Raw genomic sequence first — 57,671 nt, 5'->3', positions numbered from 1 at the left:
AAACACACTTTTTTTAAATTTTTCAAAAATCGTTTATTATAGTATATACATTGAATTAAAGAAGTAAAAAATACAGGTTATTTTAAGCCGTTAAATTGTCAATATAGTACATAAACTTTATACTGATTAGGAATAGAGTAACATAAGGAGAATTACGAATGGATTGTATGACTACGAAACTTAACGAAAAAGATCAATTTATTTCAAAAATTAAACAAAGTGATTCAACACTAGCTCAGTTCTATCATTTAGATGCAATGGATGAGAAGAACTATAAACACAGACTTCTTAGTGAAAATAATGGAAGAGAAGTTGCATTAGCAAAAGTGATTGAAAACTATATGAGTGATTTATCTTTGACTGAAGAACAAGAAAGTAATATTAAATTATTAAGTAATGGCGCAAAAGTAATTGTTGGTGGACAACAAGCAGGTTTATTTGGTGGACCTTTGTATACATTCCATAAAATATTTTCTATTATTACGCTAAGCCAAAAACTATCTAAAGATTATAATAAACATATTGTACCTGTGTTTTGGATTGCAGGGGAAGACCATGATTTTGACGAAGTAAATCATACTTATGCATACAATAATCAAGATGCTAAGTTACATAAAATCAAATATCATACAATGGAGCCACCTGAAGCAAGCGTCTCACATTATAATCCTGATAAAGCTCAACTCAAAGAAACTTTGAATCAATTTTTCCAACAACTGAATGAAACTGAATATTCACGACCTTTAATTGAAATGTGCCGTAATATTATTGATGCACATGATAGTTGGTCCGATATGTTTAAAGCATTGCTACATGAAGTGTTTAAAACATATGGTTTATTAATGATAGATGCTAATGATCCTGAACTACGTCAGTTAGAGCAACCATTGATTAGAAAGATTGTGGAAAATCATCTTGATGTTGATGCAGCCTTTAGGAAAACACAAGCACAAACAACAACTAGTGGTTTAGAGCAAATGATTCAAACAGATACAAATGTGCACTTGTTTTTACACGAAGACAATATGAGACAATTACTAACATTCAAAGAGGGACAATTCTATTTGAATAAATCAGATAAGACAATGACGCTCAAAGAGGTTTTAAGTATAGTAGATTCTGAACCAGAAAGATTTTCAAATAATGTGGTAACAAGGCCTGTAATGGAAGAATGGTTATTTAATACTGTTGCTTTTATTGGCGGACCAAGTGAAATAAAGTATTGGACTGAATTGAGTGATGTGTTTAGAACGTTGGATGTTTCAATGCCAATCGTCCTACCACGCTTGCGAATTACTTATATTAATCACAGAATTGAAAAATTATTAGCACAATATCAACTGGATAAAAACCAAATTATCGAAAATGGAATTGAAGATGTAAAACAAAAATTTGTTAGAGCACAAGCATCTCAAGCATTTATTGATCAAATCGAATCAATGAAAGCACAACAAGAAACACTATATCAATCGTTAAAATCAGAAGTAAAAGGCAACAACGATAATACATTGTTATTAGAAAAAAACAATTCAATTCATCAAAAGCAATACGATTATTTGATAAATAGATATTTATTAAATATAGAACGAGAAAATGAAATTAGTATGAAACATTTCAAAGAATTAATTGGCACACTTCATCCAATGGAAGGATTGCAAGAACGAATATGGAACCCTTTACAAATTATGAATGATTTTGGGATGAATGTGTTCAATCCCTCCACTTATCCACCACTTTCTTACACTTTTGATCATATTATAATAAAACCTTAGAGGCAGTAAGGGTGCACCCGATTCATCATAATGATGAATCGGGTGTTTTTTTACGTTGAATAAGAAATTGTGGTGAAAATTGTATAATTAGTGGAGGATAGTGGTGAGATGTGGTAAATTATATATATGAGAAGGTGAGGTGATTATAAATGTTCATGGGAGAATACGAGCATCAGTTGGATACAAAGGGACGTATGATAGTTCCTTCCAAATTTCGCTATGACTTAAATGAGCGTTTTATAATCACTCGAGGCCTTGATAAATGTTTGTTTGGCTATACTTTGGAAGAATGGCAAATTATCGAAGAGAAGATGAAGACATTACCAATGACTAAAAAGGACGCCCGTAAATTTATGCGTATGTTCTTCTCTGGAGCCGTAGAAGTAGAATTAGATAAACAAGGGCGTATTAACATTCCGCAAAATTTGCGACAATACGCCAACTTAAGTAAAGAATGTACAGTAATAGGTGTCTCAAATCGTATTGAAATTTGGGATAGAGGAACTTGGAACAGTTTCTATGAAGAATCTGAAGATAGTTTCGAAGATATTGCTGAAGACCTGATTGATTTTGATTTTTAATAGGAGGAGTTAAATTTGTTTCATCATGTCAGCGTTATGCTTAAAGAAACCATTGATTATTTAAATATTAAAGAAGATGGTGTCTATGTCGACTGTACATTAGGTGGCGCAGGGCATGCCCTCTATTTATTAAATCAATTGGGTGACGAAGGTAGGCTTATAGCAATCGACCAAGATAGAACAGCGATTGAAAATGCTAAAGAAGTTTTGAAAGAACACTTACATAAAGTGACCTTTGTCCATAGCAACTTTAGAGAATTAACTGAAATTTTAAATGATTTGAATATTGAAAAAGTAGATGGCATCTACTATGACTTAGGTGTGTCCAGTCCACAATTGGATGTACCTGAACGTGGGTTTAGTTATCATAACGATGCCAAATTAGACATGCGGATGGATCAAACACAATCGTTATCAGCTTATGAAGTTGTAAATGATTGGCAATTTGAAAAATTAGTCAGAATCTTTCATAGATATGGCGAAGAAAAATTTTCAAAACAAATTGCCCGACGTATAGAACAGAACAGAGAACAAAAGCCAATCGAAACAACGTTAGAACTCGTTGATGTAATAAAAGAAGGTATACCTGCAAAAGCTAGACGAAAAGGTGGTCATCCTGCAAAAAGGATTTTCCAAGCAATTAGAATCGCAGTGAATGATGAATTATCTTCATTCGAAGATTCGCTAGAACAAGCGATAGGTGCAGTGAAAATTGATGGTAGAATTTCAGTCATAACTTTCCATTCATTGGAAGATAGATTATGCAAACAAATGTTTCAAGAATACGAAAAAGGTCCAGATGTTCCACGGGGATTGCCAGTCATACCTGAAGCGTACACGCCTAAATTGAAACGCGTTAACCGTAAACCCATTACCGCTGCTGAAGAAGATCTAGATAATAATAACCGTGCGCGTAGTGCGAAGTTACGTGTTGCAGAAATATTGAAATAAGGAGTGAATGATGAGTGGCAGTAGAGAAGATTTATCAACCTTATAATGGATCAGAACAACAGATTCCCGAATCACAGCCGAGGAAACAACCTAAAACGCAACCTAAAACCAAAACCGTAAAACGCAAAGTAGTAGTTCAACTTACAAAGTTTGAGAAAATGTTATACATAGGACTTATAACAGTAATTGCTTTAATAAGTATTTATATGCTATCTTTAAAAATGGATGCGTATGATACTCGAGGAAAAATTGCAGATTTAGATACTAAAATCGAACAACAATCAAGTGAAAACAGCGCAATAGAATCTGAAATTAAAAAGAACTCTTCATATGAACGCATTTACGATAAGGCAAAAGACGAAGGAATGAGCCTTAAGAACGACAATGTAAAGGTAGTGCGTAATAATGGCGAAGCGAAAAATTAGATTTAAAAAACCGAACTTTTTAATTAAACAAAGTAAAATAGGGGCAGTCCTACTCGTTCTCGGATTTGGACTGCTCTTTTTTACGTTGGTTTTAAGATACTCATATATTATGTTGACAGGTCACTCTTCCGGTGAAGATTTAATAATGAAGGCAAACGAAAAATATTTAGTCCAAAGCCAAGAGCAGCCTGAACGTGGGAAAATATATGACCGTAATGGAAAAGTACTAGCAGAAGACGTAGAAAGATATAAAGTCGTTGCTATTGTTGATAAAAAAGCGAGTGAAGGTAGCGAGAAACCGAAACATGTTACAGACAAAAAAGAAACTGCAAAAAAATTAGCGACAGTGATAGACATGTCTGAAGAAGATATTGAGAAAAGATTGGATAACAAGAAAGCATTTCAAGTTGAATTTGGACAAAAAGGTTCTGATTTAACCTATCAAGAAAAAGAAAAGATAGAGAAAATGAATTTACCTGGAGTCACACTTTATCCAGAAACTGAACGTTTCTATCCTAATGGTAACTTTGCATCACATCTTATTGGAATAGCACAAAAAGATGCTGATACGGGTGAATTAAATGGTGCTATGGGTGTTGAAAAGATATTCGATAGTTATTTATCAGGACAAAAAGGTGCATTATCTTATATTCATGATATTTGGGGCTATATTGCGCCGAATACTAAAAAAGAGAAAACACCACAACGCGGTGATGATGTCCATTTAACGATAGATTCCAATATTCAAGTCTTTGTTGAAGAAGCACTAGATGGAATGGTTGAGCATTATAAACCGAAAGATTTATTTGCTGTAGTCATGGATGCAGATACAGGCGAAATTCTCGCTTACAGTCAACGACCTACGTTCAATCCAGAAACTGGTGAAGATTTTGGTAAAAAGTGGGCGAATGATTTGTATCAAAATACGTATGAACCAGGTTCCACATTTAAAAACTTTGGTTTAGCAGCAGCAATTGAAGAAGGAGAATTTAAGCCAGATAAAAAATATACAGCAGAACCTAAAGAAGTCATGGGTTCAAAAATTTCCGACTGGAACAAAGTAGGTTGGGGAGAAATACCAATGTCACTTGGGTTCACATATTCTTCAAACACCTTAATGATGCATTTACAAGATTTAGTTGGTTCAGATAAGATGAAAGAATGGTATGAAAAATTTGGATTCGGTGAATCAACGAACGGCATGTTTGATGGTGAAGCTACTGGTGATATCGCATGGGATAATGAAGCACAGCAAAAAACATCTGCATTTGGTCAATCAACGACTGTAACACCAGTACAAATGTTACAAGCGCAATCAGCGTTCTATAATGAAGGTAATATGTTGAAACCATGGTTTATAGATAGTGTATCTAATCCTGTAAGTAATGATACTTTCTACAAAGGTGAAAAAGAAATCGCTGGTAAACCAATCAAAAAAGATACCGCTAAAAAAGTACGTACTGAAATGGATAAGGTTGTTAACAGCGAAAAGAGTAATGCTAAAAACTATAGAATTGATGGTTATGAAATAGAAGGTAAAACCGGTACAGCACAAGTAGCGGATCCAGATAATGGTGGATACGTAGAGGGTGAAAACCCATATTTCGTAAGTTTTATCGGTGATGCACCAAAAGATGACCCAGAAGTTGTCGTGTATGCTGGTATGAGTTTAGCTCAGAAAAATGACCAAGAAGCTTATGAAAGTGGTGTAAGTAAGGCCTTTAAACCAATTATGGAGAACACGTTGAAATATCTGAACGTCGGTGATAAAAATTCGAAAGACAAATCAGATGTGAAATACAGCAAAGTGCCTGACGTTGAAGGTCAAGAAACACAAAAAGCACAAGACAAAGTGAATAGTAAGTCTCTAGAACCTATCGTTATAGGTGACGGTGAGAAAATCACAAAACAATCTGTTACTGCAGATAAAGAAGTATTGCCTAATAGTAGAGTGTTATTATTGACTGATGGCGATATTACGATGCCAAACATGTCCGGTTGGACTAAAGAAGAAGTCGTTGCATTTGAAAAGCTTACGAATACAAAAGTAACTACTAAAGGTAGTGGATTTGTTTCTGAGCAATCGATAACAGAAGGTCAAAAGATAAGTAAAAAAGATAAGATAGAAGTAACGTTGTCTTCTGAAGAAATTAATGGAGAAACAGCTGATGACGAATCAAAATCTAAAGACAATGAAGAAGATAAAGAATAAATTTAAATAGCACAACTTCTGAATTCAATTTTAAATCATGTTAGAATATTTGTTTCATGATTATGAGGTGTTCACAAATAGTAGCTTGTCAGTATTTAGTAGCGTATGACGTTAATTAAATAACTGATAAAGCTACTTACCTCTATACATACTGTAGCCACTTAGCACTTAGAAATAATCCAATTAAATATATAAAGGAGCATAATATGGTTTATTTACTCGCAATTATTGCACTTTTAGTCACTTTTATATTAGTCCCAGTATTGATACCAACATTAAAAAGAATGAAATTTGGGCAAAGTATTAGGGAAGAGGGCCCGCAAAGTCATATGAAAAAAACAGGCACACCTACAATGGGTGGACTTACTTTCCTGATTAGTATCATTGTAACTTCGATACTCGCAATTATTTTTATGGAAAATCCTAACCCAATTATTTTACTATTATTTGTAACAATAGGGTTTGGTTTAATCGGTTTCATAGATGATTACATCATTGTTGTGAAAAAGAACAATGAAGGGTTAACAAGTAAACAAAAATTCTTAGCACAGATTGCGATAGCAGTCATCTTCTTCATTTTGAGCCAAGCGTTTAATTTAACTGATTTTTCTACAGGAATACATATTCCATTTACGAATACAGAAATACCACTATCTATTGCATATGTTATATTCATTGTGTTTTGGCAAGTAGGTTTCTCAAACGCAGTGAATTTAACAGATGGTTTAGATGGACTAGCAACTGGTTTGTCTATAATTGGATTTGTTATGTATGCAATTATGGCTTATTTCCAAGGTGCTACCTCTATCGGCCTGTTCTGTATTATTATGATTTTTGCTTTAGTTGGGTTCTTACCATTCAATTTAAACCCAGCTAAAGTATTTATGGGAGATACAGGTAGCTTGGCGTTAGGTGGTATATTTGCCACAATTTCAATTATGTTAAACCAAGAATTATCACTCATTTTTATTGGTTTCGTGTTTGTTGCAGAAACTTTATCAGTAATTATTCAGGTTACATCTTTCAAATTAACAGGAAAACGCATTTTCAAAATGTCACCATTACATCATCATTTCGAATTAGTTGGATGGAATGAGAAGAAAGTTGTTACGGTATTTTGGACAGTAGGCTTGATTTCAGGACTAATTGGCCTATGGATTGGAGTGAATTAAATTGCTGAAATATACAGGATTAGAAAATAAAAATGTATTAGTAATTGGATTAGCGAAAAGTGGTTATGAAGCAGCGAAGTTGTTAAGTAAGTTGGGCGCGAATGTCATAGTTAATGATGGCAAAGATTTAAGCCAAGATTCACATGCCAAAGATTTAGAAAATAGAGGGGTTAAAGTCATTGGTGGAGAACATCCATTGTCTTTACTTGATAGTAATCCTATTATAGTTAAAAATCCTGGAATACCCTACACTGTACCTTTACTTGAAGCAGCAGTAGAAAAAGGCTTGAAAATCTTAACAGAAGTTGAATTGAGTTATTTGATATCAGAAGCACCTATTATTGGTGTCACAGGTACCAATGGTAAAACTACAGTAACGTCATTAATTGGAGATATGTTTCAAAAAAGCAGAGTAACAGGTAAAGTATCAGGGAATATTGGATATGTTGCTTCTAAAGTAGCTCAAGAGGTTACAGCAAATGATTATTTAGTTACGGAACTATCTTCATTCCAACTACTAGGTATAGATCGATACAAGCCGCATATTGCTATTATTACAAATATATATTCCGCACATCTTGATTACCATGAATCTTTAGAGAACTATCAAAATGCTAAAAAAGAAATTTATAAAAATCAAACAGAGGATGATTATTTAATTTGTAATTATCACCAACGTCATTTAATTGAATCGGAATCATTAAGTGCCAAAACCTATTATTTTTCTACACAACAAGAAGTTGATGGTATTTATGTAAAAGATGGTTTTATTGTGTTTCAAGGATTTAGAATTATTCATAAAGATGATTTAGTATTACCAGGTGAACATAATTTAGAAAATATACTTGCAGCGACGTTAGCTGCACTTTTAGCTGGTATATCAGTAAGAGCAATCATCGATAGTCTTACTACATTTTCTGGTATTGAACATAGATTACAATATGTAGGTTCAAATAAAACGAATAAATATTACAATGATTCAAAAGCAACCAATACACTTGCAACACAATTTGCACTAAATTCATTTGATCAATCAATTATTTGGTTATGTGGTGGCTTAGATCGAGGTAACGATTTTGATGAACTTATTCCTTATATGAAAAACGTCAAGGTGATGGTCGCATTTGGAGAAACACAAAGTAAATTTGTGAAACTAGGTGAAAGTCAGGGCAAATACGTAATAACAGCGACTGATGTACAAGACGCAGTCGATAAAATACAAGACGCTATAGAGCCAAATGACGTTGTACTTTTATCTCCAGCCTGTGCAAGTTGGGATCAATACAATACTTTTGAAGAGCGTGGAAATAAATTTATAAAAAGTTTCCAAGCGCACTTACCTTCTTTTTAAAGGGTGTGAAAATGAATGGCTAATAAAGTAAGTGAATTTGACTCTGAATACTTAAAAGAAAAACGAGCAAAACGTCGAAAACGACAAAAGCAAATTCAATATTCAGTATTTGGTGTATTGTTATTTATTATCATTTTGATTCTTATATATATGTTCACGCCTTTAAGTAAGATAAGTAGTGTGGAAATAAAAGGCAATGATAATGTTTCCAAAAGTGCAATCAATAAAGCGATTGATGTTAAAGACAACTCTAGAATGTACACATATAGCACTTCAAAAGCGATGGATAAATTAAAAGAAAACAAATTGATAAAAAGCGCGAAAATCACGAAACAAATGCCTAACAAATTAACGGTTGAGATCTCTGAAAATCAAATTGTTGGAATGACGAAAAAGAAAGATAATTACGTGCCTATTCTAGAAAATGGTACAGAATTGAAAAACTATGATGGTAATGCAACGGATGATGGACCCATTTTAGTAGGATTTGAAAAAGAGGAGAAAGAAAAAATTATTAATGAACTTGCAAAAATGCCAGCAAATGTAAGAGGTATGATTGCAGAAATTAAATATGATCCTCAAGAAAATTTACAAAATCAAATCAAATTATTCACATCTGATGATATTCAAATTCTTGGTAATCTCAATACGATTGCTAATAAAATGAAATATTATCCGCAAATGTCTCAATCGCTAGAACGTGATGAATCAGGCGAATTGAAAAAGTCAGGATATATTGATTTATCAGTAGGTGCATCATTTATTCCTTATAGTGGTGGTAACGAAACAAAATCAGCAAGTGACAAAAATGTAGACGAACAAACAACAGAAACAGATGCAGCAAAAGATGAGTTACAAAGTGCATTAAACAAAATAAATAAAGAATCAGATAAAAATAATTAAAAAATTTCGACAAATACATGTGTTTATAGTTCACAAGCATCAAAACGTATTGTAAACTGTTAATAGTGTGAACTTGAATAAGTTATTGTCAGGAGGTGCCTATCTATGGAAGAGCATTATTATGTAAGTATAGATATTGGTTCATCAAGCGTTAAAACGATAGTGGGCGAAAAATTTCACAATGGTATAAATGTGATAGGTACAGGACAGACCTTCACAAGTGGGATTAAAAATGGTCTTATTGATGATTTCGATATCGCTAAACAAGCGGTAAAAGATACAATCAAAAAAGCCTCTATTGCTTCAGGTGTAGATATTAAAGAAGTGTTTTTAAAACTTCCAATAGTCGGAACTGAAGTATTTGATGAAGTAAATGAAATAGAATTTTATGAAGATACAGAATTGAATGGTACACATATTGAAAGTGTGCTTGAAGGTATTCGTGAAAAAAATGATGTGCCAGAAACTGAAATTATAAATGCATTCCCGATTAAATTTATTGTTGATGGGGAAAATGAAGTTTCAGATCCAAAAGAATTAATTGCTAGACATGGTTTGAAAGTAGAAGCTGGTGTTATTGCAATTCAAAAATCAATTTTAATCAATATGATTAAATGTGTTGAATCTTGTGGCGTAGATGTATTAGATGTGTATTCAGATGCGTATAACTATGGTTCAGTGCTATCAGCTACTGAAAAAGAGCTAGGTACATGTATCATCGATATCGGTGAAGATATTACACAACTTGCATTTTATGAACGTGGCGAGCTTGTTGATGCTGAGGCAATTGAGATGGCTGGTCGAGATATCACAGAAGATATTTCGCAAGGCTTAAACACATCTTATGAAACAGCAGAAAAGATTAAACATCAATATGGTCACGCTTTCTTTGAATCTGCTTCTGATCATGACGTATTTAGTGTAGACCAAGTGGATAGTGAAGAAGAAGCTCAATTTACTCAAAAAGATTTAGCAGATATTATTGAAGCACGTGTTGAAGATATCTTCTTTAATGTTTTTGATATATTACAAGAGCTAGGACTTACTAAAGTTAACGGCGGTTTCGTTGTTACTGGTGGTTCAGCAAACCTATTAGGTGTTAAAGAATTACTACAAGATATGGTAAGTGAAAAAGTAAGAATTCATACACCATCACAAATGGGCATTAGAAAACCTGAATTTTCTTCAGCAATTTCAACAATTTCTAGTAGCATTACTTTCGACGAATTGCTAGATTATGTTACAATTAGTAATCATGACAGTGAAGAATTCGAAGAAGAAGTCATCGAATCTGATGAAAGAGAACATAGCACAAAATCAAGCGGATTTGACTGGTTCAAGAAAAAATCAAACAAACAAGAAGAGCCACAAACGTCAGCTTCTGAAATGGAAGAACCAGAAGCACCTGAGGAATACGACGAAAAAGTAGACGTCAACCAAGATGAAGAACGTAAACCTCAAGACAAAGAAGAAGGTAAATTCAAAAAACTTATGAAATCTCTATTCGATTGATTGGCCATTAAAACTAGGAGGAAATATAAATGTTAGAATTTGAACAAGGATTTAATCATTTAGCGACGTTGAAAGTCATCGGTGTAGGGGGCGGCGGTAACAACGCTGTAAACCGTATGATTGACCATGGTATGAATAATGTTGAATTTATTTCAATCAATACGGATGGACAAGCTTTAAACCTGTCTAAAGCTGAAGCTAAAATCCAAATTGGTGAAAAATTAACACGTGGTTTAGGCGCTGGAGCTAACCCAGACATTGGTAAAAAAGCTGCAGAAGAGTCTCGTGAACAGATTGAAGATGCTATCCAAGGCGCAGATATGGTATTCGTAACTGCTGGTATGGGTGGCGGTACTGGTACTGGTGCTGCTCCAGTCGTAGCAAAAATTGCTAAAGAAATGGGAGCATTAACAGTAGGTGTCGTTACACGTCCATTTGGTTTTGAAGGTCGTAAGCGTCAAACACAAGCAGCAGCTGGTGTAGAATCAATGAAAGCAGCTGTAGATACATTAATCGTTATTCCTAATGACAGATTATTAGATATCGTTGATAAATCAACACCTATGATGGAAGCATTTAAAGAAGCCGACAACGTATTACGTCAAGGTGTTCAAGGTATTTCTGATTTAATCGCAGTATCAGGTGAAGTAAACCTTGACTTTGCAGATGTGAAAACAATCATGTCTAACCAAGGTTCAGCATTAATGGGAATTGGTGTTTCTTCTGGCGAAAACCGCGCAGTAGAAGCAGCTAAAAAGGCGATTTCGTCACCATTATTAGAAACTTCAATCGTTGGTGCACAGGGTGTACTTATGAATATCACTGGTGGAGAGTCATTATCACTTTTCGAAGCACAAGAATCAGCTGACATCGTACAAGATGCAGCAGACGAAGATGTAAATATGATTTTCGGTACTGTAATTAATCCAGAATTACAAGACGAAATTGTAGTTACAGTTATCGCTACTGGATTTGAAGATAAACCTTCATCACAAGCACGTAAAGCTTCAAATACTGGTTTCGGTACAAGCGCAACAAGTAGTAACAGTTCAAAAGAAGATTCATTTGCATCAAATACAGCAAATACTTCTCAACCATCAGAAAGTGCTAGTGAAGGCAGAAGTCATACTACAAATGAAGATGACATTCCAAGCTTTATCAGAAATAGAGAAGAAAGACGTTCAAGAAGAACTAGACGTTAATTTTCGAACTAGCTCGCCTTGTATACATAAGGCTTAAAGCTTAAAGTAGTCAATAATAAATACAATGATGTCATCAGGTCCAAAGATCTGATGACTTTTTTGAATTTTATTGCTGTTTGTGAATATAATTTAATCATATATCTGTCTAAAATTTTAGAATAAATTATTGTCGCGGGTCTCCTATATGAAGTCATAGCGAGGAATTACAGTTTTAATTAATGGAGGGTCATAGTATGCATGATAAATTTATTAAAGATAATCATATATTGAAATATGAGGATAGCCATTTAAACAATGTAAAATTGGGTATAACAACAAGAGAAGAAGGTTTGAGTCCCTATCCTAAATCAGCTTTTAACATGGCTAGATATATTAATGATAATCCACAACACGTTACACAACACCAAGAAGAGCTTGCAGCTGTAATTCAATACCCGAGAGCACAATGGGTATTTCCTATACAAACGCATGAAAATAAAGTTGTAGAGGTGACAGCTAAAGATAAAGGCACGAATATTGATATTTTAACGGATGCTCTACATGGTGTAGATGCATTATATACGTATGAATCTGATATTCTGCTTACAATGTGTTACGCGGACTGTGTACCTATATATTTTTATAGTGAAAAACATCATTACATCGGTTTAGCACATGCTGGTTGGAGAGGAACTGTCGGTCAAATTGTGAATGAAGTCATTCGCCATATCAATTTTAATTTAAATGATTTGAATATCGTAATTGGACCTGCAACATCTACAACTTATGAAATTAATGATGATATTAAATCAAAATTTGAATCATTACCGATAGACATGAATGAATATATTGAGACAAGAGACAATGACAGACATGGCATTGATTTAAAACGCGCGAATGCTTTATTAATTGAAAATGCAGGTGTTCCTAAAGACAATATTTATATTACTAACTATGCGACATCTGACGATTTATCCTTATTTTTCTCATATAGAGTAGAGAAAGGGAATACTGGCCGCATGTTAGCATTTATCGGTCAATAATGAAGAGGTGTAGAGATTTGAACGTACAATATAATTTAGAACAAATTGAAAAACAATTAAAAACACACTGCGAAAAGGGTAATATTTCAACGTTGCCAAACGTGATTGCAGTGACAAAGTATGTTACAATAGACCGAGCTAATGATGCTTATAATGCGGGGATTAGACATTTTGGTGAGAATCGTTTAGAAGGATTTCAACTAAAAAAAGAAGCTTTACCTGACGACATAGTAATGCACTTTATTGGTTCATTGCAGACTAGAAAGGTAAAAGAAGTGATTAATGAAATTGATTACTTTCATGCATTAGATCGTCTTAAATTAGCAAAAGAAATTAACAAAAGGGCAGAACACAAGATAAAGTGTTTTGTTCAAGTAAATGTTTCAGGTGAAGAATCTAAACAAGGTGTTGCGTTGGAAGATGTGAATACTTTTATTGAAACATTGGAACAATATGAGAATATAGAAGTAGTTGGTCTTATGACTATGGCTCCATTAACTGATGACGAGTCATATATAAAAAGCTTATTTCAATCATTAAAGAATAAAAGAGATGAGATTAAAGCGCTCAATTTAAATTATGCACCATGTACTGAGTTATCGATGGGAATGAGTAATGATTTCCACTTAGCTGCTGAAGAAGGTGCGTCATTTGTGAGAATTGGGACTAAACTTGTAGGAAAAGAGGAGTGAGCCCCGTGGCTTTAAAAGATTTATTTAGTGGATTTTTCGTGGTTGAAGAAGAAGATGACGAATTAGAAGCACCAGAAGAAGAACAAGGTAGACAACAAAACAAGCAACAAGCGCAGTCTCAAACGAATTTCAATGAATATAAAAATAATGAAAATACAGAGCGACAAAGATCCATACAATCCGTTCCCAAAAAGCAGTCATCAAGATTACAGCAATCCTCAGGTGAAAGGAAGTATCAAATGAATAACACTTCATCAAAAAATAATGCAAGGAACGTTGTGAATATGAATAATCAAGAACATGATCAATTCGGTTTTACAGAAGAAAGTTCTAAAATGTGTTTATTTGAACCACGTGTTTTTTCAGATACTCAAGATATCGCAGACGAACTTAAAAATCGTCGCGCAACTTTAGTTAATTTACAGCGTATTGATAAAGTTTCTGCTAAACGTATTATCGACTTTTTAAGCGGTACAGTTTATGCAATCGGTGGAGACATTCAACGCGTAGGGTCAGATATATTCTTATGTACTCCAGATAATATTGAAGTCGCTGGTAGTATTACAGATCACATAGAAAATATGGAATACCAAGGTGAATAGAGGTAATAATAAATGGATATAGGTTTATTAGGAAGTATATTTAGTTTTATTTTATTCTTGGTTCAAATTTATTATTACGGAATGATTGTTTATTTCTTTATGTCATGGATACCTAATGCACGAGAAAATAAATTTGGTCAATTTTTAGCTAAAATTTATGAACCATTTTTAGAACAGTTCCGTAAAATTATTCCTCCAATTGGTATGATCGATATATCATCAATTGTAGCAATAATTGTACTTGTTTTATTCCGACAAGGTTTAGCAAGTATTTTTAATCTGATTTTGAGTAATTTAGCTTAAATAAATTTACGTTGAATAGAATTGAAGTTTACTTATAACTAATGTATAAAATAAATGAGAAGCACCTAACGTTGTATGACGCGAGGTGCTTTCTCTTGTATGTGGAGTGATTAACATCGATATTTACCAGCATTTTAGAAAAGAAGAACATGAATTAATAGATCAACTTATGGATAAGTGTAACCGTGCGAATGAGCAGTATGCGCCCATATTAACACCTTTTCTAGACCCACGTGGACAATATATTATGAGTGTTATAGTAGGTAGTTACGATGATTTAGAAGTCACATTCTTTGGTGGGCCATATGCAGAACGCAAAAGGGCTATTGTTGCACCTGATTATCTTGTGCCAGAAGAAGAACTGTTTGAAATTGTATTGGTTGAAATAGACTATCCTCAAAAGTTTGTAACGCTGCAACATCAACATATATTAGGAACAATTATGTCTTTAGGGATAGAAAGAGAGCAATTAGGAGATATTATTGTAGATGATTCAATTCAATTTACTTTGACAAAACAATTGGAATCTTATATTATGTTAGAACTAAATAGGATTAAGGGTGCTACAGTTAAACTTAATTCTATTCCTATAAAAGATATGATACAATCAAAAGAGCATTGGCAAACATATGAAACTACTGTGAGTGGTTTGCGTTTAGATGCCATCTTAAAAGAAATGATTCGCAAATCCCGTACAATTGCTAAACAATTAATTGATAAAAAGCGTGTCAAGGTCAATCATACAATGATCGACGCTACAGATTTTCAACTTGATAGTGGTGACTTATTGTCAATCCAAGGTTATGGTAGAGCAATGATTACTGATATTGGTGGTAAAACAAAAAAAGATAAAGTAAGAATTTCGTACAAAACTTTATTCAAATAATGTTATACTTATATAACGTATAAACAAGTTAAATTAGATTTTTATCAATAAGAATGCATACAAATGATTATAAAAAAATAGAAAATATAGACATAAATCACTATTTCAGATATTTAAAGCAGTGCTAAAATAGTGTATTATAGAAGGAGGATAACGCATGCCTTTTACACCAAATGAAATAAAAAACAAAGACTTTACACGCGTAAAAACTGGTTTTGAACCAACTGAGGTTGAAAGCTATTTAGAACAACTAAGTAACGAAATTGAACGTTTAAAAGAAGATAAAAAGCAATTAGAGAAAGTCATTGAAGATAAAGATACAAATATACAGTCATATAAAGATGTTCATCAATCTGTAAGTGATGCTTTAATTCATGCGAAACAAGCTGGGGAAGAAACGAAATTAGCTGCAACTAAAGATGCTGAAGCAACAGTTTCTAAAGCACAAAGTGAGGCTAATAAAATTGTTAATGATGCGGTTGAAAAAGCACGTCGTCTCTCATTCCAAACTGAAGACATGAAACGACAATCAAAAATATTTAGATCACGTTTTCGCATGTTAGTTGAGGCTCAACTTGATTTACTAAAAAGTGAAGATTGGGATTATTTATTAAATTATGATCTTGATTCTGAACAAGTAACTCAAGAAAATATTAATCATTTACATGAAAATGATTTGACTGAAGAAGAAAAAGCGATGAAAGCGAAAGCAGAGGCAGATAGTACTGCAGAAGCAGACGCTCAGGCTACAAATACTGAAACAGATAAAAAATAGTAATTAATATAAATAACAGACGCGTAAACATCTCTTTGCATATCAAAGCGAGTTAGGGACAGTGAGAGCCTTTCATATGTAAGATGTTTATATCACTGTAATTTCAAAAAAATATATGAACAATGAGAGAACTCTAAGTTGAGTTAATCAGGGTGGTAACGCGGTATTAATCGTCCCTGTTAATTGAACTTAGGGTTCTTTTTATTGTACGGATGAATTGAATTTATTATGAAAATTGGAACAAGGAGTGTATAAAATGGATTATAAAGAAACGTTATTAATGCCAAAGACAGATTTCCCAATGCGCGGAGGGTTACCAAATAAAGAACCTAAGATCCAAGAAGAATGGGAAGCACAAAACATTTATCAAAAAGTGTTAGATAAAAATGAAGGGAATCCATCATACATTTTGCATGATGGCCCACCATACGCTAATGGTAATTTGCATATGGGACATGCACTGAATAAAATCTTAAAAGACATGATGATTAGATATAAATCAATGCGTGGGTTTTATGCACCTTACGTCCCAGGTTGGGATACGCACGGTTTACCTATTGAACAAGCACTAACTAAAAAAGGTGTTAAACGTAAAGAATTATCTATTGCTGAATTCAGAAAAAAATGTGAAGCTTTTGCTTTAGAACAAATTGAAAATCAGAAAAAAGATTTTAAACGTTTAGGTGTTAAAGGTGATTTTGACAATCCATATATCACGTTAAAACCAGAATATGAAGCAGCACAAATTCGTTTATTTGGCGAAATGGCAGATAAAGGATTAATTTACAAAGGGAAAAAACCTGTATATTGGTCACCATCAAGTGAATCTTCACTTGCAGAAGCAGAAATTGAATATCAAGATAAACGTTCAGCTTCTATCTATGTAGCGTTTGATGTTAAAGATGGTAAAGGCGTTGTAGATTCAGATGCGAAATTCATCATTTGGACAACAACACCATGGACATTACCTTCTAACGTGGCGATTACAGTACATCCTGATTTAACTTATGGTCAATATAATGTGAACGGTAAAAAATACATTATCGGTAAAGACTTAGCGAGTGATGTTGTTGAAGCATTAGGCTGGGATGAAAATACGCTTGAATTAGAAAAAGAATTTAAAGGTAGCGAATTAGAGTATGTGGAAACACAACATCCATTTGTTGACCGAGTTTCATTGGTTATCAATGGCTTACATGTTACTACTGATGCTGGTACAGGTTGTGTGCATACAGCACCTGGTCATGGTGAAGATGACTATATCGTTGGTCAGAAGTACAAATTACCAGTAATTAGCCCAGTTGATGATAAAGGTGTCTTTACAGAAGAAGCTGGTCAATTTGAAGGTATGTTCTATGACAAAGCCAATAAAGCAATTACGGATGTGTTAAAAGAAAAAGATGCTTTATTAAATTTAGAGTTTATCACACATAGTTATCCTCATGATTGGCGTACGAAAAAACCTGTTATCTTTAGAGCAACGCCACAATGGTTTGCATCTATTGATAAAGTTCGTCAAGATATCTTAGATGCAATTGAAGTAACTGATTTTAAAGTAGATTGGGGTAAAACACGTATCTTCAATATGATCCGTGACCGTGGTGAATGGGTTATTTCACGTCAACGTGTCTGGGGTGTTCCTCTACCAGTATTTTATGCTGAAAACGGTGACATCATCATGACAAACGAAACTGTTAATCATGTTGCAGATTTATTTGAAGAGTTTGGTTCTAATGTTTGGTTTGAACGTGATGCAAAAGACTTACTACCAGAAGGGTTTACACATCCAAGTAGTCCAAACGGTGAATTTACTAAAGAAACAGATATTATGGATGTTTGGTTTGATTCTGGTTCATCTCACAGAGGTGTTTTAGAAGGACGTCCTGAATTATCTTATCCAGCAGATTTATACATTGAAGGTAGTGACCAATACCGTGGTTGGTTTAACTCATCAATTACAACTTCTGTTGCGACAAGAGGTAAATCACCATATAAAATGCTCTTATCTCACGGCTTTGTTATGGACGGCTCAGGTAAAAAAATGAGTAAATCATTAGGTAACGTTATTGTGCCAGATCAAATTGTTAAACAAAAAGGTGCAGATATTGCACGACTTTGGGTAAGTAGTGTTGATTACTTAGCTGACGTTCGTATCTCAGATGAAATCTTAAAACAAACTTCTGATGTGTATCGTAAAATCAGAAATACATTAAGATTTATGTTAGGTAACGTGAGTGATTATAATCCTGCTACTGATGCATTAGCTGAAGCAGATTTATTAGAAGTAGATAAATATTTATTAAATAGACTACGTGAATTTACAGCAAATACTTTAGATCATTATGATAACTATGATTACTTAGATATCTATCAAGAAGTTCAAAACTTTATTAACGTAGAATTAAGTAATTTCTATTTAGATTATGGTAAAGATATTTTATATATTGAAGAACGTGATTCTCATAAACGTCGTAGTATGCAAACAGTGTTATACCAAATTGTAGTGGATATGACAAAACTATTAGCACCAATCTTAGTGCATACTGCTGAAGAAGTTTGGTCTCATATTCCGCATGTTGAAGAAGAAAGTATTCACTTAACTCGTATGCCAGAACGCGCTGAAGTAGACCGTGAATTTTTAGATAGATGGAATACATTTATGGATTTACGTGATGATGTTAACCGTGCATTAGAAGTAGCACGTGGTGAAAAAGTAATTGGTAAATCATTAGAAGCAAAAGTTGTAATCGGTAGCAATGACAACTTTGATGCAACATCATTTTTACAACAATTCTCTGATTTACAGCAGTTATTTATTACTTCTCAAGCAGAAGTAGTGGAATCAGTTGAAAATGGTGTGGCTTATCAATATGGTGATATCCGTATTGAACACGCGCATGGTGAAAAATGTCAACGTTGTTGGAATTATAGTGAAGAACTAGGCTCAGTTGGCGAACTTGAAGACTTATGTCCACGTTGCCAAGAAGTCGTTAAAACACTCGTATAAAACGTAGTGTGATTAATTAGAAATAAAAATGAAATAATTAAATTAGGTTATATGTTTTGCCTCGCGCAAAGCATATAGCCTTTTTCATGTTTGAACTATTAAGATAATTATGAAGAAATGGATAAAAATAATACTATTGAATGAGCTTTTTTAATGTATAAAAATGGATTTCAAGTATACTGAATTTATTAGAGTTTTAGAAAGGTGTTATACATGTTCCATAGTCAAAGCGCGCATTTTGTAAATGGCATTACATTAAATGTTAGAGATAAAGATGAAATGAAACAATTTTATGAAAACATCATAGGTATGAATGTGGTAAATGAATCTTATTCAACAATCCAATATGAGATTGGTAATTTAAATCATTTTATGACTTTTAACCAGGTTATACAGGGCAGAGAGCCGTTACGTTCAGAAGCAGGATTATTTCATTTGGCAATCAAGTTACCTGCTAAGACAGACCTTGCAGATTTGCTCGTACAAATAAATGAGTCTGGTATTCCAGTACACGGTGGGGAGCATGATGTGACAACCTCATTATACTTAGAAGACCCTGAAGGTAATGGTTTAGAATTTTATGTTGATAATCCAATTGAAGACTGGTTATTTGAAGATGAAAAAGTAGTGCTTGAAACGCAACCGATTAACGTGCCTAATCTATTAGCGTATACTTCAAATGAAAAATGGCAAGGTATACCTGATGAAAGTGTTATTGGTTATTTAAATTTAAAATCAATTGATTTAAGCAAAGTAAAGCAGTACTATAATAATTATTTCGGACTTGAAACATCATCATTAGAAACAGATGGCTCATTTTACTTATCCTCTAATGGTTATCATCAACATTTAGTGGTTAATAATTGGTTATCTAGTATTAAACGAATTGAAAATAATAGAACATATGGTTTAGCAATTATTGATTTTCATTACCCTGAGACTACGCACAAATTATTAACAGGGCCAGATGGTATACAATTTCGATTTAATTATAATAAGGTCGTGTGATTAAATGAAAAAAAGACTTGGTACGATGTTTGCGATAAGTGCTATTATTACTGTTGCTGCTGCATATGAAGGATTAGATAACCAGGATATGACTGAGCCAACAAATCATTTCTGGTCATTAGATCCAATGAAATATAATACGTATACTAAAGGACAATGCACGCACTACGTCTTTGAAAAAGTAAGAGAAGATGGAATGAAAATAGGGAAGAAATGGAACGACGCAAAGTATTGGGCATCGTATGCACAAAAAAGTGACTATAAAGTCAATCAATCACCCAAGGTAGGGAGTATTTTACAGACTACTAAAGGTGAGTATGGTCATGTAGCTTATATTGAACAACGAAATGACAATGGTTCATTAGAAGTTAGTGAAATGAATTATAACAAGCCTTTTGAAATATCAAACCGAATTATAACGAAAGACGAAGTTAAAGATTATAAATATATCCATCCAAAGAAAAACGCTAGTGTTTAAAAATAGTATTTACAGTTAGTACTTGTGCATGCTTTCCGCGGGCTCAGCCTCAGCCTGTAGTCTTCGGCTCGTGCATTTCCCGCAGGAGTCAGCACAAGTCGTTACCTTGATTTAATATTAAAATAATATGAAATATGTTTTCAATAATTCATATCTATGTTTTTAATAGGAAGATTTATTTAATATATATTCATATAGTTTTTTATTTTGTGGCAGTTCTTTTGCATGCTTTCCGCGGCCACAGCCTTTAGTATTCAACTCATGTTGAACTATTCGACTAGGTGTCGACGTTTCAATACAATATTGTCACTACTTGAACATAAAATATTTCATCTACATTAACTATTAAAAATAGGCAACATGGTGCGCCATTTTATTGTTAACTGTAGATGATTTTTTAAATTGGCTTATTGTATATGTGAATATTATTAGTGATTTAGTATTAATAATGTAACTTTTTTATCAGATATTCAAACTGTAACTTTTTTTATAAGTTTGATTAGGATATAATGAAAGATGTTGTAAAAGCGACTGAGATTAGAATAGGAGGTACAGACATGAAACGTCCGTACTATATTGGTATTTCTTTATTCATAACAATCGTTATATTAATATTAGATCAAATCACAAAATTTATTGTTGCTAGTTCAATGAAGGTTGGAGAAACATTTGAAGTCATTCCCAACTTTTTAAATATAACTTCTCACAGAAATGATGGTGCCGCTTGGGGTATTATGAGCGGGAAAATGGGCTTTTTCTATATTATTACAGTTATTATACTCGTAGTGCTCATTGTATTTTATATTAAAGAAGCAAAACACAGTTTGTTAATGCAAATCGCTATTAGTTTATTATTTGCAGGTGCTTTAGGTAACTTTATTGATCGCGTGTTACACGGTGAAGTTGTTGACTTTATTGACACATATATATTTGGTTATAACTTTCCAATATTTAATGTAGCTGACTCTAGTTTGACGATAGGCGTTTTGTTAATTATTATCGCTTTGTTAACAGATATGAAGAACGAAGAATAGGAGAGATTTTGCATGACAATACATGAGTATAAGATAGAAAATAAAGATGACGCAGGCCAGCGTATCGACAAAGTATTACCTGAATTCAATTCAGATTGGTCACGTACACAGATTCAAGATTGGATAAAATTATCACTTGTAAAAGTAAATGATAAGCTAATTAAACCAAATTATAAGACGAAGTTAAACGACCATATTGTAGTAACTGAAAAAGAAATTGTAGAAGCAGACATCAATCCAGAAAATTTAAACTTAGATATATATTATGAAGACGATGATGTAGCAATCGTTTATAAACCTAAAGGTATTGTGGTGCATCCTTCAGCTGGGCATTCAACAGGGACACTTGTAAATGGTTTAATGTATCAAATGAAAAATTTATCTGGCATTAATGGTGAAGTACGTCCAGGTATTGTACATCGTATTGATAAAGATACATCTGGTCTATTAATGGTAGCCAAAAATGATATTGCACATCGTAGTTTAGTGGATCAATTAGTTAAGAAAACTGTGACACGTAAATACGTAGCGCTTGTTCATGGCAATATACCGCATGATTACGGTACGATAGAGGCACCAATTGGTAGAAATAAAAATGATCGTCAATCAATGGCCGTTGTTGATGATGGTAAAGAAGCAGTTACACATTTTAATGTATTAGAGCATTTTAATAATTATACTTTAGTAGAATGTGAATTAGAAACAGGGCGTACACACCAAATACGTGTACATATGAAGTATATTGGATTCCCGCTTGTAGGCGATCCGAAATATGGACCGAAGAAAACCTTGAATATTGGCGGGCAAGCGCTACATGCCGGTATCATTGGTTTTGAACACCCAGTGACGCAAGAATATATTGAAAAGTCTACACCACTTCCTGAGGATTTTGAACAATTATTAGCAGATATTCGTAAAAGTGACAGCTAACTAATAAAAGTAAATTTGAAATATAAAGTTTTGAAGGCTTAAATTTAATAAATAAGAACGAGCTACTAGAATTCTATATTAGAACCTAGTAGCTTTTTATGAGGTTGGGACAAAATACATGTCCCGCTTCCAATCTATCATATGAGTGACGTGAAATAGCGTCAAATGATTATTTTGAATTTTATTTGACCGCTTGCAAGTGAATTATATTCATGGTAATATAGTGACAGTTTAATAGAGCGCCATATCGTCTTTAAATGAAAGTCCAGAGAGGCTTCGAAGACATGGATTTAATATAAGGTACATAAACATATTGTATGTTTGTGAAGACAAATGAACACTGTTGTAGCTGAAGTTTATCGCGCAATGGGAAACATAGCGGTTAACTCCCTGTGAAGAGAAAGCATCTAAGTTAAGTGAAGATAAATCTCTTGTTTGTTTATGATACTTTATAACTAAACCTCATGTCTAAAAAGACATGAGGTTTTCTTTATATTAAATAAGATAAATATTTATCAAATTAAGGAAGGTGCCTAAAATGTCAGAACGAGTTATTATGGATGAAGCAGCGATTCAAAGAACGGTGACACGTATTGCACATGAAATTTTAGAATATAACAAAGGTACTGATAATTTAATATTGTTAGGTATTAAAACGCGCGGTGCATTTTTAGCACGACGTATTCAACAAAAAATTGAGCGCATAGAAGAGAAGCTTGTGCCAACTGGAACAATTGATATCACTCAATTTAGAGATGATTTAGAACAGACAATAAACGAAGCTGAAGAAAGCGCATATGAAATTGATGTTAATATTACAAATCAAGTCGTAATTATCATTGATGATGTTTTATATACAGGACGAACAGTCAGGGCTTCTTTAGACGCAGTGTTACAGTACGCTAGACCTAAGAAAATAGGTTTAGCTACACTAGTAGATCGAGGACATCGAGAATTACCGATACGTGCAGACTTTGTTGGTAAAAACATACCAACAGCAAGGGAAGAAGCTGTGGCAGTGTTTCTTGAAGAAATTGATGATAGAAATGCAGTAGTAATTGAATAGCACCTTTTAATTCAGTACGAGAGACTGAAAAAGGGAAGAGGATTTAAATTTTCAGCTACGGTCTAACCATTAGATACGTAAGCAATTCATTTATAGTTGTCAAACGTACGATGATGATAACATTCCTCTTCACATATACTTTGTTTTATTGCGAGTTATTTATAGTCATTAAATTGTAATGGCTATAATTCAACTTAGCAATAATCAAGATATATACTTTTTAGTCTCTTTACATGAATTTAATGTAAAGAGATTTTTTTATGAGAGGAAGCATAAAATATGGAAAATGAAACAATGTTTGAACGGACAGTTAAGCCAGTATTAGATGTGCAAGATAGACCTAAATTAGGACAATGGGCATTTCTAAGTACACAACATTTATTTGCGATGTTTGGCTCAACTGTACTCGTACCATTTTTAACAGGATTACCTATATCTTCAGCGTTATTAGCTTCTGGTGTTGGGACATTGTTATACATACTAATTACTAAAGCGAAGATACCAGCATACTTAGGGTCGAGCTTTGCATTTATTACACCCATTATTACAGGACTTAATTCACATAGCTTAGGTGACATGTTGATGGCGTTATTCATGAGCGGTGTAATGTATGTACTCATCGGTTTAGCAATTAGATTAACTGGAACAGCATGGCTGATGCATTTATTGCCGCCGGTTGTTGTAGGACCAGTCATTATGGTTATAGGATTAAGTTTGGCACCTACAGCAGTTAATATGGCAATGTTTGAGAATTCCTCAGAGATGCAAGGCTATAATCTGAGTTATTTAGCAGTAGCAATGACCACGTTGATAGTAACAATCGTAGTGCAAGGGTACTTCAAAGGATTCTTATCCTTGATACCTGTATTAATTGGTATCGTCACAGGTTACATCCTTTCAGCATTTATGGGACTTGTCAATTTTGCTCCAATAGCGAAAGCAAAATGGTTACAATTTCCAGACGTGTACTTGCCATTTAAAGACTACACGCCATCCATTCAAATGGGACTAATCATTGTCCTGATACCTATTGTCTTTGTGACTGTAAGTGAACACATTGGTCACCAAATGGTCATTAACAAAATTGTAGGACGTAACTTTTTTAAAGATCCAGGTTTAGATCGTTCGATTATTGGTGACGGTGTTTCTACCATGTTTGCAAGTTTGATTGGCGGGCCACCGAGCACAACTTATGGTGAAAATATTGGTGTTTTAGCCATCACAAAAATTTATAGTGTATACGTCATCGGTGGCGCAGCAGTTATCGCTATTATTTTAGGATTTGTTGGTAAATTTACAGCACTCGTCTCATCTATACCCACACCAGTAATGGGTGGTGTATCTATACTACTTTTCGGTATTATCGCAGCAAGTGGTCTAAGAATGCTAGTCGAAAGTGAAGTTGATTTTGCAAGTAACCGTAACCTTGTTATTGCATCAGTCATCCTTGTAATTGGTATTGGTAATCTCGTCTTTAACTTAAATGGCATCGGTATCAATATGCAAATAGAAGGCATGGCATTAGCAGCTTTAGCAGGCATTATACTCAATCTTATCTTACCCAAGGAAACACCAGCGAATAAATAAGAATTGATCATTATGAGGAGGCTAAAAAATTGGATAACTTATTGTCGATGGAACATCTAACTACAAATGAAATATATGAATTAGTCAAACGTGCGAGTGCAATAAAAAAAGGTGAACTAGAACCTCGACGTTATGAAGATAAATTTGTAGCAAATTTATTTTTTGAAAACTCAACACGTACGAAAAGTAGTTTCTTAGTAGCAGAACAAAAATTAGGACTGAAATTAATTGATTTTGAAACAAATACATCTTCTGTTCAAAAAGGGGAAACATTATATGACACGTGTAAAACTTTAGAACAAGTAGGTGCAGATGTTCTGGTAATAAGACATTCACAAACAACTTATTATGATGAATTAAAATCGCTTAACGTACCAATTATTAATGCAGGAGATGGCAGTGGGCAACACCCGACACAAAGCTTACTAGACATCATGACAATCTATGAAGAATATCAAACTTTTGAGGGCTTAAATATTTTGATTTGTGGTGATATTAAAAACTCTCGTGTCGCTCGAAGTAATTTTCAAAGTTTAACAGCACTGGGTGCTAACGTAATGTTTTCTAGCCCAGATGCTTGGAAAGATGATTCCTTAGATGCTCCGTATAAAGATATTGATACTGTAATAGATGAGGTAGATATAGTAATGTTATTAAGAGTACAACATGAAAGACATACAGACGAGAACACAACACAATTTGAAGTAAGTAACTATCATAATCAATACGGGTTAACACAAGCGAGATATAATAGGCTAAAATCACAAGCAATCGTGATGCATCCAGCACCAGTAAATAGAGGTGTGGAAATAGAACATTCACTTGTAGAAGCATCAAAATCACGTATTTTCAAACAAATGGAAAATGGCATGTACTTACGCATGGCAGTTATAGATTATATTTTACAATCGAAAGGGGCAGAAACAAATGAAATTATTAACGAATGCTAAAATCTTAAAAAACGGTGAATTTGAAACGGTGTCTATCTTAGTTGAAGGACAACATATTAAACAAATAGCTACGCAAATCGAGGTAGATACAAATACTGAGATAATTGATGTTAAAGGACAGTTTGTTTCTCCAGGTTTAGTAGATGTGCATGTGCACTTACGTGAACCAGGTGGGGAGCATAAAGAAACAATAGCAACGGGTACGAAAGCAGCTGCTAGAGGTGGATTTACAACCGTCTGTCCAATGCCAAATACGCGTCCAGTGCCTGATTCAAAAGAAAATCTAAATCATTTAAATCAATTAATAGAAGATAATGCTGAAGTAAGAGTATTACCTTACGCAGCTATTACAGTGAGACAAGCTGGTAAAGAACATGTCGATTTTGAAACACTTGCTAACAACGGTGCATTTGCATTTACAGATGATGGTGTAGGTGTTCAACAAGCTAATATGATGTATGAGGCGATGCAAGCAGCAGCAAAAGTGAATAAAGCAGTCGTAGCACACTGTGAAGATAACAGTTTAATTTATGGTGGCGCTATGCATGAAGGACAACGCAGTAAAGCTTTAGGCATTCCTGGTATTCCAAATATTTGTGAAGCAGTACAAATTGCACGTGATGTGCTATTAGCAGAAGCGGCTGGCGCACATTATCATGTATGTCATGTATCTACGAAAGAGAGTGTCAGAGCAATTCGTGATGCTAAAAAAGCAGGGATACATGTGACAGCAGAAGTTACACCACATCATTTATTATTAACTGAAGATGATGTTCCAGGTGATGATGCGATTTATAAAATGAATCCTCCATTAAGAAGCAAAGAAGATAGAGAAGCACTGATTGAAGGCCTATTAGATAGTACGATAGACTGTATTGCAACAGACCATGCGCCACACGCTACAGAAGAAAAAGCACAGCCTATGACAAAAGCGCCATTTGGTATTGTTGGAAGCGAAACAGCTTTCCCATTATTGTATACGCATTTTGTAAAAAATGGTGATTGGTCGTTACAACAGTTAGTAGATTATTTAACGATTAAACCAGCTCAGACTTTCGAGTTACCTTATGGTACATTAGAAGAAGGCGGATTAGCAGATTTAACAATTATTAACCTAGATGAGGAAAGTGAAATAAAAGCAGAGGATTTTGCATCTAAAGGAAGTAATACGCCATTTATAGGTTATAAAGTATATGGTACGCCAGTATTAACAATGGTTGAAGGTGAAGTTAAATTTAAGGAGGAACAATAATGTTGAAGAAACGCTATCTAGTTTTAGAAGACGGTTCATATTACGAAGGCTATCCCCTTGGTTCTGACCAATTAACAGTAGGAGAAATTGTTTTTAATACTGCAATGACGGGTTATCAAGAAACAATATCGGACCCGTCATACACGGGTCAAATTATTACATTTACATATCCACTTATCGGAAATTATGGTATAAATCGAGATGACTTTGAATCACTTGTACCTACCCTAAATGGTGTAGTTGTTAAAGAAGCAAGTGATCATCCAAGCAATTTCAGAAAACAAAAGACATTACATGACGTATTAGTAGAATATGATATTCCAGGTATTTCAGGTGTTGATACGCGTAGTATTACCAGAAAAATCAGAAATTTCGGCGTGTTAAAAGCAGCTTATACTGATAATAAAGCTGAAATTGAATCATTAGTAGAACAGTTAAAAACGACTGAATTACCTAAAAATGAGGTGACAGAAGTATCAACGAAAACACCTTACGTTTCAACTGGTTATGATTTGAGTGTCGTATTAGTCGATTTTGGTAAAAAACAGAATATCGTTAGAGAATTGAATTTGCGTGGTTGTAATGTAACCGTCGTGCCATATGATACTTCAGCTGAGGCAATTATGAGAATGACTCCAGATGGGGTAATGCTTTCTAACGGACCAGGAGACCCTGAAGAAGTAAAAATCGCAGTTGAAATGATTAAAGGTATACTAGGACACGTTCCGTTCTTTGGTATATGTTTAGGACATCAACTTTTCGCCTTATCTCAAGGTGCCACATCATTCAAAATGAAATTTGGTCATAGAGGCGCCAATCATCCTGTAAAAGATCTCAAAACAGGAAAAATTGCAATAACGAGTCAAAACCACGGTTACGCAATCGATAAAGACTCATTAATTGATAGTGACTTAGAAATTACACATATTGCAATCAATGATGGAACGGTAGAAGGTTTAAAACATAAGTCATTACCAGCATTTTCAGTTCAATATCACCCTGAAGCATGTCCAGGACCATCTGATTCAAATTACTTATTTGATGAGTTTATCGATATGATGAATGATTTTAAAGCGAAGGAGCGTATGTCAAATGCCTAAACGTACAGATATAGAAACGATTTTAGTTATTGGATCCGGACCAATTATCATTGGTCAAGCTGCAGAATTTGATTATGCAGGAACACAAGCTTGTCTAGCATTAAAGGAAGAGGGCTACCGTGTAATATTAGTAAACTCTAATCCAGCAACAATTATGACTGACAAAGAAATTGCAGATAAAGTATATATTGAACCATTAACACATGATTTCATAGCTCGCATTATTCGTAAAGAACAGCCGGACGCATTATTACCTACATTAGGTGGACAAACAGGATTGAACATGGCCATTCAATTACATGATAGCGGTGAACTTGAAGCAAACAATGTACAACTTTTAGGCACTAAATTAGAATCTATTCAACAGGCAGAAGACAGAGAATTATTTAGATCATTAATGAATGAACTTGAGGTGCCTGTGCCTGAAAGCGATATTGTAAACACTGTAGAACAAGCGTTTATGTTTAAAGAAAAAGTTGGCTATCCACTCATCGTAAGACCAGCATTTACAATGGGAGGTACTGGCGGCGGTATTTGTCATAATGATGATGAATTCAAAGAAATTGTAGCGAATGGATTACATTATAGTCCAGCAACACAATGTTTAATTGAAAAATCAATTGCTGGTTTCAAGGAAATTGAATATGAAGTAATGCGTGACAAAAACGATAACGCTATCGTTGTGTGTAACATGGAAAATATTGACCCAGTTGGTATACATACAGGCGATTCGATTGTTGTGGCGCCGAGTCAAACATTGTCAGACATTGAATATCAGATGCTACGTGACGTGTCATTAAAAGTAATCCGTGCTTTAGGTATAGAAGGCGGCTGTAACGTGCAGTTAGCTTTAGATCCACACTCTATGGATTATTATATTATTGAAGTAAATCCACGTGTATCTCGTTCGTCGGCATTAGCCTCTAAAGCAACAGGTTATCCAATTGCTAAATTAGCAGCTAAAATCGCAGTTGGCTTATCGTTAGACGAAATGTTAAATCCAATTACAGGTACATCTTATGCTGCATTTGAGCCAACTTTAGATTATGTTATTTCGAAAATTCCACGTTTCCCATTTGATAAATTTGAAAAAGGTGAACGTGTTTTAGGAACTCAAATGAAAGCAACTGGCGAGGTTATGGCAATTGGTAGAACTTACGAAGAGTCATTACTGAAAGCAATTCGTTCCTTAGAGTATGGTGTACATCACCTTGGTTTACCAAACGGAGATTCTTATGATTTAGATTACATTAAAGCACGTATCAATGATCAAGATGATGAACGTTTATTCTTTATAGGTGAAGCGATACGTCGTGGAACAACATTAGAAGAAATTCATGATATGACACAAATTGATTACTTCTTCTTAAATAAATTCCAACATATCATCAACATTGAGCATGATTTGAAGGCCAATAAAGGTGATATCGAATACCTGAAATTTGCTAAAGACTATGGCTTTAGTGATCGTGTCATTGCACACCGTTTTGATATGACCGAAGAAGAAGTTCATGATTTAAGAATAAAAAATGGTATAACGCCAGTTTATAAAATGGTAGACACTTGTGCGGCAGAATTCGAATCAGCAACGCCATATTATTATGGTACGTATGAATATGAAAACGAATCTATTGTTACAGACAAAGAAAAAATTCTTGTGCTCGGTTCAGGACCAATTCGTATAGGACAAGGCGTAGAATTTGATTATGCAACAGTACATGCGGTGTGGGCAATACAACGTGCAGGTTATGAAGCAATTATCATTAATAACAATCCAGAAACCGTATCAACAGACTTTTCAATTTCTGATAAATTATACTTTGAGCCATTAACAGAAGAAGACGTTATGAATATTATTGATTTAGAGCAGCCTAAAGGTGTAGTTGTACAATTTGGTGGCCAAACAGCAATCAACTTAGCAGATAAACTTGCTAAGCATGACGTTCAAATTTTAGGAACATCTTTAGAAAATCTAAATCGTGCTGAAGACCGTAAAGAATTTGAATCATTATTACACACGATTGATGTACCTCAGCCTCAAGGTAAAACAGCGACGTCTCCAAAAGAAGCATTAGAAAATGCGAGAAATATAGGTTATCCAGTTGTTGTAAGGCCTTCATATGTATTAGGTGGACGCGCGATGGAAATTGTGAATAGTGATGCCGAACTAGAAGATTACATGAACCAAGCGGTTAAAGCGAGTCCTGATCATCCAGTACTAGTAGATAGTTATTTGACAGGTAAAGAAATTGAAGTGGATGCGATATCTGATGGGGAAACTGTTATAATCCCTGGTATTATGGAGCATATCGAAAGAGCTGGTGTCCACTCAGGAGACTCTATCGCAGTCTATCCACCACAGACATTAACGCAAGAAGAAATGGTTACGTTAGAGGACTATACGATTAGGTTAGCTAAAGGATTAAATATTAAAGGATTAATTAATATCCAATTTGTTATTGCTCGTGATGGTGTCTTCGTCTTAGAAGTGAATCCACGTTCGAGCCGTACAGTACCATTTTTAAGTAAAATTACGGACATCCAAATGGCTCAGCTAGCGATGCGTGCGATTATGGGTGAAAAACTTGTAGATTTAGGTTATAAAGCAGGTATTCAGCCATATACTGAAGGTGTCTTTGTCAAAGCGCCAGTGTTTAGCTTTAATAAGTTGAAAAATGTTGATATTACGCTCGGACCTGAAATGAAATCAACAGGAGAAGTTATGGGTAAAGATACAACAATGGAAAAAGCCCTATTCAAAGGATTAACAGCCAGCGGTATGGAAGTAAAAGATCATGGTACTGTATTGATGACAGTGAGTGATAAAGATAAAGAAGAAGTAGTCAGTATCGCACATCGTTTAAATGAAGTAGGCTATAAAATTTTAGCAACAGAAGGTACTGCCAATAAATTAGCTGAGCATAATATCCCAACAGAAATTGTTGGTAAAATTGGTAAAGAAAATGATTTATTAACGCGTATTCAACAAAGCGAAGTACAAATTGTAGTGAATACGATGACGAAAGGTAAGGAATTCGAACGTGATGGCTTCCAAATCAGACGTACATCAGTTGAGAATGGCGTGCCTTGTCTCACTTCATTAGACACAGCTGATGCACTAACGTCAGTGATTGAAAGCATGACATTTACCATGAAAAATATGTAATAGTTAAGTTTGCTATGAACTAAGATAAAATAATAGCGTGATTGCGCAACAATTTTTTTCTTAGTTCATATAGTAGAAGTTTTTAAAATACGAGGTGTAGAACATATTATGAATAATTTACCAATTATTGCACTAGACTTTGATTCATCAGAAGCGGTGGATACATTCTTAGACCAATTTGATGAGCCACTTTTTGTAAAGGTAGGTATGGAACTTTTTTATCAAACTGGGCCACAATTAATAGCGTCTATTAAAGCACGCGGACACGATATTTTTTTGGATTTAAAATTACATGATATCCCTAATACTGTGGGTAAGGCAATGGAAGGATTAAGTAAATTAAACGTTGATTTAGTCAACGTACATGCTGCTGGCGGAACTGAAATGATGACGCGCGCATTAGAAGGCTTAAAAAAACATAACCAAAATATTAAAATTGTGGCAGTTACGCAACTTACTTCAACTACAGAAACCATGTTAAGAAATGAACAAAATATTCAAAGTTCCATAGAAGATGCAGTGCTTAATTATGCGCATCTAGCCAAAACGTCTGGTTTAGATGGTGTCGTATGTTCACCACTTGAATCGGCATTACTCACAGGCGAACTCGGCAAAAACTTTTTAAAAGTAACACCTGGTATTAGGCCAGCGAATACGCATTTGGACGATCAAAAAAGAATTACTACACCGGAAGAAGCAAAACAATTAGGCTCGACACATATTGTAGTAGGACGACCAATTACAAAAAGTGATAATCCGGTTGCAAGTTATCATAAAATTAAAGAAAGTTGGTTAAGTTAAAATGGCTAAAGCAATAGCAAAATCACTATTAGATATTAAAGCAGTTTCACTTTCGCCAAACGACCCGTTTACATGGAGCTCAGGTATTAAATCACCTATATATTGCGATAACCGAGTGACATTAGGTCATCCTTCTGTTCGACGTAATATTAGAGATGGTTTAATTACATTAATTAAAAATAATTTTGCGGATGTCGAAATCGTTTCGGGCACTGCAACAGCTGGTATTCCACATGCTGCCTATGTTTCTGAAGCGCTAGATTTACCGATGAATTATGTGCGTTCTAAAAGTAAGAGCCATGGTAAACAAAACCAAATTGAAGGTGCATTGAGCAAAGGTAAAAAAGTGGTTGTCATTGAAGACTTAATTTCAACAGGAGGTTCTTCTATAACTGCTGTGGAGGCGTTAAAAGAGGCAGGAGCTGATGTTCTAGGCGTAGTAGCTATATTTACGTACGGTCTAAAAAAAGCGGATGAACAATTTAAAGCAGCCCAAATACCTTTCTTTACTTTAAGTAATTATAATGAATTAATTGAGGTAGCTAAAGAAAAGGGAGAAATTTCTGACATTGATATTGATACATTAGTTGAATGGCGAGACAACATGTCTTAAAATATGAGTTGGAGGGGATATTATGACAGAAGACCCGAAAAAAGCATATAATCACTTTGCACATTTAAATGATTTTTTAAAAAAAGAAGACGATTATAGACATCCATCTCATTCAGACGATAAAAACGAATGGCTAGCTAACACATCTGAAGCAAATATATATAAGAAATCAAAGTCTAGTATTAAACAAAAAGGACATATTAAGTAAATCATAATATGTAATATGTATAGACGTATTTAAGACCATAATAAAGAGGAAGATCAAAATGAATTCCATTTTGACCTTCCTCTTTATATTAAATCATTTTGATATAGTAAACTTTTTGTTGGAATTTGTTAAATTAAAGTCATTTTTTACCGATAAAGACTATCAATATAGTACTTATTATATGTGCTGTCCGTTTTAAAACTAAAATGTGTAATTGTGTAGTATAGTCGTTATTAGCGGATCATAAGTTTAATAATAATATAACCTACTAATAATACTAATGCTGCGATAAGTAATGGAATAATATAAAAAGACATGAAATACCTCCAATTAGATTTATATTTATTCTAACTGTAAATATGAAAAAGTAAAAGAAATAAAGATGATACAGTCATTCAACTAAAAAAAGAGTTGACTGTTATACATTTTTTGAAAGTAATGGGCTAAAAGCTTTACAAAAATTACAAAGTGGTGTGACTACTATTGTTGTGGTACATTTGCATTTATAATACGATGTATAACTTAGAATTACAATAATATATTTTCATGAGGCTGGGACATAAATATATGTCTTAGCCTCAATAGTTATATTGATTTTAGCTGACTGAATTGAAAATACTACTCGTAATTGTTTGCCAAAGAGGTATAATTTTTGAAAATGTAAGGGGTGCTTAAATGAAAATGATGAAACAATTATTCCGTGATCATACTAAAAATGTCATTGTTTGTTTAATTGGCGCATTTGTCAGTGCAATTGCAGTAAATTGCTTTATCTTAGAATCTAATCTAGGGGATGGAGGCACAGTTGGTATATCTTTAGCGCTCAAATATGCTTTTGGTTGGTCGCCAGCTTTAACTTCTTTAATTATTAATACAATCGTTATCATTGTAGGTTGGAAATTTTTAAGTACCAGAACTGCTGTATATACTTTTATTGCAAATACGGCAATTTCTCTATTTTTAGATTTAACTGAAAATTTTAGCACAGGTATAGATAACTTTGTAATCAACGCTGCTTTTGGTGGTGTGTTTGTAGGCGTGGGCATCGGCTTGGTTATTGCAGCAGGTGGTGTCATTGGAGGAACTTCAGTTGTAGCTAAAATGCTGAATAAGTACTTTGATATAAAAACTTCACAAGGTATATTCTTATTAGATGGTTTAGTTGTCCTATCGTTCTTGTTTGTCTTACCGTTAGAAAATGTGTTGTTTACGATTATTATGATATTCATTACCGAACGTGCAACTGCATTTATAATTGAAGGATTTAATCCTAAAAAAGCTGTTACAATTATTTCAGATAAAAATGAAAATATTAGTGATAAAATTAACAGTTTTACAGGCAGAGGCTCAACGTTACTTAAAGGGAAAGGCGGTTTCGGTAAAAAAGAAACAAGTATGTTATATGTTGTAGTGCCACAATCCCAAGTCACGCGAGTCAAAAAATTGGTGAATGAAGAAGATGACAAAGCTTTCTTAGTTATACATGATGTACGTGACGTGCTAGGCAGTGGATTTATTAATTTAACATAAGCCAATATTTTAAACGATTGCAAATAAGAATTTGTAAATAATTTACAATTTATAATAGCGTTGTATATTCGATTTTTTACAATTTATCATTTATTCTAGTATTAAGAAGAATTAAGGAGGTTGGATAATGGCTATACCCAAAATAACTACATTTCTAATGTTCAATGGAGATGCAGAAGAAGCAATTAATTTATATGTTAATACATTTGAAGATGCTGAAATATTGGCATTGGTAAGATATAGTGAAAGTGATAAAGAACCAACAGGTGCTGTTCAACACGCTATTTTCAGGTTGAAAGATCAAGTGTTTATGGCAATTGATAACATGAATGGCGTCGATATAGAAATGAATCCAGCCGTATCATTATATGTCACTGTAGACAGTGCGTTAGAAATGGAACGCTTATTCAGTAATCTGAAAAGTGGTGGGGCTATTTTAATGCCTAAAACTCAGATGCCACCATTTAGAGAATTTGCTTGGATACAAGATAAATTTGGTGTTAATTTTCAATTAGCATTGCCAGAATAAACTTAAATTATAAAATGAAAAAAGCTAGGATATAATCGTTTTTGAAAAGCAAACGACTTTATCCTAGCTTTTTTATTATGCGCTTTGATAATCCTAACGCTTATAATAAAAATTATTTTACTTTCATTTTTTGAATGTGATCATAATCTGGTGTAGCAAAAAGCGTTTTCTGATTATCATATGTTACAAAACCTGGTTTGGCACCTGAAGGTTTGTGTACATGCCTAATTTCTGTGTAATCTACTGGAATTTGTCCGGAATTACCAGCTTTGGAGAAATAACCAGATAACATGGCCGCTTCTTTAATCGTGTCTTCACTTGGTGCATCACTAAGTATCACAACATGTGAGCCTGGTATATCTTTCGTGTGGAACCAAAGATGGTTTTTTGCCGCTTTTTTATTCGTTAAATAATCATTTTGTTTATTGTTTTTACCGACAAGAATTGTATCACCCTCAGTTGAAACATATTCTTGTAATTGAATGGTTTGTTTCTTTTTCTTCTTATTTTGTTTGCGTTGTTTCATAAAGCCCTGTTCTGCAAGCTCATCACGGATATCATCAATCTCATCAACAGAGATATGTGCGAGTTGTTGTTCAATACTTTCAAAATAAGCAATATTCTCTTGAGTTAATTCAATTTGACGTAGTAACTCGTGTGCTCTTGTTTTTAACTTGTTATATTTTTTATAATAATTCTGTGCATTAATAGCAGGGGCTTTAGTTGGGTTAAGAGGAATCGTAATTTCTTCACCAGTATAATAATTAAGCGTTGTAATTTCTTTATCGCCTTGCTTAATTTGATAAATATTGGCTGTTATTAACTCACCATACAGTTGCTGTAATTCTTTTTCTTTTGTACCTTCTTGCTCATCAATTAGTTTACTTAATTTATTTTGATATTTATGAAGTTGTTGTTGTACAAATTTAACTAAATCATTCGCACGTTGTTTGACGCGTTCTCTCTCGCCACGTGCATCATAATAGCGATCAAGTAAATCATGCAGTGAATCATATTCTACAACATCATCATAAAATTGATTTAATTTCATAAAGTAAAAATCTTCTTTACCTGTTTCATGATTTTTATGGAAAACAGGTGTGGGCTCCCCCTTAGTTTCTTCAATTACTATATCAAATGCTTCAGGCAATGTTTGAGCAGTCATAAATTGTTTTCTGCTAACAATTTCATTAGTGATTAATGGACTAAAACCTTCTAAATGATCTAGTAATTGTCGTGCTATTTTTCCACTATTAAAATCTATATATTTTAACACAGTTTCTCCAGATATATCATATGGATTAATTTTGTTTTGAGCTGGTGGTGCTTCATATTGAAAACCAGGCATTACAGTACGATACTGATTTGTATTTGGTGTTAAATGCTTAAAGCCTTCAATAATCTTGCGCTGTTCATTTACTAAAATTAAATTACTGTGTTTACCCATAATTTCCAATATAATTGTACGATGTATTGTATCGCCAATTTCATCTTTACTCTGTACATCTATTTCTACGCGTCTATCATTACCAATTTGTCTTACTGCTTTTATAAAGCCACCTTCAATATGTTTACGGAACACACGTGCAAACATAGGAGGATCAAATGGATTATCATATTTTTTATTAGTTAAATGCATTCTAGTAAAACTTGGATGGATAGAAAGTAGAAGCTGATGATTTTTACGATTTTGACGCACGACGACAAGAAGTGTGTCGTTTTCTGGTTGATTTATTTTGTGGATTCTACCACCTACAAGAAATTGTAGAGATTCCACCATTTTTTTAGTGAATAAACCATCATATGCCATTACTATCAGCCACCTTATTTTTAGTCATTCAACATATTGTAACATGGCGCAAAGATTAGGTCATGAGCAAAGTTTGTGTTGTGGGACGCTATACAATTGAATGTTTCTTATGGTATCATATGTTAATAATAGAAGATTAGCTTAGAGAGGTAGTAAGTCATGGATAATGAGAAAGGTTTATTGATTGTACTATCTGGACCTTCTGGTGTAGGAAAAGGGACAGTTAGAAAAAAAATATTTGATGATCCAGCCACATCTTATAAATATTCTATTTCAATGACCACACGTAGTAAACGTGAAGGTGAAGTAGATGGTGTTGATTATTTTTTCAAAGCAAAAGCAGAATTTGAGGAATTAATTAAACAAGATGAATTTATAGAATATGCTGAATACGTAGGAAATTACTATGGGACGCCTGTTCAATATGTTAAAGATACGATGGAGCAAGGCCATGACGTATTTTTAGAAATTGAAGTAGAAGGTGCGAAACAAGTGCGTAAGAAATTCCCAGATGCATTGTTTGTTTTTCTTGCCCCGCCAAGTTTAGATCATTTACGTGAACGATTAGTCGGTCGTGGTACGGAATCTGATGAAAAAATTCAAAGTCGTGTGAATGAAGCACGTAAAGAAGTCGAAATGATGAACTTGTATGACTATGTTGTAGTTAATGATGAAGTAGAGTTAGCCAAACAACGTATTCAATCTATTGTAGAAGCTGAGCATTTGAAGAGAGAACGTATTGAAGCGAAATATAGAAAAATGATATTGGAGGCAAAAAAATAATGTTATACCCACCATTAAACGAATTAACAGCAAAAGTTAATTCAAAATATTTAATTGCAACTACTGCTGCAAAACGTGCTCGTGAAATAGATGAAAATCCAGAATCAGCATTGTTAAGTAAATATGATGCAAAAAAACCTGTAGGTAAAGCGCTAGAAGAAATCGCTGGCGGAGATGTTTATCCGGACGGACTATATAAAATACCATCTAAGTAATTAAAAGTTAATCTTGAAACATATAAATAATAACTAGCACGCTGCTAGTTTAAAGTTTTTCAAAATGAGTCTGGGACATAAATACGTGTCTCAGACTCATTTGTTAGATTGAACAGTAGTTGTTTGATATCTCATTGTACTTGTTTCAAGCTTTTAAAGTGCTATATCTTCATTTATGAAGAGAAAGTAGTGCGGATATAAGCGCTTCAGCTCTTGTGTTCTTTATTAATAAGGCTTGCGGAGCGGGAATACGAAATCAAATTTTTGATTTCTATCCTGCTCCCTTTTTTTATTTAATTTAAAATTTTGTGTATAATGGTGATTAATCATTTATTTAAAGCATTCAATAACAAATTAACCTTTGTTTTATTTAAACATATAAAGTTATAGTCCATTAAGAGGTCATATTTAAATTATTTGGAGGAGATTTGCAATGAAACGAATATTACTTGCGGTTACAGGTGGCATTGCTGCGTATAAAGCAATTGATTTAACAAGTAAATTAACGCAAGCAGACTATGACGTTAGAGTCATGCTTACAGATCATGCACAAGAGTTTGTGACCCCATTAGCTTTTCAAGCAATTGGTAGAAATCCAGTTTATACAAGTACTTTTTTAGAACAAAATCCGGAAGAAATTCAACATATCGCATTAGGTGATTGGGCAGACGCAATCGTAGTGGCACCAGCGACAGCAAATATCATTGCTAAACTTGCAAATGGTATTGCAGATGATATGGTAACGTCGACATTGCTCGCTACTGAAACTGCTAAATTTATTGCGCCAGCGATGAATGTGCATATGTATGAAAATAAGCGAACACAACATAATCTCGCTACACTGAGTTCAGATGGTTATTATTTTCTTGAACCTGGTGAGGGCTTTTTAGCATGTGGCTATGTAGCAAAAGGCCGTATGGAAGAACCTTTGCAAATTGTTGAAAGGTTAAACCAGTTTTTTAAACACAATGACCAAGTATCTTATTCGATAGACAGTCGATTTGAAGGTATGAATGCACTAATCACTGCTGGACCGACTGTCGAAGAGTTAGACCCAGTACGTTATTTATCTAACCGATCATCAGGAAAAATTGGTTATGCATTGGCAGAATCACTAACTAAGCGTGGGGCTAACGTCACACTCGTATCTGGACCTACACATCTAACACCTCCAGAAAATGTGAATGTTATTCAAATTCAGAGTGCTGAGGAAATGTTTGAAGCGGTGAAAACACACTTTGATGAACAAGATATCGTATTTAAAGCTGCAGCAGTATCAGATTATGCGCCTGCTGAAATGTTAGAGCACAAACTAAAAAAACAAGACGGTACATTATCTGTGACTTTTAAACGTACACCAGATATTTTGAAATATCTAGGTGAACACAAAACAAAGCAATTCTTAGTAGGCTTTGCAGCAGAAACACAAAATATTGAAACATATGCGCAGAAAAAACTGCAACATAAAAATGCAGATGTGATTATTGCTAATAACGTAGGAGATCGTTCAATAGGGTTTAGTTCAGATGATAATGACTATACGATGTACTTTAAAAATGGAAATCCTATGAGTTTAGGAAAACACAAAAAAGTCATATTAGCGGAGCATATCTTAGATAGTTTAGAAACAAGGTGGGAATAAAATGATAGCAAAAGTAATTGTTGATATACCTTCTAAAAGTGTGGACTTTACGTTCGATTATATAATTCCTACAAGACTACAATCTATGATACAAGTTGGTATGCGTGTCATTGTGCCTTTTGGACCAAGGACAATTCAAGGCTATATTATGGAAATAACAGAACAACCCGACGCAAATATAGATATAGCTAAGCTTAAAGAGATAAAAGAAATTCAAGATATTAAACCAGAATTGACTGAAGAACTTATTAAGTTAACAGATTGGTATAATAATTACTTTGTGACGAAGCGTATTTCTATGTTAGAAGTGATGTTACCAAGTGCAATTAAAGCTAAATATACAAAAGTTTTTTCAATTGAAAATGATGAAGCGATTCCGGAACAGTTACGTCACCGTTTTGATAGTGAAGGTCATTATGCGTATAAAGAAGCTCAATATAATGATGATCTCTCCGCCATCTCTCCTTTATTAAAGCAAGGTGATATTAGTGAAGTGACATTGCTTTCTCAAAGTCTCAGCAAAAAGAAACAACGTGCTGTGAGAGTGATAGAAGGTTTTGAATATGATGCTGTACTGGGTTCTTTAGAAAAGTCTCAAAAGCAATTTGATTTATATGCTTATTTAATTGATGAACGTCATCATACTGTACTACTGAAACAATTAGAAGCAATGAACTTTTCAAAATCAAGTATTGATACACTGATGCGCAAAGGCTTTGTGGAAAAATACGATGCAATCGTGGAACGTGATCCCTTTGAAACGCGTGTATTTGAACAAGATGAAAAACAACAACTCACAGCTGATCAACAACAAGCGTTTGAAGCAATACTTAAAAATATTAAGGCACATGAACAGAGGACTTTTTTACTCCATGGTGTGACTGGTTCAGGAAAGACTGAAGTTTATTTGCAAACAATTGAAGAAGTGTTGCATTTAGATAGACAAGCTATGATGCTAGTGCCAGAAATTGCATTAACCCCACAAATGGTTTTAAGGTTTAAGCAACGATTTGGTGACGAAGTTGCCGTGCTCCACTCAGGTTTGTCGAAAGGTGAACGCTATGATGAATGGCAAAAAATCAGAGATGGTAAAGCTCGGGTAAGTGTTGGTGCACGGTCAAGCGTGTTTGCGCCATTTAAAAATTTAGGCATGATCATTATTGATGAAGAACATGAATCATCTTATAAACAAGAGGATTATCCTAGATATCATGCACGTGATATCGCAGAGTGGCGCAGTCAATATCATCAGTGCCCATTGATATTAGGGAGTGCCACACCAAGTTTAGAAACATACGCGCGCGCAGATAAGGGCGTTTATGAACTGTTATCTTTACCAAACAGAGTCAATCAACAGGCGCTGCCAGAAATTGAAATCGTTGATATGAGAGCTGAATTAAGTTCAGGTAATCGGTCTATGTTTTCCGAACAATTACGTGAAGCCATTCAAACTCGTTTAGATAAACAAGAACAGATTGTATTGTTTTTAAACCGTCGAGGCTATGCATCATTTATGTTATGCAGAGATTGTGGTCATGTACCACAATGTCCTAATTGTGATATCTCATTAACTTATCACAAGTCTTCGGATCAATTGAAGTGTCATTATTGTGGTCATCAAGAAACACCACCGAGCAAATGTCCTAATTGTGAAAGTGAACATATCAGACAAGTTGGTACTGGTACACAAAGAGTTGAGGAGTTATTACAAGAAGTGTTCCAGGAAGCACGCATTATACGAATGGATGTTGATACTACATCTCGTAAAGGTGCTCATGAAAAATTATTAAATGATTTTGGCTCAGGTAAAGGAGATATTTTATTAGGCACTCAAATGATTGCGAAAGGGTTAGATTTTCCTAACATCACACTCGTAGGTGTACTCAACGCGGATACAATGTTGAACCTTCCTGACTTCAGAGCAAGTGAACGTACTTACCAATTATTAACGCAAGTATCAGGTCGTGCAGGACGTCACGAAAAAGAAGGTCAAGTAATCATTCAAACTTATAACCCAGAACATTATGCGATTAAAGATGTTCAAGAAAATGATTATCCGGCTTTCTTTAACAAAGAGATGAATTATAGGAAAATAGGTAAATATCCTCCTTACTTCTTTTTAATTAATTTCACTATCTCACACAAAGATATGAAGAAAGTCATGGAAGCATCGAAACATATTCATAAAATTTTATTACAGCATTTATCGGATAAAGCATTAGTGTTAGGACCATCACCAGCAGCATTATCAAGGATAAATAATGAATATCGCTTTCAAATCTTAATTAAATATAAAAGTGAACCAGCGCTCCATGAAGCGCTTAAGTATTTAGATGATTATTATCATGATCAATATTTAAAAGACAAGCTATCGTTAAAAATTGATATTAATCCCCAAATGATGATGTAAGCAACTTAGTTAAATGTATTGTCTACAGTTGATCCAAAGTTTACAGAGGTTTGTATAATTAAATAAACTACAAAAAAGGACAAATAGTTTAATTTGAGACGTTTTTAAAGTCTTAGTTAACTGTTTGTCCTTTTTACTGTTATATATTTGAATGATTGCTAACAATGTTGGTTAATATATGTGGCATTCGTCGATTTGCATCCTTGAAATATTATATTAGAGGAGTTTTGTGAGGAAATAAGAGATTATTAATATTGCTAATGATTATAAATAGCATCTATGAAGGGGAATAAATACGCTAAAAACATAAGTATTACTAGAATAGCTATAAACCAGTTTTCTTTATCCAAACGTATTCATCCTTTGTAAAAGTATATAGTAACCATATTATAAAAGAATAACTAAAATCAATAACATAGGGTGAATGTAATTAAATCTTTAAGTTAAATTAACAATGTTATTAAAAGTGAATAGTGAGCTACTATTTATTATAAAGGTCTTTTTAACTTTTTGTTTTTAAAACTTTAAATGTCTATAACAATTATTATGTATGCAAATTCAGTATATATAAAACATATCAAATTTAAAATTTGCATTTAATGACTTGTACAGTTATATTGAATAGTAACGAGTCCAATATAAATTGAAAACGAACTTATTTAAAATAAAGGTCTGAGGTTTTAAAATCAACAATAAAATACATTGCTGAGTATTTTTCATCATCTAAATACAATATCTAAGGGGTTTTGTCTATGAGTTTAATGAATAAGAGAGAAGCTACAGGATTAAGCATAGTTGAATTATCAAATCGCATCGCATCTTTATATAATACGAAATTAAGTCCTGAATTAATTGAACGCATAGAAAGTAAGCAAACGAAATTAAAAAATGAAGACGCACAAATATTGGCCGAATTTTTTAATACAACTTCTGAAGATTTAATGTGAATCAAACAGACTTCAAAAATTCATCCAAATAAGTGTGTAACAATAAAGTGTGCGCATCATCGCACCTGTTAAATATTGAGCTTAGCGTTATAAATTAATATTTAAAATAAATAGACAAAATTTAAAATATTAGTGTATAGTGAGCCTATAAATCTCGGCATAGTACGAGTGAATAAAGGGGCGATGTTGCAATGGTATATAATGAATACAATCAACCAATTGGTGATATAATAAATGATTTTGAAATGCCTGGTTTTCCTGAAACAAAGTCATTAAAAGGACAATATAGTCGCTTGGAAAAATTGTCAACACAACATATCGATGATTTATTCAATCATTTTAGTGTAGAAGCAGATGCGCCGAATTGGACATATCTACCTGATGAACAAACTCAAGATTTCAATCAATTTAAAGCCTACATAAATAATAAAATTAAATCAAAAGATCCTTATTTCTTTTCAATTATTGACAACAAAACGGAAGAAGCGGTTGGTATTTTATCATTGTTAAGAATAAATCAAAAAAATGCATCTATTGAAGTGGGCCATATTCATTATTCAAATGTTTTAAAACAATCACGTATTGCAACTGAGGTTCAATATTTATTAGCAAAGTATGTATTTGAAACATTAGGTTATAGAAGATATGAATGGAAATGTGATGCTTTGAATCAACCTTCTATTAAGGCAGCCAAACGACTTGGATTTAAATATGAAGGCATTTTTAGAAATCATACAATTTATAAAAATAGAAGTCGAGATACATGTTGGTTATCTATGATAGATAGCGAATGGCATGAAAATAAAATAGAATTTGAAAAGTGGCTGAATCCTTATAATTTTGATGAGTTTGGCATACAGCTTACTAGTTTATCTATGAATTAAAAAAGAGAACTAATATTTATATAATTGAATTATATGTAAAACGAAGGAGATATTTTATTGTAAACTGATAAAATATTTCCTTTTTTTTGTTTGGAATTGTTAAGCTGTATGTAGTAATTAAAACGGATGAAATATATTTTCAAATTAAAGTATAAACGGCTAGTACGGTTATTTAAATTAGCTGTTACACAATGCATGATGCATTTTTGGTCAAAATAAGTTATAATGATATGATGAATTTTTGTGAGGAGAATTATGATGACAATTAAACAGCTTGTTACGAGTCAACACCCAATTCTAAAAAGATCAATACCTGATGTTACTTTATTTGACGCTCAATTAGCGGAGTTGTTACTCGATTTAGAAGATACAATGTATGATGTAGGTGCATCCGCTATATGTGCACCACAAATTGGTATATCGCAAAAAGTGGCGATTATAGATATGGAAGTAGATGGCTTGTTACAACTGATTAATCCTCAATTAATAAGCGAATCTAATGAGAAAGTTACAGATTTAGAAGGTTCTATTAGTATACCTAACGTATATGGTGAAGTAACCAGAAGCAAAATGATTGTTGTTAAAAGTAATGATAAAAATGGTAATGAAGTTGAAATGACCGCATATGATGATATTGCACGTATGATATTACATATGATTGACCATTTTGAAGGTAAGTTATTTACTGAGCGCGTAAGTAAATTTTTAAATGAAGCTGAAATGGAGGCGTATTTTGACAATGAGTAAAATTATATTTATGGGGACACCTGATTTTTCAACTAAAGTTTTAGAAATGCTAATTGCTGAACATGATGTAATTGCAGTTGTAACGCAACCAGATAGACCAGTTGGTAGAAAACGTACACTCACACCACCACCTGTAAAAAAAGTGGCAGTAGAACATGACATTGCGGTCTACCAGCCAGAAAAATTAGCACAATCAGAAGATTTAAAAGTACTTATTGATTTAAATGCAGACCTAATCGTCACAGCAGCTTTTGGACAAATATTACCAGAATCATTATTAGCATCACCTAAACTGGGTGCGATTAATGTCCACGCATCATTGTTACCTAAATATAGAGGTGGCGCTCCAATTCATCAAGCAATTATTGATGGTGAACAGGAAACAGGTATATCTATCATGTATATGGTTAAAAAATTAGATGCAGGTAATATTATATCTCAACGCGCTATCGAGATAGAACAGCAAGATGATGTAGGTACGATGCACGAGAAATTGAGTTTTTTAGGTGCAAACTTACTGAAAGAAACGTTGCCCTCTATAATAAATGGCACCAATGACAGTGTTGTTCAAAATGAAAGTGAAGCGACATTTGCCTCTAATATTAATCGTGAAGACGAGAAAATTGATTGGACACTATCAGCAGAACAGATATATAACCATATTCGCGGCTTATCACCATGGCCTGTTGCTTATACGTTGATGGATGACGGAAATTTAAAAATATATGCATCTAGAATTGAAAAAGATAAAACGGGAGAACCAGGTACGATTATAGAAACAACTAAAAAAGCAATCATCGTCGCAACGGGCTCTAAAGATGCTATTGCTTTAACAGACATACAAGTTGCAGGTAAAAAACGAATGCTTGCTGCAAATTACTTAAGTGGAGTGCAAACGTCACTCGTTGGGAAGGTATTATTATGACAATAGACACGAATGTACGACAGTTAGCGTTTGAAACTTTACAAGACATCATTAATGACAAGGCTTATAGCAATATCATCATTAATGATGTTTTATCTAATAATGAATTAAATCGTGCAGATAAAGGATTATTTACTGAACTCGTTTATGGCACATTAAAAAGAAAATTTTCACTGGATTACCTACTAAAACCTTTCGTTCAAACAAAGCTTAAAGGTTGGGTAAGACAATTACTATGGATGAGTATTTATCAATATGTTTATTTAGACAAGGTTCCTGAACATGCGATTATTAACGAAGCAGTAGAAATTGCTAAACGTAAGGGTGGACCACATAATGGTAATGTAGTAAATGGTATATTACGTAATATTATGCGCAGTGACTTGCCAGACTTCACTGAAATCACTGATGATAAAAAAAGAATCGCTATCGAATACAGTTTGCCGAAATGGTTAGTAGATCATTGGTCGACACACTTTGGTATTGAAAAAACTGAAGCAATCGCGGAATCATTTTTAACAAAAGTAGCGACAACTGTACGTGTAAATTTAACAAGAATTTCAATTGAAGATGCAATTAGAAGATTAGTTGAAGATGATTATATCGTGGAACAAGATAACGAAATTGATACGTGTTTGCATATCAGTGGCAAACCAATTATCGAATCACGTATGTTCAAAGATGGTTTAGTTTCTATCCAAGATAAAAGTTCTATGTTCGTTGCGGAATTAATGGGATTAACTGACGGCGACGAAGTATTAGATGCATGTAGTGCACCAGGTGGAAAAGCGTGCCATATTGCAGAAGTATTAAATGGCACAGGTCATATTGATGCAACTGATATCTATGAACATAAGATAGACTTGATAGATTTCAATATTAAAAAATTACGATTGTCTAACATTTCTGCTTTTGAACACGACGCTACTGAAAAATATGGTAAAGTGTATGATAAGATTTTAGTTGATGCACCATGTAGTGGCTTAGGTGTCCTAAGACACAAACCTGAAATTAAATATGAACAATCGCAACAATCGATTCAATCATTAGTCGAAATTCAATTGGAAATTTTAAATAATGTGAAAGATAATTTAAAACCAGGTGGCACGTTAGTTTATTCTACATGCACAATTGAACAATTAGAAAATGAGAATGTAGTATATACATTTTTAAAAGATAATAAAGATTTTGAGTTTGACACATTTGAACACCCGATTACTGGAGAAAAAGTGAAAACGATGCAAGTACTACCTCAAGATTTCAACTCTGATGGCTTTTTCATTACTAGGATTAGAAGAAAGGAAAATTAAATTATGATTACTGAAGAAAAGAAGAAAAAGAATAAGTTTCTTCCCAATTTTGAAAAGCAGTCCATTTATTCAATTAGATATGACGAGATGCAAGATTGGTTGATACAAAATGGTCAGCAAAAATTCAGAGCGAAACAAATTTTTGAGTGGCTTTATGAAAAACGTGTAGATAGCATCGACGAAATGTTGAATTTATCTAAGGAACTTAGAGAAGTTTTAAAAGAAAGTTTTACAATGACAACTATGACGACAGTCGTTAAACAAGAGAGCCGAGATGGCACAATCAAATTTTTATTTGAACTACAAGATGGCTATACAATTGAAACAGTTCTTATGAGACATGAATATGGGAATTCAGTATGTGTTACGACACAAGTAGGTTGTCGTATTGGTTGTACGTTCTGTGCATCTACATTAGGTGGGTTGAAACGTAATCTAGAAGCGGGTGAAATAGTATCGCAAGTACTTACTGTTCAAAAAGCACTAGATGAATCAGAAGAACGCGTATCACAAATTGTTATCATGGGTATTGGTGAACCGTTTGAGAACTATGATGAAATGATGGATTTCTTAAAAATTGTCAATAACGATAATGGGTTGAATATTGGTGCCCGTCACATTACGGTATCAACTTCAGGTATTATTCCACGTATATATGATTTCGCAGACGAAGACATTCAAATTAATTTTGCTGTGAGTTTACACGGTGCAAATGATGAAATACGTTCTAGATTAATGCCTATTAACAGAGCATACAACGTTGAAAAATTAATGGAAGCTATTAATTATTATCAAGAAACTACAAATAGACGTATTACGTTTGAGTATGGATTGTTTGGTGGCGTTAATGATCAACTTGAACATGCTAGAGAATTAGCTCATTTAATTCAAAACTTAAATTGTCATGTTAATTTAATTCCTGTTAACCACGTACCAGAACGAAATTACGTTAAGACGCCTAAAGAAGACATATTTAAATTTGAAAAAGAATTAAAACGTTTAGGTATTAATGCAACAATTAGACGAGAACAAGGTGCAGATATAGATGCTGCGTGTGGTCAATTAAGAGCGAAGGAACGAAAAGTAGAAACGAGGTAGAGACATGCTAAAAGCACAATTTTTTACTGACACGGGTCAATATCGTGATAAGAATGAAGATGCAGGTGGCGTATTTTATAATCAAACAGAGCAACAGTTATTAGTGCTTTGTGATGGTATGGGTGGACATCTTGCAGGTGAAGTCGCGAGCCAATTTGTAACCAATGAACTGCAAAGTCGATTTGAAGAAGAAAATCTCATCGAGGCAGATCAAGCTGAAGATTGGTTGAGAACAACACTAAAAGCGATTAACCGTGAATTATATCAATTGTCAGTAGAAAATCCAAAATACCAAGGAATGGGTACGACTTGTGTTTGTGCATTAGTATTTGATAATTATGTAGTTGTTGCAAATATTGGAGATTCACGTGCGTATTTAGTGAATAGTAGAGATATTGAACAAATTACCAACGACCACTCATTCGTGAATCATCTTATGATGATCGGCCAAATTAGCGCTGAAGAAGCATTTACGCACCCACAACGCAATATTATTACGAAAGTGATGGGTACGGATAAATTAGTTACGCCAGATATTTTTGTGAAAAAAACGAATTTTTATGATTTTTTAATGTTGAATTCTGATGGTCTAACTGATTTTGTTCGTAATCATATGATTCAAGAAGTATTAATTCAAGACAATGAATTAGAAACACATGGACAAAATTTAATAGAACTTGCATTATCGCAAGATACGAATGATAATGTAAGTTTAATTTTGGCTGAGATTGAAGGTGATAAAGTATGATAGGCAAATTAATAAATGAACGCTATGAAGTGATTAAAAAACTTGGTGGCGGTGGTATGAGTACTGTCTATCTTGCTGAAGACTCGATACTCAACCGACAAGTTGCAATTAAAGCAATTAGAATTCCCTCGGGTGAAAAAGAAGAAACAATTAAACGTTTCGAGCGCGAAGTACATAACTTAACTCAACTTTCACACAACAATATTGTTAGTGTATTTGATGTCACAGAAAATGAAGAGAACTTCTTTTTAGTGATGGAATACATAAAAGGTCCAACATTATCAGAATACATTCAAGATAATCGTCCATTAGATATTGAAACTGTGTTGAATTTCACGAGACAAATTATCGATGGTATCAAGCATGCGCATGATACTAAAATTGTTCACCGTGATATCAAACCTCAAAATATTTTGGTAGAAAACGATAAAACTTTAAAAATATTAGATTTTGGTATAGCTAAAGCGTTAAGTGAAACAACAATGACCGAAACGAATCATGTGTTAGGTACAGTACAGTATCTATCTCCAGAACAAGCACGAGGAAAGTCTACAGATAATGGAACTGATATCTATTCCATCGGTGTAGTATTGTATGAAATGCTTGTTGGCAAGCCTCCATTTTCAGGAGAAACCGCAGTAAGTATTGCAATTAAGCATATACAAGACCCGATGCCCAATGTTACTGAGCATCGATCAGATGTGCCACAAGCTATAAGTAATGTTGTGCTAAAAGCAACTGAAAAAGATAGATCTGAACGTTATGAAACTGTTAAAGATATGCAAGAAGATCTTGATAGTGCATTGTCAAAAAGTAGAGAGTATGAAGCAAAATATCTGTCAGATGATGCGAACACTAAAACAGTGCCTATAAATAAAGAAGAAATTGCTAATCAAACACAATCAGAAAATCAACATAAAAATATTAAAGAAACGATGCAAATCCCTATCGTGAATCAACAAAAATTCCAATCTAGTGAAGAGCATATATATGCAGTGCCAACGAAACAACGTTCAAAGAAAAAGAAGTTTTTCTACGCTATTGTAATTATTCTTTTATTATTTGGCTTATTTGGTTTTATGGCTATGGGAATGTTTGGGAGTAAGTATTTAGAGACGCCTGACTTATCTGGTAAAACTGAAAAAGAAGCAGAAACGATATTAAAAGATAATAAATTAGAACTTGGTGATATTTCTCGTGAGTATAGTGATAAATACTCTGAAAATAAAATCATTAAAACAACACCTAAAAAAGGTGAGCGTTTAGAACAGAATAGTAAGGTGGATATCGTTTTATCTAAAGGGCCTAAATTAGCAGAAATGCCTAGTCTTTATGGTATCCCTAAAGCAGAAGCGATGGATAAGTTGAAAGACTTAGGCATTAAAGACGCTAAAGTAAAACAAGCGTATACGAACCAAAATGTAGCTAAAGGATTAATCGAAGGACAAAACGTATCACCTGGCGATAAAGTTGAAGTGAATGATAGTAATATCGAATTAACTGAATCATTAGGTACAAAACAAGTTTATGTCGAAGATTATGAAAACAAATCCTTTAAAACAGCTAAATCAGAGTTAGAAGCTAAAGGCTTTAAAGTTGTGGTTAATGAAGAACAAGACGACGACAAAGTTAAGAAAGATCACGTTATCAGCCAATCACCAAAAGGTGAAGAAGTTGATGAGGGTTCAACTATTGGATTCACAGTTTCTAAAGGAGCACCTGAGGAAAAAGATGAAGACAAAGACAAGGATAAAGAAGATTCTGATAAAAAAGATGAAGATAAGTCTAAAGATGATGAACTAGACAAAACGTATACAGAGACATATCAAGTACAGTATACGGGTGATGATGATGAGAGCCAAGAAGTCAAAGTTTATGTAAGAGATAAAGATGACGAAGGCGATTCACCTTCACAGACGTACAAGATAAAAGAAAATAAAACAGTAAAAATCCCAATGACAATTCAAAAAGGTGAGACGGCAGGATATACCATTCGAGTTGATGATAAGATCGTTGCTGATAAAGATATCCCTTATGATTTTTAGCAACACTTAACGAACAAAGAGAGTTTAGTGTTGCTTATGCAAGCCAAAGCTTGCGATCCGAACTGGCACTTAACGAACAAAGAGAGTTTAGTGTTGCTTATGCAAGCCAAAGCTTGCGATCCGAACTGGCACTTAACGAACAAAGAGAGTTTAGTGTTGCTTATGCAAGCCAAAGCTTGTGATCCGAACTGGCACTTAACGAACAAAGAGAGTTTAGTGTTGCTTATGCAAGCCAAAGCTTGCGATCCGAGCTTGCACTTAACGAACAAAGAGAGTTTAGTGTTGCTTATGCAAGCCAAAGCTTGCGATCCGAACTGGCACTTAACGAACAAAGAGAGTTTAGTGTTGCTTATGCAAGCCAAAGCTTGCGATCCGAACTGGCACTTAACGAACAAAGAGAGTTTAGTGTTGCTAATTTATCTTAGAGTCAAATAAACATAAGTGAACACCATTTCAACTGATATAAAGTCTGTTGAAATGGTGTTTTATTTTATAGGTTTTATTGTTTATATTAAGAATAGTAAGATGGTTTATGCTGATTTTTATACGAAATAGTCTTAAATCATATTTAAATTAAAAAGGCTTTGCTATAATATATAAGATAATAGTTTTTAAAGAGAGGTGTCTAAGTGAAGACAGGACGCATTATAAAATCATTAAGTGGCGTTTATCGTGTAGATGTAGAAGGTGAAATGTACGATACGAAACCACGCGGTTTATTCAGAAAAAATAAATTTTCACCAATCGTTGGTGATGTAGTTGATTTCGAAGTTGAGAATATAACAGAAGGATATATTCAATACGTTCATGATAGAAAAAATGAATTAAAAAGGCCACTTGTTAGTAACGTGGATCATCTTATATTAGTAATGAGTGCAGTAGAACCTGATTTTTCAACGCAATTACTAGATAGATTTTTAGTCATTGCGCATTCGTATCATATGCGCCCGCGTATTCTCATAACTAAAAGAGATTTAGCCTCAGTTGAAACGCAGCAAAAAGTTACACAATTGTTAAATATTTATGAAAATATGGGCTATAAAACACAATTCATTAGTATCGATGATGATATTGAACCTGTTTTTGCTGCTTGGGGGGAAGGACTTGCTGTATTAAGCGGCCAATCTGGTGTCGGTAAATCAACACTATTAAATAAATATTTTCCAGAACTGAATATTGAAACGCAACATATTTCAAAAGCACTTAACCGCGGTCGTCATACTACAACACATATAGAACTTTTTGAACGAAGCCATGGTTATATAGCAGATACGCCTGGGTTTAGTGCGTTAGATTTTACACATATCCAAAAAGACGAATTAAAAAATTACTTTATGGAGATTAATGAATACGGCGAAAAGTGTAAATTTAGAGATTGTAATCATATTAATGAACCAAAATGTAATGTGAAAAATGAGTTGGAAAATGGTAACATTGCACAATTCAGATATGACCATTACTTACAACTCTTTAATGAAATTGCAAATAGAAAGGAAAGATATTAAATGGCAAAACTTTATCCATCATTATTATCAACTGATTTTTTAAAATTACAAGAAGAATTAACAGCATTAGAAGAAGCAGGTGTAGACGGTGTACACTTTGATGTTATGGATGGTCAATTCGTGCCAAATATTTCGATTGGTTTACCAATACTTGAAGCAGTGCGTAAAGGTACGCGACTGCCAATTGATGTTCATTTAATGATTGAAAAACCAGAAAAATATGTCGAATTATTTGCCGACTACGGTGCTGATATGATCTCAGTGCACGTAGAAGCAACACCACATATTCATAGACTAATAGAACAAATAAAGAATAAAAATGTAAAAGCAGGTGTTGTAATCAATCCTGGCACACCCGTGGATGCAATCTTACCAGTGATAAAAATGGTGGATTTTGTATTAGTGATGACAGTGAATCCTGGTTTTGGAGGTCAATCATTTATTAGTGATACTGTTGTAAAATTAGATCAACTATCGAAAATCAAAGATGAATTGAACTTAGAATTTGAAATCGAAGTAGATGGTGGTATTAACAATGAGACTGTTGAAACTGTTATAAACCATGGTGCTACAATGTTAGTTGCGGGGTCATATTTCTTTAAACATGATGATTACAAAGAAGTAACGAAAACATTGAAAGGCTGAAGCTAATGAAAGTGAATTTATTGTGTGGCAATAGAAATTTGCCTGAAGGTTTATTAAAGACAGAAACAGATGCGCATTGGATTGGGGTTGATCGAGGAGCGTTACTTTTGATAGAAGCAGGGATAATACCTCGATTTGCTGTAGGTGATTTTGACTCAATTACAAGTGAGGAAAAAGCATTTGTTGAAAAACGAATTGACATTAATCCATTTAATTCGGAAAAAAATGATACAGACCTAGCTTTAGGTATTGATCAAGCAGTGACCAATGGTTATAAAGAGATTTGTGTTTATGGTGCTACAGGTGGTCGATTAGATCATTTTATGGGCGCGTTACAAATTTTAGAAAAACCAGAATATACAGAGCAAAATATTGTCATTAAACTTATTGATGTGAATAATGAAATTCAATTTTTAAAAACAGGGTCATATACGATTCAGAAAAATGACAACTATCGTTATATCTCATTTATTCCAGTCACTTATCCTACGGTTATCTCGTTAAATAATTTTAAATATAATCTTGAAAAGGAACAACTTAAACTAGGATCTACGCTTACGATTTCCAACGAACTCAACCAAACAGAAGGTGATGTGAATATTACTGAAGGCAACGTATTAATGGTGAGAAGTAAAGACTAAAATCCAATAACATAATAACGCTTATGTTTATGAGTTAATTTAAATGAGCGCATAAAAAAAGACCATTCCTCCACATAAGGACTGGTCTTTTCGTGCATTATATTTATTAAACTCTAGTTACTTTACCAGATTTTAAAGCACGTGCAGAAACCCAAACTCTTTTTGGTTTTCCGTCTACAAGAATTCTAACTTTTTGAAGGTTAGCATTCCATCTTCTTTTAGAAGAATTTAAAGCGTGAGAACGATTGTTTCCAGTTGAAGCTTTACGACCTGTTACGAAACATTGTTTGCCCATGAAAGTACCTCCTTTAATAAATATAAATACACGCATCTACTACATACTTGAATAATGTACCACAAATAAAATTAGATGTAAATAAGAAGAATGAATTTTTCTATTTACATAGATTCTACTTTTGTTAAAATCAAATTATGGTATAATTATAAACTGTGGATAAATGTAAAAATTTGCTTAATTAGATAAATTATATTATTTGTTAATTTTATAGTTAATTAAACAACCATAAACTAGGAGGCCCAATTTAAATGACATTAGAAATCACAAATGATTATGGTAGTATAGACATTTCAAACGAAGTAATAGCTTCAGTTGTGGGTAGCAAAGCAGTAGAATGTTATGGGATTGTAGGAATGGCTTCTAGACAACAAGTAAGAGATGGAATTGCTGAAATATTAGGGCATGAAAATTATTCAAAAGGTATTGTTGTAAGAGAAGGCAATGGCGTTATAGATGTTGATATGTATATCATTGTAAGTTATGGTACTAAGATATCTGAAGTAGCAAGCAATTTACAGTCAACAATAAAATACACATTAGAGCAAACATTAAAAGTAAAAGTAAATTCAATAAATATATTTGTACAAGGTGTTCGAGTTAATAATGGCACTAAGAACTAGGAGGACAATACGTAATGGTTAGCGAAATTAATGGTAAATTATTTGCCGAAATGATTATACAAGGGGCACAAAATTTATCAAATCATGCAGACTTGGTTGATTCATTAAATGTGTATCCAGTACCAGATGGAGATACAGGGACAAACATGAATTTAACGATGACATCTGGAAGAGAATCAGTAGAAGAAAACTTGTCACAGCATATCGGTGAACTAGGAAAAACATATTCAAAAGGTTTGTTAATGGGCGCTAGAGGGAACTCTGGGGTCATCTTATCACAACTATTTAGAGGATTCAGTAAAAATTTAGAAGCGTATGATGAAATCAATGCACAACAATTAGCAGAAAGTTTCAAAGCTGGCGTAGAAACTGCATATAAAGCAATTATGAAGCCTGTGGAAGGTACGATATTAACCGTAGCTAGAGATGCTGCAGATGCTGCTATGCGCAAAGTAGAAGAAACTGAAGATTGTATCGAATTGATGACATATATTTTAGAAGAAGCAGAAATCTCACTAGAAAATACACCTAATTTATTGCCTGTATTAAAAGAAGTGGGCGTAGTAGATAGCGGTGGTAAAGGTTTAGTTGTCGTTTATGCTGGCTTCCTTAAAGCGTTAAAAGGTGAAACGGTAAGTGCTGAAACAGCCAAATTAGATAAAGATTCTTTAGTTAATGAAGAACATGATTTTCATGGTGTAATTAATACTGAAGATATCGTTTACGGTTATTGTACAGAAATGATGGTTCGTTTCGATAAAAATAAAAAAGTATTTGACGAACAAACGTTTAGAGAAGATATGAGTACATATGGTGACTCATTATTAGTCATAAACGATGACGAAATCGTTAAAGTGCATGTACATAGTGAAAAACCAGGTGATGTGTTTAATTATGGTCAACAGTATGGAGAACTTATTAAATTAAAAGTAGAAAACATGCGTGAACAACATCGAGAAGTTGTAAAAAAAGAACAAGTAAGTCAAAGTGATGCTCAAACACCTGAAACAGTTGAAACAGCAGTTATTGCTATTTCAATGGGAGATGGTATATCTGAATTGTTCAAATCAATGGGTGCAACACATATGATTAGCGGTGGTCAAACAATGAATCCATCAACTGAAGATATTGTTAAAGTAATTGAGCAGTCACAATGTAAACGCGCAATTATTTTACCAAATAATAAAAATATTATGATGGCTAGCGAACAGGCTGCAGATATCGTAGGTGCTGAAGCTGTAGTTATCCCAACTAAATCAATACCACAAGGCATTGCTGCACTCTTTAATTATGATGAATCAGATGCTCTTGAAGTTAACAAAACACGTATGGTTGAATCACTTGAAGCAGTGACGTCAGGTTCAGTGACATATGCTGTAAGAGATACAAAAATTGATGGCGTTGAAATTAAAAAAGACGCATTTATGGGCTTAGTTGAAGATAAAATCGTTACGAGTAACGAAAATGAATTTGAAACTGTTAAAGGTTTATTGTCTGAAATGATTCAAGATGATAGTGAAATCATTACGATGATTGTCGGTGAAGATGCAAATGCATCATTGACTTCGGATATTGAAACTTGGCTTGAAACATCTTATCCAGAAATTGAATTAGATCAACATGATGGCCAACAACCTGTATATCAGTATCTTTTCTCTGTAGAATAAATATATTTATTGAACACTTGTATATAAGGATAGCTTCCATTTTAGGAAGCTATTTTAAGTTGTCGACAAGGTCTAAAAGCTTTGTTGGCAATTTTTTTATGCACGCTTTACGTTGGTATAACTACAGCTTTATTCTAAATTTCATCCTCGCTTGTCTAGGGCATGACCTCAGTTTATAGTCATTGACTCATACTGGATAATTCGCATTATGACAGGCGTCTTAGATGAAAATTCAGAAACTAAAAAATATAGAGTTAGTCTACTAAGGATAAAATTTTTGATAGCAATTATTTTATCGTATGCAAAGATTTGTATAATTAAATTAAATGGAAACATTTTTATTTATTTAAACTTTCTACAACAATATTCTTGTTTTAAATAAGAATAATGCAACCAGTATTGGTTTATAATGTCTAGCTTAATTGTTATAATGAGTTGCATGCATATAAATGTAAGCGCATTACATTAGAAACATTAAAAATAAGAGTGGGGTATAATTATGAAATATAAAACAGTTTTCGATATTATAGGACCTACAATGGTGGGGCCGTCTTCATCTCATACTGCTGGTGCAGTAAGAATTGGATTAGTAGCAAAAGATTTATTTAATCAATTGCCAAAACAAGCTGATATCTATCTTTACGGTTCGTTTATGGAAACATACAAAGGACATGGTACAGATGTAGCACTTGTTGGTGGTTTACTAGGTTATGATACAGATGATGACCGTATACAAACAAGCTTAGAAACAGCTGAGCAAATGGGAATGAAAGTGAATTTTATAGAAATGGCTGAAGAAAGATCACATCCTAACACTGCTATTATTAATATGAGAGATGCTGATAAAGAAATTTCTGTTGAAGGTGTTTCTATAGGTGGCGGCAAAATAGAGGTAGTTGCGATTAATGGATTTAATATTGCGATTAGCGGTAATTATCCAGCACTGCTTGTTTTTCATAAAGATACTTTCGGCACAATTGGTCGTGTAGCAAATATTTTAGGTGATTCTAGTATTAATGTTGGTAGTATGCAAGTTTCTAGAAAAGAAAAGGGCGACCAAGCATTAATGACTTGTGAGTTAGATGAATCTGTGACAGATGAGATTATAGAT

53 protein-coding genes (1 of these 53 running past the window's edge) are annotated in these 57,671 nt (G+C 33.7%); 51 read left to right on the top strand and 2 right to left on the bottom strand.

All coding sequences use genetic code 11. The features are described from left to right. Window positions 1-158: 158 nt before the first annotated feature. From bshC to MHB47_RS08385, 32 genes are all read left to right on the top strand, one after another. The gene (gene bshC, locus MHB47_RS08540; protein ID WP_340756169.1) at window positions 159-1,772 is read left to right on the top strand and encodes a bacillithiol biosynthesis cysteine-adding enzyme BshC; all 1,614 of its coding nucleotides are present in this window, start codon (window positions 159-161) and stop codon (window positions 1,770-1,772) included. 149 nt (window positions 1,773-1,921) lie between these two features. Next, window positions 1,922-2,353 carry a division/cell wall cluster transcriptional repressor MraZ gene (gene mraZ, locus MHB47_RS08535; protein ID WP_002507941.1) on the top strand — a complete coding sequence of 144 codons (432 nt, stop codon included), beginning with the start codon at window positions 1,922-1,924 and terminating at the stop codon, window positions 2,351-2,353. Window positions 2,354-2,368: 15 nt separating this feature from the next. Beyond that, on the top strand, window positions 2,369-3,304 hold the full coding sequence (gene rsmH / locus MHB47_RS08530; RefSeq protein ID WP_340756167.1) for a 16S rRNA (cytosine(1402)-N(4))-methyltransferase RsmH: 936 nt from the start codon (window positions 2,369-2,371) through the stop codon (window positions 3,302-3,304). A 14-nt stretch (window positions 3,305-3,318) separates the two neighbouring features. Then, a complete protein-coding gene (gene ftsL / locus MHB47_RS08525; RefSeq protein WP_021338689.1) occupies window positions 3,319-3,729 on the top strand; it encodes a cell division protein FtsL in 411 nt (136 codons plus the stop codon). Next, entirely contained in the window at window positions 3,710-5,941 is a 2,232-nt protein-coding gene (locus MHB47_RS08520) for a penicillin-binding protein (protein WP_340756164.1), read from the top strand. Before ftsL ends, MHB47_RS08520 begins: the two co-directional genes overlap by 20 nt. A 206-nt stretch (window positions 5,942-6,147) precedes the next feature. Beyond that, the gene (gene mraY / locus MHB47_RS08515; RefSeq protein ID WP_021338691.1) at window positions 6,148-7,113 is read left to right on the top strand and encodes a phospho-N-acetylmuramoyl-pentapeptide-transferase; all 966 of its coding nucleotides are present in this window, start codon (window positions 6,148-6,150) and stop codon (window positions 7,111-7,113) included. Between the two features lies 1 nt (window position 7,114). Further along, entirely contained in the window at window positions 7,115-8,464 is a 1,350-nt protein-coding gene (gene murD / locus MHB47_RS08510) for a UDP-N-acetylmuramoyl-L-alanine--D-glutamate ligase (protein ID WP_002507936.1), read from the top strand. A 15-nt stretch (window positions 8,465-8,479) separates the two neighbouring features. Beyond that, on the top strand, window positions 8,480-9,367 hold the full coding sequence (locus MHB47_RS08505; protein WP_340756162.1) for a cell division protein FtsQ/DivIB: 888 nt from the start codon (window positions 8,480-8,482) through the stop codon (window positions 9,365-9,367). Between the two features lie 105 nt (window positions 9,368-9,472). After that, entirely contained in the window at window positions 9,473-10,879 is a 1,407-nt protein-coding gene (gene ftsA / locus MHB47_RS08500; RefSeq protein ID WP_340756160.1) for a cell division protein FtsA, read from the top strand. Window positions 10,880-10,908: 29 nt separating this feature from the next. Beyond that, window positions 10,909-12,081 carry a cell division protein FtsZ gene (ftsZ, locus tag MHB47_RS08495; protein WP_002507933.1) on the top strand — a complete coding sequence of 391 codons (1,173 nt, stop codon included), beginning with the start codon at window positions 10,909-10,911 and terminating at the stop codon, window positions 12,079-12,081. Window positions 12,082-12,314: 233 nt separating this feature from the next. After that, window positions 12,315-13,103, top strand: coding sequence for a peptidoglycan editing factor PgeF (gene pgeF, locus MHB47_RS08490; protein WP_340756158.1), 789 nt, complete (start codon window positions 12,315-12,317; stop codon window positions 13,101-13,103). A 17-nt stretch (window positions 13,104-13,120) separates the two neighbouring features. Further along, entirely contained in the window at window positions 13,121-13,795 is a 675-nt protein-coding gene (locus tag MHB47_RS08485) for a YggS family pyridoxal phosphate-dependent enzyme (protein ID WP_340756155.1), read from the top strand. A gap of 5 nt (window positions 13,796-13,800) precedes the next feature. Next, window positions 13,801-14,397: a cell division protein SepF gene (locus tag MHB47_RS08480; RefSeq protein WP_340756153.1), complete on the top strand. Its 597-nt coding sequence runs from the start codon at window positions 13,801-13,803 to the stop codon at window positions 14,395-14,397. A gap of 12 nt (window positions 14,398-14,409) precedes the next feature. Then, window positions 14,410-14,700: a YggT family protein gene (locus MHB47_RS08475; RefSeq protein ID WP_002507929.1), complete on the top strand. Its 291-nt coding sequence runs from the start codon at window positions 14,410-14,412 to the stop codon at window positions 14,698-14,700. Window positions 14,701-14,806: 106 nt separating this feature from the next. After that, on the top strand, window positions 14,807-15,586 hold the full coding sequence (locus MHB47_RS08470; RefSeq protein ID WP_340756151.1) for a YlmH family RNA-binding protein: 780 nt from the start codon (window positions 14,807-14,809) through the stop codon (window positions 15,584-15,586). Window positions 15,587-15,743: 157 nt separating this feature from the next. After that, entirely contained in the window at window positions 15,744-16,361 is a 618-nt protein-coding gene (locus MHB47_RS08465) for a DivIVA domain-containing protein (RefSeq protein WP_021338697.1), read from the top strand. A 256-nt stretch (window positions 16,362-16,617) separates the two neighbouring features. Continuing rightward, window positions 16,618-19,368 carry an isoleucine--tRNA ligase gene (ileS, locus tag MHB47_RS08460; protein ID WP_056935492.1) on the top strand — a complete coding sequence of 917 codons (2,751 nt, stop codon included), beginning with the start codon at window positions 16,618-16,620 and terminating at the stop codon, window positions 19,366-19,368. Window positions 19,369-19,581: 213 nt separating this feature from the next. Further along, window positions 19,582-20,376: a VOC family protein gene (locus MHB47_RS08455; RefSeq protein ID WP_340756148.1), complete on the top strand. Its 795-nt coding sequence runs from the start codon at window positions 19,582-19,584 to the stop codon at window positions 20,374-20,376. Window positions 20,377-20,380: 4 nt separating this feature from the next. Next, window positions 20,381-20,854 carry a CHAP domain-containing protein gene (locus tag MHB47_RS08450; RefSeq protein WP_340756146.1) on the top strand — a complete coding sequence of 158 codons (474 nt, stop codon included), beginning with the start codon at window positions 20,381-20,383 and terminating at the stop codon, window positions 20,852-20,854. A gap of 557 nt (window positions 20,855-21,411) precedes the next feature. Then, the gene (gene lspA, locus MHB47_RS08445; RefSeq protein ID WP_002507923.1) at window positions 21,412-21,888 is read left to right on the top strand and encodes a signal peptidase II; all 477 of its coding nucleotides are present in this window, start codon (window positions 21,412-21,414) and stop codon (window positions 21,886-21,888) included. 12 nt (window positions 21,889-21,900) lie between these two features. Beyond that, window positions 21,901-22,818, top strand: coding sequence for an RluA family pseudouridine synthase (locus MHB47_RS08440; protein ID WP_340756144.1), 918 nt, complete (start codon window positions 21,901-21,903; stop codon window positions 22,816-22,818). 538 nt (window positions 22,819-23,356) lie between these two features. Beyond that, a complete protein-coding gene (gene pyrR, locus MHB47_RS08435; protein WP_002507921.1) occupies window positions 23,357-23,884 on the top strand; it encodes a bifunctional pyr operon transcriptional regulator/uracil phosphoribosyltransferase PyrR in 528 nt (175 codons plus the stop codon). A gap of 279 nt (window positions 23,885-24,163) precedes the next feature. Beyond that, entirely contained in the window at window positions 24,164-25,471 is a 1,308-nt protein-coding gene (locus MHB47_RS08430; protein ID WP_340756141.1) for a uracil-xanthine permease family protein, read from the top strand. Window positions 25,472-25,500: 29 nt separating this feature from the next. Beyond that, on the top strand, window positions 25,501-26,421 hold the full coding sequence (locus tag MHB47_RS08425) for an aspartate carbamoyltransferase catalytic subunit (RefSeq protein ID WP_340756140.1): 921 nt from the start codon (window positions 25,501-25,503) through the stop codon (window positions 26,419-26,421). Then, window positions 26,399-27,673: a dihydroorotase gene (locus MHB47_RS08420; protein WP_340756137.1), complete on the top strand. Its 1,275-nt coding sequence runs from the start codon at window positions 26,399-26,401 to the stop codon at window positions 27,671-27,673. Before MHB47_RS08425 ends, MHB47_RS08420 begins: the two co-directional genes overlap by 23 nt. Then, on the top strand, window positions 27,673-28,773 hold the full coding sequence (locus tag MHB47_RS08415; RefSeq protein WP_021338704.1) for a carbamoyl phosphate synthase small subunit: 1,101 nt from the start codon (window positions 27,673-27,675) through the stop codon (window positions 28,771-28,773). The genes MHB47_RS08420 and MHB47_RS08415 overlap by 1 nt, the downstream gene beginning before the upstream one ends. Next, window positions 28,766-31,939 carry a carbamoyl-phosphate synthase large subunit gene (gene carB / locus MHB47_RS08410; RefSeq protein WP_340756135.1) on the top strand — a complete coding sequence of 1,058 codons (3,174 nt, stop codon included), beginning with the start codon at window positions 28,766-28,768 and terminating at the stop codon, window positions 31,937-31,939. The genes MHB47_RS08415 and carB overlap by 8 nt, the downstream gene beginning before the upstream one ends. 108 nt (window positions 31,940-32,047) lie before the next feature. After that, on the top strand, window positions 32,048-32,740 hold the full coding sequence (pyrF, locus tag MHB47_RS08405) for an orotidine-5'-phosphate decarboxylase (protein WP_065339149.1): 693 nt from the start codon (window positions 32,048-32,050) through the stop codon (window positions 32,738-32,740). A gap of 1 nt (window position 32,741) precedes the next feature. Further along, the gene (gene pyrE, locus MHB47_RS08400; protein ID WP_340756132.1) at window positions 32,742-33,353 is read left to right on the top strand and encodes an orotate phosphoribosyltransferase; all 612 of its coding nucleotides are present in this window, start codon (window positions 32,742-32,744) and stop codon (window positions 33,351-33,353) included. Window positions 33,354-33,375: 22 nt separating this feature from the next. Then, window positions 33,376-33,561, top strand: coding sequence for a hypothetical protein (locus tag MHB47_RS08395; RefSeq protein ID WP_002507913.1), 186 nt, complete (start codon window positions 33,376-33,378; stop codon window positions 33,559-33,561). Between the two features lie 675 nt (window positions 33,562-34,236). After that, window positions 34,237-35,091: a YitT family protein gene (locus MHB47_RS08390; RefSeq protein WP_002507912.1), complete on the top strand. Its 855-nt coding sequence runs from the start codon at window positions 34,237-34,239 to the stop codon at window positions 35,089-35,091. A 127-nt stretch (window positions 35,092-35,218) separates the two neighbouring features. After that, window positions 35,219-35,620 (top strand): VOC family protein, encoded by a 402-nt coding sequence (locus MHB47_RS08385; RefSeq protein ID WP_002507911.1) that lies wholly within the window; start codon window positions 35,219-35,221, stop codon window positions 35,618-35,620. A 112-nt stretch (window positions 35,621-35,732) separates the two neighbouring features. Here MHB47_RS08385 and MHB47_RS08380 read toward each other — a convergent pair whose 3' ends face one another. Continuing rightward, a complete protein-coding gene (locus tag MHB47_RS08380; RefSeq protein WP_340756130.1) occupies window positions 35,733-37,430 on the bottom strand; it encodes an Rqc2 family fibronectin-binding protein in 1,698 nt (565 codons plus the stop codon). Window positions 37,431-37,589: 159 nt separating this feature from the next. On the opposite strand from MHB47_RS08380, the gene gmk reads away from it, so the two are divergent. The 16 genes from gmk (at window position 37,590) to MHB47_RS08300 (ending at window position 53,975) form a co-directional block, all read left to right on the top strand. Beyond that, entirely contained in the window at window positions 37,590-38,213 is a 624-nt protein-coding gene (gene gmk / locus MHB47_RS08375; RefSeq protein WP_002507909.1) for a guanylate kinase, read from the top strand. Then, entirely contained in the window at window positions 38,213-38,428 is a 216-nt protein-coding gene (gene rpoZ, locus MHB47_RS08370) for a DNA-directed RNA polymerase subunit omega (RefSeq protein ID WP_002507908.1), read from the top strand. The genes gmk and rpoZ overlap by 1 nt, the downstream gene beginning before the upstream one ends. A gap of 433 nt (window positions 38,429-38,861) precedes the next feature. Then, entirely contained in the window at window positions 38,862-40,070 is a 1,209-nt protein-coding gene (coaBC, locus tag MHB47_RS08365; RefSeq protein WP_340756128.1) for a bifunctional phosphopantothenoylcysteine decarboxylase/phosphopantothenate--cysteine ligase CoaBC, read from the top strand. Between the two features lies 1 nt (window position 40,071). Continuing rightward, window positions 40,072-42,480 carry a primosomal protein N' gene (gene priA, locus MHB47_RS08360; RefSeq protein WP_340756125.1) on the top strand — a complete coding sequence of 803 codons (2,409 nt, stop codon included), beginning with the start codon at window positions 40,072-40,074 and terminating at the stop codon, window positions 42,478-42,480. 752 nt (window positions 42,481-43,232) lie between these two features. Beyond that, the gene (locus tag MHB47_RS08355) at window positions 43,233-43,427 is read left to right on the top strand and encodes a helix-turn-helix domain-containing protein (protein ID WP_002512295.1); all 195 of its coding nucleotides are present in this window, start codon (window positions 43,233-43,235) and stop codon (window positions 43,425-43,427) included. 191 nt (window positions 43,428-43,618) lie between these two features. Beyond that, the gene (locus tag MHB47_RS08350; RefSeq protein WP_202808887.1) at window positions 43,619-44,311 is read left to right on the top strand and encodes a GNAT family N-acetyltransferase; all 693 of its coding nucleotides are present in this window, start codon (window positions 43,619-43,621) and stop codon (window positions 44,309-44,311) included. Between the two features lie 258 nt (window positions 44,312-44,569). Beyond that, on the top strand, window positions 44,570-45,058 hold the full coding sequence (locus MHB47_RS08345; RefSeq protein WP_340757302.1) for a peptide deformylase: 489 nt from the start codon (window positions 44,570-44,572) through the stop codon (window positions 45,056-45,058). Continuing rightward, window positions 45,051-45,983, top strand: a complete 933-nt coding sequence (fmt, locus tag MHB47_RS08340) for a methionyl-tRNA formyltransferase (RefSeq protein ID WP_340756121.1) — start codon at window positions 45,051-45,053, stop codon at window positions 45,981-45,983. The genes MHB47_RS08345 and fmt overlap by 8 nt, the downstream gene beginning before the upstream one ends. A 2-nt stretch (window positions 45,984-45,985) precedes the next feature. After that, on the top strand, window positions 45,986-47,293 hold the full coding sequence (rsmB, locus tag MHB47_RS08335) for a 16S rRNA (cytosine(967)-C(5))-methyltransferase RsmB (protein ID WP_340757301.1): 1,308 nt from the start codon (window positions 45,986-45,988) through the stop codon (window positions 47,291-47,293). A 3-nt stretch (window positions 47,294-47,296) separates the two neighbouring features. Further along, the gene (rlmN, locus tag MHB47_RS08330; RefSeq protein WP_002512298.1) at window positions 47,297-48,391 is read left to right on the top strand and encodes a 23S rRNA (adenine(2503)-C(2))-methyltransferase RlmN; all 1,095 of its coding nucleotides are present in this window, start codon (window positions 47,297-47,299) and stop codon (window positions 48,389-48,391) included. Between the two features lie 4 nt (window positions 48,392-48,395). After that, window positions 48,396-49,139, top strand: coding sequence for a Stp1/IreP family PP2C-type Ser/Thr phosphatase (locus MHB47_RS08325; RefSeq protein WP_021338713.1), 744 nt, complete (start codon window positions 48,396-48,398; stop codon window positions 49,137-49,139). Beyond that, the gene (pknB, locus tag MHB47_RS08320) at window positions 49,136-51,184 is read left to right on the top strand and encodes a Stk1 family PASTA domain-containing Ser/Thr kinase (protein WP_340756119.1); all 2,049 of its coding nucleotides are present in this window, start codon (window positions 49,136-49,138) and stop codon (window positions 51,182-51,184) included. The genes MHB47_RS08325 and pknB overlap by 4 nt, the downstream gene beginning before the upstream one ends. Before the next feature lie 36 nt (window positions 51,185-51,220). Next, window positions 51,221-51,619, top strand: a complete 399-nt coding sequence (locus MHB47_RS08315) for a hypothetical protein (protein ID WP_340756117.1) — start codon at window positions 51,221-51,223, stop codon at window positions 51,617-51,619. A gap of 194 nt (window positions 51,620-51,813) precedes the next feature. Continuing rightward, window positions 51,814-52,689 (top strand): ribosome small subunit-dependent GTPase A, encoded by an 876-nt coding sequence (rsgA, locus tag MHB47_RS08310; RefSeq protein ID WP_021338716.1) that lies wholly within the window; start codon window positions 51,814-51,816, stop codon window positions 52,687-52,689. After that, window positions 52,690-53,334, top strand: coding sequence for a ribulose-phosphate 3-epimerase (rpe, locus tag MHB47_RS08305; RefSeq protein WP_340756115.1), 645 nt, complete (start codon window positions 52,690-52,692; stop codon window positions 53,332-53,334). Between the two features lie 5 nt (window positions 53,335-53,339). Then, window positions 53,340-53,975: a thiamine diphosphokinase gene (locus tag MHB47_RS08300; protein ID WP_069812493.1), complete on the top strand. Its 636-nt coding sequence runs from the start codon at window positions 53,340-53,342 to the stop codon at window positions 53,973-53,975. A gap of 106 nt (window positions 53,976-54,081) precedes the next feature. Here the strand turns inward: MHB47_RS08300 and rpmB are convergent, their stop codons facing one another. Further along, window positions 54,082-54,270 carry a 50S ribosomal protein L28 gene (gene rpmB, locus MHB47_RS08295; RefSeq protein ID WP_002507894.1) on the bottom strand — a complete coding sequence of 63 codons (189 nt, stop codon included), beginning with the start codon at window positions 54,268-54,270 and terminating at the stop codon, window positions 54,082-54,084. 251 nt (window positions 54,271-54,521) lie between these two features. Between rpmB and MHB47_RS08290 the strand changes: the two genes are divergently transcribed. From MHB47_RS08290 to sdaAB, 3 genes are all read left to right on the top strand, one after another. Next, window positions 54,522-54,893, top strand: coding sequence for an Asp23/Gls24 family envelope stress response protein (locus tag MHB47_RS08290; RefSeq protein WP_021338719.1), 372 nt, complete (start codon window positions 54,522-54,524; stop codon window positions 54,891-54,893). A gap of 14 nt (window positions 54,894-54,907) precedes the next feature. Next, a complete protein-coding gene (gene fakA / locus MHB47_RS08285; protein WP_340756111.1) occupies window positions 54,908-56,560 on the top strand; it encodes a fatty acid kinase catalytic subunit FakA in 1,653 nt (550 codons plus the stop codon). A gap of 499 nt (window positions 56,561-57,059) precedes the next feature. Next, a protein-coding gene (sdaAB, locus tag MHB47_RS08280; protein ID WP_002507891.1) for an L-serine ammonia-lyase, iron-sulfur-dependent subunit beta crosses the window boundary here: on the top strand, window positions 57,060-57,671 show its 5' portion. 54 nt of this gene lie beyond the right edge of the window; only the first 612 of its 666 coding nucleotides appear in the window; the start codon lies at window positions 57,060-57,062; its stop codon lies beyond the right edge, outside the window.

The sequence above is a fragment of the Staphylococcus sp. FSL K6-3157 genome (genome assembly GCF_038005145.1).
Lineage (GTDB): Bacteria > Bacillota > Bacilli > Staphylococcales > Staphylococcaceae > Staphylococcus > Staphylococcus equorum.
This window is presented reverse-complemented; position numbering and strand designations above follow the sequence as displayed.

Coding starts and splice junctions, on each gene's coding strand:
- pyrE (WP_340756132.1), top strand. CDS start 32,742: ATGGCTAAAGCAATAGCAAAATCACTATTAGATATTAAAGCAGTTTCA.
- pyrF (WP_065339149.1), top strand. CDS start 32,048: ATGAATAATTTACCAATTATTGCACTAGACTTTGATTCATCAGAAGCG.
- bshC (WP_340756169.1), top strand. CDS start 159: ATGGATTGTATGACTACGAAACTTAACGAAAAAGATCAATTTATTTCA.
- lspA (WP_002507923.1), top strand. CDS start 21,412: ATGAAACGTCCGTACTATATTGGTATTTCTTTATTCATAACAATCGTT.
- fakA (WP_340756111.1), top strand. CDS start 54,908: ATGGTTAGCGAAATTAATGGTAAATTATTTGCCGAAATGATTATACAA.
- rlmN (WP_002512298.1), top strand. CDS start 47,297: ATGATTACTGAAGAAAAGAAGAAAAAGAATAAGTTTCTTCCCAATTTT.
- mraY (WP_021338691.1), top strand. CDS start 6,148: ATGGTTTATTTACTCGCAATTATTGCACTTTTAGTCACTTTTATATTA.
- rpmB (WP_002507894.1), bottom strand. CDS start 54,270: ATGGGCAAACAATGTTTCGTAACAGGTCGTAAAGCTTCAACTGGAAAC.
- priA (WP_340756125.1), top strand. CDS start 40,072: ATGATAGCAAAAGTAATTGTTGATATACCTTCTAAAAGTGTGGACTTT.
- MHB47_RS08290 (WP_021338719.1), top strand. CDS start 54,522: ATGACATTAGAAATCACAAATGATTATGGTAGTATAGACATTTCAAAC.
- ftsA (WP_340756160.1), top strand. CDS start 9,473: ATGGAAGAGCATTATTATGTAAGTATAGATATTGGTTCATCAAGCGTT.
- MHB47_RS08520 (WP_340756164.1), top strand. CDS start 3,710: ATGGCGAAGCGAAAAATTAGATTTAAAAAACCGAACTTTTTAATTAAA.
- MHB47_RS08325 (WP_021338713.1), top strand. CDS start 48,396: ATGCTAAAAGCACAATTTTTTACTGACACGGGTCAATATCGTGATAAG.
- MHB47_RS08300 (WP_069812493.1), top strand. CDS start 53,340: ATGAAAGTGAATTTATTGTGTGGCAATAGAAATTTGCCTGAAGGTTTA.
- MHB47_RS08455 (WP_340756148.1), top strand. CDS start 19,582: ATGTTCCATAGTCAAAGCGCGCATTTTGTAAATGGCATTACATTAAAT.
- rpe (WP_340756115.1), top strand. CDS start 52,690: ATGGCAAAACTTTATCCATCATTATTATCAACTGATTTTTTAAAATTA.
- ftsZ (WP_002507933.1), top strand. CDS start 10,909: ATGTTAGAATTTGAACAAGGATTTAATCATTTAGCGACGTTGAAAGTC.
- pyrR (WP_002507921.1), top strand. CDS start 23,357: ATGTCAGAACGAGTTATTATGGATGAAGCAGCGATTCAAAGAACGGTG.
- MHB47_RS08390 (WP_002507912.1), top strand. CDS start 34,237: ATGAAAATGATGAAACAATTATTCCGTGATCATACTAAAAATGTCATT.
- MHB47_RS08355 (WP_002512295.1), top strand. CDS start 43,233: ATGAGTTTAATGAATAAGAGAGAAGCTACAGGATTAAGCATAGTTGAA.
- MHB47_RS08505 (WP_340756162.1), top strand. CDS start 8,480: ATGGCTAATAAAGTAAGTGAATTTGACTCTGAATACTTAAAAGAAAAA.
- MHB47_RS08420 (WP_340756137.1), top strand. CDS start 26,399: ATGAAATTATTAACGAATGCTAAAATCTTAAAAAACGGTGAATTTGAA.
- MHB47_RS08430 (WP_340756141.1), top strand. CDS start 24,164: ATGGAAAATGAAACAATGTTTGAACGGACAGTTAAGCCAGTATTAGAT.
- MHB47_RS08380 (WP_340756130.1), bottom strand. CDS start 37,430: ATGGCATATGATGGTTTATTCACTAAAAAAATGGTGGAATCTCTACAA.
- MHB47_RS08415 (WP_021338704.1), top strand. CDS start 27,673: ATGTTGAAGAAACGCTATCTAGTTTTAGAAGACGGTTCATATTACGAA.
- MHB47_RS08465 (WP_021338697.1), top strand. CDS start 15,744: ATGCCTTTTACACCAAATGAAATAAAAAACAAAGACTTTACACGCGTA.
- rpoZ (WP_002507908.1), top strand. CDS start 38,213: ATGTTATACCCACCATTAAACGAATTAACAGCAAAAGTTAATTCAAAA.
- carB (WP_340756135.1), top strand. CDS start 28,766: ATGCCTAAACGTACAGATATAGAAACGATTTTAGTTATTGGATCCGGA.
- pgeF (WP_340756158.1), top strand. CDS start 12,315: ATGCATGATAAATTTATTAAAGATAATCATATATTGAAATATGAGGAT.
- ileS (WP_056935492.1), top strand. CDS start 16,618: ATGGATTATAAAGAAACGTTATTAATGCCAAAGACAGATTTCCCAATG.
- coaBC (WP_340756128.1), top strand. CDS start 38,862: ATGAAACGAATATTACTTGCGGTTACAGGTGGCATTGCTGCGTATAAA.
- MHB47_RS08350 (WP_202808887.1), top strand. CDS start 43,619: ATGGTATATAATGAATACAATCAACCAATTGGTGATATAATAAATGAT.
- fmt (WP_340756121.1), top strand. CDS start 45,051: ATGAGTAAAATTATATTTATGGGGACACCTGATTTTTCAACTAAAGTT.
- MHB47_RS08385 (WP_002507911.1), top strand. CDS start 35,219: ATGGCTATACCCAAAATAACTACATTTCTAATGTTCAATGGAGATGCA.
- pknB (WP_340756119.1), top strand. CDS start 49,136: ATGATAGGCAAATTAATAAATGAACGCTATGAAGTGATTAAAAAACTT.
- MHB47_RS08315 (WP_340756117.1), top strand. CDS start 51,221: ATGCAAGCCAAAGCTTGCGATCCGAACTGGCACTTAACGAACAAAGAG.
- MHB47_RS08345 (WP_340757302.1), top strand. CDS start 44,570: ATGACAATTAAACAGCTTGTTACGAGTCAACACCCAATTCTAAAAAGA.
- gmk (WP_002507909.1), top strand. CDS start 37,590: ATGGATAATGAGAAAGGTTTATTGATTGTACTATCTGGACCTTCTGGT.
- mraZ (WP_002507941.1), top strand. CDS start 1,922: ATGTTCATGGGAGAATACGAGCATCAGTTGGATACAAAGGGACGTATG.
- MHB47_RS08475 (WP_002507929.1), top strand. CDS start 14,410: ATGGATATAGGTTTATTAGGAAGTATATTTAGTTTTATTTTATTCTTG.
- MHB47_RS08395 (WP_002507913.1), top strand. CDS start 33,376: ATGACAGAAGACCCGAAAAAAGCATATAATCACTTTGCACATTTAAAT.
- MHB47_RS08450 (WP_340756146.1), top strand. CDS start 20,381: ATGAAAAAAAGACTTGGTACGATGTTTGCGATAAGTGCTATTATTACT.
- MHB47_RS08440 (WP_340756144.1), top strand. CDS start 21,901: ATGACAATACATGAGTATAAGATAGAAAATAAAGATGACGCAGGCCAG.